This is a genomic window from Pseudomonas sp. GV105, from assembly GCF_003058185.1.
In the GTDB taxonomy this organism is placed as follows: Bacteria; Pseudomonadota; Gammaproteobacteria; order Pseudomonadales; family Pseudomonadaceae; genus Aquipseudomonas; species Aquipseudomonas veronii.
Genome location: NZ_QBUF01000014.1, coordinates 78,223 through 135,893, shown reverse-complemented (window position 1 = coordinate 135,893; position 57,671 = coordinate 78,223). Strand labels below are relative to the sequence as shown.

Genomic DNA, 57,671 nt, shown 5'->3' with positions numbered 1-57,671 from the left:
ACTGGTATGACGCCTGGGCGAGGCAAATCGTTCAGCGGCTGCCGACTGAAATACCGCTCACATTTGAAATACAGTCACCCTGTGGAAGGGGGCTTGCCCCCGATTGCGGTGGATCAGCCAGCACATGCATTGAGCGGCCCACCGCAATCGGGAGCAAGCTCCCTCCCACAGGGTTTTGTGTGATCTTTTGGGTGCCGTCGTCATGCTGATAAATTGAACATGGATAGGCCGCAAGGCTGAGGGGTAGGTGATTGAACGAGGCAAATCATCCAGCGGTTGCCGACTCAAACACCGCTCACATTTGAAACGCAGTCAACCTGTGGGAGGGGGCTTGCCCCCGATTGCGGTGGGTCAGCCAGCACATGCATTGAGCGGCCCACCGCTATCGGGAGCAAGCTCCCTCCCACAAGTTTGTGTGTGATGTTTAAGGGCGTGCGCTACTTTTGGGTGCCGTCGTCATGCTGCAGATTTGCCTGCGTGATGTTCGCCCCCACCGGTACGCTGCGGGTCAGCCACACGTTGCCGCCAATGGTCGAGCCCTTGCCGATGGTGATCCGCCCGAGGATCGTCGCCCCGGCATAGATCACCACGTCGTCCTCGACGATCGGATGGCGTGGATGGCCTTTCTGCAACTGCCCGTCCTCATCCGCCGGGAAGCGCTTGGCGCCCAACGTCACCGCCTGGTAGATACGCACGCGCTCGCCGATGATCGCGGTTTCGCCAATCACCACACCCGTGCCGTGGTCGATAAAGAAACTCGGGCCGATCTGCGCGCCGGGGTGTATGTCGATGCCGGTGGCCGAGTGGGCGATCTCCGCGCTGATGCGCGCCAACAACGGCAGGCCGGCGCGGTACAGATGATGGGCCAGGCGATGGTGAATCACCGCCAGTATCCCCGGATAGCACAGCAGCACTTCATCCACACTGCGCGCAGCCGGGTCGCCGTGGTAGGCGGCCAGCACATCGGTGTCCAACAGGCTACGCAGGGACGGCAAGGCCAGGGCGAAATCCTGGATCAGGCGGATGGCGCGGGCGTCGACCTCACTGTCATCCTGGCCGCTCTGGCGCGCGGCGTAGCGCAGTTCCAGGCGCGCTTGGCCGAGCAAAGCATTCAAAGCGACGTCGAGGGTGTGGCCGACGTAGAAATCTTCACTTTCCTCACGCAGGTCCACCGGCCCCAGGCGCATCGGAAACAGCGCGCCGCACAGCGCTTCGAGGATCTGCGCCACGGCATCGCGCGAAGGCAGCTCACGACCGCCGTGCTCGCCACTCATGCGGCCATTGCGCGCTCGCCACTGGTCCCGCGCGCTGCGCAGTTGGCTGACAATGGTGGGTAATTGCCAATGACTGGAACGCTCACTCACGGTATTCACTCCTGACAAAATGGCCATCACTTTACGATAGGCACCCCGGCTGCTCTTAAGAACCAATGGTGCAATGCTAAGAACCATCAAGCATAAACGATTGGCGGTTGCCCGATGAAAAGTGCCTGCCTATAGTCGCCCCATCACTTAGCAACCGTGCGTAGCCATGATCAAACAACAGCTCGACCGTTTTAACCGCCTGGAACTGCTGGGCGGCGCCACTGCCCTGGAAAAACTCGAGCGGCTGTCGACCTGGCTGGGCAGGGACATCTACGTCAAGCGCGACGACACCACACCGCTGGCCATGGGCGGCAACAAGCTGCGCAAACTCGAATACCTGGCGGCCGATGCCATCGCCCAGGGCGCCGATACCCTGGTGACCGCCGGGGCCATCCAGTCCAACCACGTGCGCCAGACCGCCGCGCTGGCCGCCAAGCTGGGCCTGGGCTGCGTCGCTCTGCTGGAAAATCCCACCGGCACCGAAGACCCCAACTACCTCGGCAACGGCAACCGTCTGCTGCTGGACCTGTTCGACGCCAAGGTCGAGTTGGTAGAGAACCTCGACAACGCCGACGACCAGCTCAACGCCCTCGCCGATCGCCTGCGCAGCAACGGCAAGAAGCCGTACCTGGTGCCCATCGGCGGCTCCAACGCGCTCGGCGCCCTGGGTTATGTGCGGGCCGGGCTGGAACTGGCCGCGCAGATCGAAGACAGCGGTCTGGAATTCGCCGCCGTGGTCTTGGCCTCGGGCAGTGCGGGCACCCACAGTGGCCTGGCCCTGGCGTTGAGCGAAGTGCTGCCGAACTTGCCGGTCGTCGGCGTTACCGTGTCGCGCACCGACGAAGCCCAACGCCCGAAAGTGCAGGGTCTGGCCGAACGCACCGCCGCGTTGCTCGGTGTGGACATCCCCGAGGCCTTCAAGGTGATCCTGTGGGACGAATACTTCGGCCCGCGTTATGGTGAACCGAACGCCGGCACCCTTTCAGCGGTCAAGCTATTGGCGAGCCAGGAAGGTTTGCTGCTGGACCCGGTCTACACTGGCAAGGCCATGGCCGGCTTGCTGGACGGTATCGGGCGTCAGCGCTTTGAGGATGGCCCGATCATTTTCCTGCATACCGGTGGGGCGCCAGCGTTGTTTGCTTACAACGCCGTATTTAACTGAATAAACAGGGATCAACATGTGGGAGGGGGCTTGCCCCCGATAGCGGTGGGTCAGTGATACATGCATAAACTGACACGGCCCTATCGGGGGCAAGCCCCCTCCCACAATTGAATTAAGTACATATTCAAAAATAGAATATCAATTTAGATTTATATTATTTTCAAGTCTTAAAAACCGGCTTTATCATCGCGCCGTAGGCGAAGACGCGCTACGCGCTTTAAGGCAGGATACGTCTACCGCGTCACCTGCTTCGCTCAACATAACAACACAGGGGCTCTTCATGACTATTTCTGTATTCCGTCGCACATTGCTGGTCGGCACTCTGGGCCTGGCCCTCGGCGCTGGTTGGTTGGGCCAGGCCGTGGCCGGCGAACAGTTGGGCAACATCAAAAAAGCCGGTGAGATCAAGATCGGTCTCGAAGGCACTTACCCACCGTTCAGCTTTGTCGACGAAAGCGGCAAGCTCAGCGGTTTCGAGGTCGAGCTGTCGGAGGCGCTGGCCAAGGAGCTGGGCGTCAAGGTCAAACTGCAGGCCACGCCATGGGACGGCATCCTCGCCGCCCTGGAATCCAAGCGCCTGGATGCGGTCGTCAACCAAGTGACCATCTCCGAAGAGCGCAAGAAGAAGTACGACTTCTCCAAGCCTTATACCGTCTCCGGTATCCAGGCCCTGACCCTGACCAAAAACGTCGACACCATCAAGACCGCCGACGACCTGGCCGGCAAAAAAGTCGGCGTGGGCCTGGGCACCAACTACGAACAATGGCTCAAGGACAATCAGCCCAAAGCCATCATCAAGACCTACAACGATGACCCCACCAAGTTCCAGGACCTGCGCATCGGCCGCATCGACGCGATTCTGATCGACCGCCTCGCCGCACTCGAATACGCCAAGAAAGCCAAGGACACTGCCGCCGCCGGCGACGCCTTCTCCCGCCAGGAAGCCGGTATCGCTCTGCGCAAAGGCGAGCCGGAATTGCTCGAGGCCGTGAACAAGGCGCTCGACAAACTGCGCGCCGACGGCACCTTGAAGAAGCTGTCCGAGAAGTACTTCAACGCTGACGTCACTCAATAATGGAAGCAGGTTTCCAACTCGCGCTGGACTCCGCGCCCTTTCTGCTCAAGGGCGCGTATTTCACGGTAATCCTCAGCCTCGGCGGGATGTTTTTCGGCTTGCTGCTGGGCTTCGGCCTGGCCTTGATGCGCCTGTCGCGCTTCATGCTGCTGCGCGGCGTCGCTCGCGTCTACGTGTCGTTCTTTCGCGGCACGCCCCTGCTGGTGCAACTGTTCCTGATCTACTACGGCTTGCCGCAAGTGGGCATCGAGCTGGACCCGATCCCGGCCGCCATGATCGGCTTCTCGCTGAACATGGCCGCCTACGCCTGTGAAATCCTGCGTGCCGCCATCGCGTCCATCGAGCGCGGCCAGTGGGAAGCCGCGGCCAGTATCGGCATGACCCGCGCGCAGACCCTGCGTCGGGCCATCCTGCCGCAAGCGATGCGTACCGCGTTGCCGCCGCTGGGCAACAGCTTTATTTCGCTGGTCAAGGACACCGCGCTGGCGGCCACCATCCAGGTGCCCGAGCTGTTCCGCCAGGCGCAACTGGTATCGGCGCGCACCTTCGAAATCTTCACCATGTATCTGTCCGCCGCCCTGATCTACTGGGTCCTGGCAAGCATCCTGGCGCATTTTCAAAATCGTCTGGAAGACCGGGTCAACCGGCATGACCTGGAGTCTTGAAGCATGATCGTGGTTGAAAAACTGACCAAACAATTCAACGGCCAGGTGGTGCTCAACGGCATCGACCTGGAGGTCAAGGAAGGTGAAGTCGTCGCCATCATCGGCCCCAGCGGCTCCGGCAAGACCACTTTCCTGCGCTGCCTGAACTTCCTCGAAACCCCCACCAGCGGTCGCATCAAGGTCGGTGACATCGAGATCGACAGCAGCAAGCCGCTCAACCAGCAACAGGGCCTGGTGCGGCGCCTGCGCCAGCACGTGGGTTTTGTGTTCCAGAACTTCAACCTGTTCCCGCACCGCACCGCGCTGGAAAACGTCATCGAAGGCCCGACCGTGGTCAAGAAGATGCCCCGTGAGGCCGCGACCGCCCTGGGCCGCACGCTGTTGGCGCGGGTCGGCCTGGCCGGCAAGGAAGACGCCTACCCTCGGCGCCTCTCCGGCGGCCAGCAACAGCGCGTGGCGATTGCCCGGGCGTTGGCCATGGAGCCGGAGGTGATCCTGTTCGACGAACCCACCTCGGCCCTCGACCCGGAACTGGTGGGCGAAGTGCTGGCGACCATTCGCAGCCTGGCCGAAGAAAACCGCACCATGGTGATCGTCACCCACGAAATGAGCTTTGCCCGGGATGTCGCCAACCGGGTGATCTTCTTCGACAAAGGGGTGATCGTGGAGCAAGGCGAGGCCAAGGCGTTGTTCGCCAACCCCAGGGAAGAACGCACGAAACAGTTCCTGAGCAAGTTTCTCGCGCATTGACGCGCGCCCACCGGCAGCACAACGCGTGTGGGGGAGCCCGCTCCCGCACACGCCCGGCCTGCCTGGGTAAAACAGCCCCCGCGCCACCCCCGAAATTCCCGCGCCCAGTCAGACCGTTCTGAATCGTCCCAAACCCGCCGTTTAGCCTTTTGCCGCCATTGACGCCCTCCGGCCAACGCTCTTATCTAGCGCCCAGAGGATTGGATCCTATCCCGGCTTTTCACTGAATCGTTCCTTTCGGCCCCCGTCGCGTTCCCGCGCCAAGGGTCCGGAACGATTGCTGCTGGCTGCATCAAGGAGATTACTATGACGCGCACCGCAACCCCGGCCCTGCTCACTGCCCCGACCCTGCCCCAGGCACTTGGCAACGGCATCAACGCCCTGGCCGCCACACAGCTGCAAGTCGACATCGCGCCCTACCCCGGCATGGATGAGGGTGACCTGATCGAGCTGTTCTGGAACAACTGCTTTGCCGACTCGCGGCGTATCACCGCGTGCAAGGTCGGCACCGCCACCCAACTGCGGGTGCCGGAAAGCTTTGTGCAGGACGGCCATGCGCGGGTTCACTACCAGGTCATGCAGATCGGCCACGGCCCCGCACGCTCAGCGGTGACCACGGTGCAGGTCAAGACCAACTACCCGGGCGGCCAACCGAGCGCGCTATACAGCGACGAAAACCAGAACCTCGCCCCTGTGGGCCTGCCCGACATGATTCGTCGCTACGGCGTCAACAGCAGCCAGGTGCGGCGCGGTATTCCACTGACCATCGAACCCTACCTGAACATGACCCGCGGCGACGCCATCACCCTGCGCTGGGGGGATGCGCGCCTGGACCTGCCGAAAATCCAGGCCCGAGCCGTCGGCATCGCGGTGCAGGTGTGGGTGCCGTCGGCGATCATCATCGAAGCCGGCGACGACAGCCGGCTGGACGTCACGTACTGCATTCTCGATCGGGTGGGCAATAACTCACGCTGGGCGCCGGCCCGCACACTGCGCATCGCCGCCTATGTGCCGGCGACGCCGAAGCGCCCTTCCAGCGCCGCGCAGATCTATCAACCGCGTCGCCCCTGAAGCGTGGGTAACGGCCCTTCTATGCATATTCCTAAAAGTTAGTTTATTTAAATATTTAACACGTTTAGGGTATATAAACCGGACCACCGGACATTCCTGATTGTTTTGTTTCCATTTCATTGAATGCGAGGTCGGTATGGTCAGAATTACCCCGGTGCAGAACGCCAGGGCATTACGTGCAGCCAAGGAGCGGCGCTGATGTCTAACTTGGCTCTAACACCCCCCCAGAGTGATCTGGACGTCGCCCCCCTGCTGTTGCCGGCCGTTGTGCTGCGCAACGATGCCCAAGCGCTGAGCGCGGCCCATGAGTTGGCCCAGGCCGCGCGCGTACAGGCCGCCAAGCGCGACCAGCAGCGCAAGCTGCCCTGGGCGCAGATCGAGCAATTCACCCGCAGTGGTCTGGGCAGTATTTCCATTCCCCGCGAGTACGGCGGCCCGCAGGTGTCGTTCACCACCCTGGCCGAAGTCTTCGCGATCATCAGCGCGGCCGACCCGGCCCTCGGGCAGATCCCGCAAAACCATTTCGGCATCCTGCACCTGTTGCAGGGCGCGGCCACCGAGCGCCAGAAAAAACAGCTGTTCCAGAGCGTGCTCGACGGCTGGCGCATCGGTAACGGCGGCCCGGAGCGCGGCACCAAAAACACCCTGGAGCTCAAGGCGCGGATCAGCGCCGAAGGCGACGGTTACGTGATCAGCGGCCAGAAGTTCTACTCCACCGGCGCCCTGTTCGCCCATTGGGTCGCGGTGAAGGCGCTGAACGACGACGGCAAGCAGGTCATGGCATTTGTGCGCCGTGGCACGCAAGGACTGCGCATCGTCGACGACTGGTCCGGCTTCGGCCAACGCACCACCGCCAGCGGCACCGTGCTGCTCGACCGGGTGCCGGTGGACGCAGAGCTGGTGGTCGAAAACTGGCGCCTCGGCCAAAGCCCGAATATCCAGGGCGCGGTCTCGCAATTGATCCAGGCGGCCATTGATGCCGGCATTGCCCGTGGCGCGCTGGATGACACCATTGCGTTCGTCCGCGAGCGCTCACGCCCGTGGATCGACGCCAAGGTCGAACGCGCCAGCGATGACCTGTATGTGATCGCCGACATCGGCAAATTGAAGATCGAACTGCACGCCGCCGAAGCCCTGCTGCGCAAGGCCGGCCAGGTGCTGGACCAGGTCAGCGCCGCGCCGATCACCGCGCAGTCCGCCGCACGCGCCTCGATTGCCGTGGCCGAGGCCAAGGTGTTGACCACCGAAGTGTCGCTGCTGGCCAGCGAAAAACTCTTCGAACTGGCCGGCAGCCGCGCCACCCTCGCCGAATTCAACCTCGACCGCCACTGGCGCAATGCCCGGGTCCACACCCTGCACGACCCGGTGCGCTGGAAGTATCACGCGGTGGGCGCTTATCGCCTGAACGGCACATTGCCGGCTCGTCACTCCTGGATCTAACCGCCCAGAACACTTTTTCCACGCGCTTCTGGAGAACACCGATGACTTTATCTACCCACGTCGCGCTCATCACCAGCGACGAACAAGCCCTGATTGTCGCCAGCGACCTGGCTCAAGACCTGCGCCGCGACAGCGCCCAGCGCGACCGCGAGCGCCGCCTGCCGCTGCCCGAACTGGACGTATTTTCGCGCTCCGGCCTGTGGGGCATCAGCGTGCCGAAAGCCTACGGCGGCGCTGGCGTGTCCAACGTCACCCTGGCCAAGGTCATCGCGCTGATCGCCCAGGCCGACGCCTCGCTGGGCCAGATCCCGCAAAACCATTTCTACGCCCTCGAAGTGCTGCGCGTGAACGGCAGCCCCGCGCAGCAACAACGCCTGTACGCCGAGGTGTTGGCCGGCCAGCGCTTCGGCAACGCCCTGGCGGAACTGGGCACCAAGACCGCCCACGACCGCGTGACCCGCCTCACCCGCGACGGCGACGGTTTTCGGATCAATGGCCGCAAGTTCTACGCCACCGGCGCGATCTACGCGCAACGTATCCCGACCTCCGTGGTGGACGAAAACGGCATCCAGCACCTGGCCTTCGTGCCCCGCGACAGCGCGGGCCTGACGGTGATCGACGACTGGAGCGGCTTCGGCCAGCGCACCACCGGCAGCGGTTCGGTGGTGTTCGACAACGTGCGGGTCGCAGCGCACGACGTGCTCCCGTTCCAGAGCGCCTTCGAACGCCCGACCACCGTCGGCCCGCTGGCGCAGATCCTCCACGCCGCCATCGACACCGGCATCGCCCGCGCCGCCTTCGAGGACGCGCTGCACTTTGTACGCACCAAGACCCGCCCGTGGATCGACTCCGGCAGCGACAAGGCCAGCGAAGACCCGCTGACGCTGAAGAGCTTCGGCCACTTGAGCATTCGCCTGCACGCCGCCGAAGCCTTGCTGGAGCGCGCGGGCGAGTTTCTCGACCGCGCCCAGGCCGACAGCCACGCCGAGACCGTGGCCGCCGCCTCGATCGCGGTCGCCGAAGCACGCGCCCTGAGTACCGAAATTTCCCTGGCGGCCGGCAGCACGCTGTTCGAACTGGCCGGCAGCCAGGCGACCCTGGCCGAGCACGGCCTCGATCGCCACTGGCGCAACGCCCGCGTGCATACCCTGCACGACCCGGTGCGCTGGAAGTACCACGCCGTGGGTAATTACTACCTCAACGATGAAAAACCGCCACTGCGGGGGACCATCTGAATGGCGAAGAAAAAAATCCTGCTCAATGCCTTCAACATGAACTGCATCGGGCATATCAATCACGGCTTGTGGACGCACCCGCGGGACACGTCCACCCAGTACAAAACCCTCGAGTATTGGACCGACCTGGCGCGAACCCTGGAGCGCGGGCTGTTCGACGGGTTGTTCATTGCCGATATCGTCGGCGTCTACGACGTGTACCAGGACGCCATCGACGTGCCGCTCAAAGAGTCGATCCAACTGCCGGTCAACGACCCGTTGCTGCTGCTCTCGGCCATGGCCGCCGTGACCCAACACCTCGGTTTCGGCCTGACCGCCAACCTGACCTACGAGCCGCCGTATCTGTTCGCCCGGCGCATGTCCACCCTCGACCACCTGAGCCGTGGTCGGGTCGGCTGGAACATCGTCACCGGCTACCTCGACAGCGCCGCCAAGGCCATGGGCCTGACCGAACAGGTCGAACATGACCGACGCTACGACCAGGCCGATGAGTATCTGGAAGTGCTGTACAAACTCTGGGAAGGCAGCTGGGAAGACGACGCCGTGCTCAACGATCCGCAGGCGCGGGTGTATGCGCAGCCGGGCAAGGTGCACAAAGTCGAGCACCACGGTGAGTTCTACCAGGTGGAGGGTTATCACCTGTGCGAACCGTCGCCGCAACGCACACCGCTGCTGTTCCAGGCTGGCACTTCGGCGCGTGGCCTGGTGTTCGCCGGACGGCATGCCGAGTGCGTGTTCATCAGCGGGCGGGACAAGGCCAGCACCCGGCTCCAGGTGGACAAGGTGCGCGCCAGCGCGGTGGCGGCCGGGCGCAACCCGCACGACATCAAGGTGTTCATGGGCCTCAACGTGATCGTTGGCGCCACTGAGGAACTGGCCTGGGCCAAGCATGCCGAGTACCTGAGCTATGCCAGCGCGGAAGCCGGCGTGGCGCATTTCTCGGCGTCCACGGCGATCGATTTTTCCCAGTACGCCCTCGACGAACCGATCCAGTACGTGAAGAGCAACGCGATCCAGTCCGCCACCCAGCACCTGCAGAACAACGATTGGACCCGCCGCAAATTACTCGAGCAGCACGCCCTCGGCGGGCGCTACATCACCGTGGTCGGCTCGCCCGAGCAAGTGGCGGACGAGCTGGAATCCTGGGTCGCTGAAACCGGGCTGGATGGCTTCAACCTCACGCGCATCGTCACCCCGGAAAGCTATGTGGACTTCATCGACCTGGTGGTGCCGGAGTTGCAGCGGCGTGGGTCGTACAAGACCGCTTACGACACTGGAACGCTGCGGGAAAAAGTCTTCCACGGCGGCGCCCGCTTACCCGAACAACACACCGGCTCCACCTACCGCCACGGCCCCCTGTAGGAGCGAGCTCGCTCGCGAAGATCGTCAACGATAACGCGGGGCCCCTGATACCCCGCAGCGCCCTCAAGTTTTTCGCGAGCAAGCTCGCTCCTACACATTGGAAACTACCTATGAAAAAGACCCTGCTCTCTCACCCAGTCAAAGCCCTGGCCCTGGCCTTCGGGTTGTTCAGTTCGACGCTGTTCGCCGCCGACGCGCCGCTGAAAGTCGGCACCACCGCGGCCTTCGCAATTCCCCTGGAAGCCGCCGTGGCCGAGGCCGGCAAGCAAGGCTTGAACGTCGAGCTGGTGGAGTTCACCGACTGGATCGCGCCCAACGTCAGCCTGGCCGCCGGCGATATCGACGTGAACTACTTCCAGCACATCCCCTTCCTGGAAAACGCCAAGGCCGCCGCCGGGTTTGATCTGGTGCCGTATGCGCCGGGCATCATCAACAACGTCGGGCTGTATTCGAAAAAATACAAAAGCTTCAACGAGCTGCCCCAAGGCGCCAGCGTGGCGATTGCCAACGACCCGATCAACAGCGGGCGCGGCCTGCAACTGCTGGCCAAGGCGGGGCTGATCACGCTCAAGCCGGGCGTGGGTTACAAGGCCACCGAAGAAGACATCATCGCCAACCCGAAGCAGCTCAAGATCCTGCAAGTCGAGGCCGTGCAGTTGGTGCGCGCCTATGACGATGCGGATCTGGTGCAGGGTTATCCGGCGTATATCCGCCTGTCCAAGACCTTCGATGCCGAGTCGGCGCTGCTGTTCGACGGCCTCGACCACCCGGAATACGTGATCCAGTTCGTGATCCAGCCGAAAGCCAAAACCGACCCGCGGGTGATCAAGTTCGTCGACCTCTACCAGCACTCGCCGGTGGTGCGCGCCGCCTTGGATAAATCCCTCGGCAAGCTCTACCAAGTCGGCTGGGAAGGTTGAACATGACGGCCGCCAACATCCAACTGCGCGACCTGGGCACACCACCCAGGAACGCCGAGCAGACTGAACTGCATCCGCACCTCAACCGCGCCCATGTGCGCTTTATCAACCTGGGCAAGACCTATGACGGCACGGTACACGCGCTGCAAGGCATCGACCTGGCGATCCAGCGCGGCGAAGTGTTCGGCATCATCGGCCGCAGCGGCGCCGGCAAGTCGTCGCTGATCCGCACCATCAACCGCCTGGAACAGCCCAGCAGCGGGCGCGTGCTGATCGATCAGGTCGACATCGGCGCGTTCGACGAAGACCGCCTGGTGGCGCTGCGGCGGCGCATCGGCATGATCTTCCAGCACTTCAACCTGATGTCGGCCAAGACCGTGTGGCAGAACGTCGAGTTGCCGCTCAAAGTCGCCGGCGTCCCCAAGTTGCAGCGCGAGCAGAAAGTGCGTGAACTGCTGGAGCTGGTGGGCCTGAAGGACAAGCACAAGGCCTACCCGGCGCAACTCTCCGGCGGGCAGAAACAGCGCGTGGGCATCGCCCGTTCGCTGGTCCACGACCCAGAGATTCTGCTGTGCGACGAGGCCACCTCGGCCCTCGACCCGGAGACCACCCAATCGATCCTCGGCCTGCTGCGCGAGATCAACCAACGGCTGGGCCTGACCATCGTGTTGATCACCCATGAGATGGCGGTGATTCGCGAGATCTGCGACCGCGTGGTGGTGCTCGAACACGGGCGCATCGTCGAGCAAGGCCCGGTGTGGGAAGTATTCGGCAACCCGCGGCACGAGGTCAGCCGAACCCTGCTGGCGCCGCTGCAACACGGCCTGTCGGAAGAACTGCAAAGCCGCCTGCAACCCACGCCGGCCTCGGCTGACGCCGCGCTGGTACTGCGCTTGCAGTTCACCGGCAGCGCCACCGATGAACCCGACCTGGCCGCGCTGTTCGGCGCCCTCGGCGGGCGCGTGCGCTTGCTGCAAGGCGGCGTGGAACGGATTCAGGGGCATGCCCTGGGGCAATTGCTGCTGGCGGTGAATGGCTCGCCCCATGACCCCGACACACTGCGCAGCCGCGCCGGGCATTGGGCACAACAGGTGGAGGTGTTGGGTTATGTGGTTTGATCGTTTAGTGCAGGGCGCCATTGACACGCTGTTGATGGTCGGCGTGTCGTCGCTGATCGCGTTGCTGGTGGGGATTCCGCTGGCGGTGTTCCTGGTCACCAGCGACAAGGGCGGCATCTACCAGGCTCCGGCGCTGAACCGGGTGCTGGGGGCGTTCGTCAATCTGTTCCGCTCGATTCCGTTTCTGATCCTGATGGTGGCGCTGATCCCGTTCACCCGGCTGATCGTCGGCACCACCTACGGCGTGTGGGCGGCGGTAGTGCCGCTGACCATCGCCGCGACGCCGTTCTTTGCGCGCATCGCCGAAGTGAGCCTGCGCGAAGTCGACCACGGCTTGATCGAAGCCGCACAAGCCATGGGCTGCCGGCGCTGGCACATCATCTGGCACGTACTGTTGCCCGAAGCGCTACCGGGGATTGTCGGCGGGTTCACCATCACCCTGGTGACCATGATCAACTCCTCGGCCATGGCTGGGGCGATTGGTGCAGGTGGGTTGGGGGATATTGCCTACCGCTATGGTTATCAGCGCTTTGATACGCAGATCATGCTCACGGTGATTGTGCTGCTGGTGCTGCTGGTGGCGGTGATTCAGCTGGGCGGAGACCGCTTGGCGCGGGGGCTGAACAAGCGCTGAGCACTCGTTTGTACCTGTCAAGGTTGACAGTTGTTGGAGGGGGTTTTCGCGGGTTTAATCGGCTCGACACTGTCTGCGACGGATCAGGGAGCGAATGCCATGTCCACTGTAACCACCTGCGCCAGGTGCGCGACGCTGGTGTTGGCGCTGGCCGCCGTCACGCTTGGCGATGCAGCGGCAATTCCGCTTCACCGGCGAGATTCAACAACTACCGTTAACGACTCCTTCACGTTCAACAAAGGAGGGATCTTTAACTGGAGTAATAATGTGTTTACACAGAAGCTCCAATACAAATAGACACTGACTGACATGTAGTGTGAGTGGACTTCCACCCTCACCCTTACTCATCACTGTGATTAATTCACAAAGCGCGGGGGCTGAACACGCGTTGAGCACTCGTTTGGACCTGTCAAGGTCGACAGTTGTTGGAGGGGGTTTATGCAGCTTTAATCGGCTCGACACCGTCTGCGACGAATCAGGGAGCGAATACCATGTCTACTATAACCACCTGCGCCAGGTGCGCGACGCTGGTGTTGGCGCTGGCTGCCATCACGCTTGGCGATGCAGCGGCAACTCCGCTTCACGGGCAATATTCAACAACTACCGTTAACAACTCCTTCGCATTCAACAAAGGAGCGATCTTTAACTGGAAAGCTAGCACTTTCTATAGATCGCTTGTCCAATACTGACGTTACTTCAGGGCACGCCTTTACGCGCATGAACCATATCGCCACGGGCCTCGACGGTCACGGCCTGGTAATACAAGCCCCCTCCCACATTTTCAACTGCCCTGCTTCGGTTCGCGAATCTTGTACCAAGCCACATACAGCGTCAGCAGCATGGCGATGATGACCCCGTCAATCATCGCGTAGGCCATCGTTGGGTAGGGATCGGTTGGCGCGCTGAGCACTCGTTTGGACCTGTCAAGGTTGACAGTTGTTGGAGGGGGGTTATGCAGGTTTAATCGGCTCGACACCGTTTGCGACGAATCAAGGAGCGAATACCATGTCTACTATAACCACCTGCGCCAGGTGCGCGACGCTGGTGTTGGCGCTGGCCGCCGTCACGCTTGGCGATGCAGCGGCAACTCCGCTTCACCGGCAAAATTCAACAACTACCGTTAACAACATCCCCCAACCCAAATACAGTTACATCTTGATGTCCTCTTTACGGAGTCTACAAATCCTATCCAATGAGTCGTACTACTCCGTAAATTTCACTGATTAATTCAAGCGCAGTCATCAAATGAAGAGCCGTCTCAGGGGGCAGTCAACTGGACATGGGATATAGTCAGCACTTCACCTCCAAAGCGCCTCCCCATGAAACTCGCCCCCGACGACCTCAACCAGATCACCGCCACTACCCTCGACCACTACAACAGCGTGGCCGAGGACTTCCGTGAAGGCACCCGCGATCACGATGTGAGCCAGAACATCGACGCGCTGCTGCGGCATATCCAGGGCGCGGCGCCGTTTACCGTGCTGGACTTCGGCTGCGGGCCGGGGCGGGATTTGCAGACCTTTACGCGCATGGGGCATATCGCCGTGGGCCTCGACGGCTCCGAGCGCTTTGCGCAGATGGCGCGCGAAGACAGCGGCTGCGAGGTGCTGCAGCAGGACTTCCTGAAGCTGGACCTACCCAACGCACGCTTCGACGGGATCTTTGCCAATGCGGTGCTGTTTCACATTCCCAAGCAGGAACTGCCGCGTGTGCTCAAGCAACTGCATGGCGCGCTGAAACCGGGCGGGGTGTTGTTCAGTTCCAATCCACGCGGTGACAACCGCGAAGGCTGGAATGGGCCGCGATATGGGTCTTATCACGACTTGGAAGCGTGGCAATCGTTGCTGACCGCCGCCGGTTTTGTGGAACTGGAGCACTACTATCGCCCAGCCGGACTACCCCGCGAGCAGCAGCCCTGGTTGGCCAGCGTCTGGCGCAAAACCTGAATAACCGCCTGACGATACATTCCAAATGTGGGAGGGGGCTTGCTCGGGATAGCGCTGGGTCAGTCAAAGTTGCGCCAACTGAAGCACCGCTATCCGGAGCAAGCCGCCTCCCACATTTTTAACCGCGCTCTTCCTGATGTTCCGGCTTCGGCTCGCGAATCTTGTACCAGGCCACATACAGCGCCGGCAGGAACAACAGCGTCAGCAGCGTGGCAATGATGATCCCGCCGATCATCGCGTAGGCCATCGGCCCCCAGAACACTTCCCGCGCAATCGGGATCATGCCCAGGCTCGCCGCAGCCGCCGTCAGCAGGATCGGCCGGCGCCGGTGTTCGGTGGCTTGCACCACCGCATCCCACGGCGTGTAGCCGGCCAGTTCATATTCCTCGATTTGCGTCACCAGGATCACCGAGTTGCGGATGATGATGCCGATCAGCGCCAGAATGCCAAGGATCGCCACGAAGCCCATGGGCGTGCCGGTGGGGACCAGCGCCAGCACCACGCCGATCAGCCCCAGCGGCGCGACGCTGGCCACCAGGAACATCTTCTGCACGCTGTGCAGCTGGATCATCAGGAAGGTCGCCATCAAAAACAGCATCAACGGCACCACGCTGGCAATCGGGCCCTGGGCCTTGCCGCTTTCTTCCACGGTGCCGCCGGTGGCGACCTTGTAGCCCACCGGCAGGCCGGCGTTGAACGCATCGATCTCGGGCTTGAGCTGTTTGACCAGATCGGTCGGCTGCATCGCGTCGCGCACCGCCACCTTGAGGGTGATGGTCGGCTTGCGGTCGCGGCGCCACACCAGCGGCTGCTCCAGCTCATAACGCACAGTGGCGAAAGCCAGCAGCGGAATCGAGACGCCGTTGGGCGTGACGATCTGCAGGTTCTGCAAGGTTTCCGGCGTGCCGCGCTCGGCATCTTCGGCGCGGCCGACCACGTCGATCAGGTAGATATCGTCATGCACCTGAGTCACCGACGCGCCGCTGACCACGCTGTTCATCAACTGCGCCACGTCTTCGGAAGACAAGCCCAACTGCCGCGCCTTGTCCTGGGCAATCTCGATGCGCAGGACTTTGCCCGGTTCGTTCCAGTCGTAAATGATCTCGCCCAGGTGGCGGTTCTTGTCCAGCAAGGTCGCCAGTTCGATGGCGTGCTTGCGCACCTGGTCAGTGTCTTTGCCGGAAACGCGGTACTGGATCGGCCGCCCCACCGGCGGCCCCATCTCCAGCGGCTGCACAAAGCTGCCGACGCCGACGAAATCCTCACGCAGGCGTTTTTGCAGGCGCGCGATCAATTCGCCGCGCGCCTTCAGGCCCTTGCTGACGATTACCAACTGCGCGTAGTAGGGGTTTTCCAGTTGTTGGTCGAGGGGCAGGTAGAAACGGATCGCGCCCTGGCCGATGTAAGTGCTCCAGCGCTCGATATCCGGGTCGTCCTTGATGATCGCTTCGAGGCGGTCGACGGCTTTACGGGTTTCGTTGATCGAGGCGTTTTGCGGCAGGTTGAGGTCGACGAGGATCTCCGGGCGGTCCGACGACGGGAAGAACTGGTTCTGCACAAACTGCATGGAAAACACCGACGCCGCGAACAGCGCCACGGTGATGCCGATGGCCCACCAGCGGTTGCGCATCGCCCACAGCATGCCGCCATTGAAAGCGCGACCGATGCGCCCCGGTTCGGCACTGTGGGGTTTCACGTTGGCGCTGAGGATATGCACGCCGATCACCGGCGCAAACAGCACCGCCACCACCCACGACACCAGCATCGCCACGGCAATCACCGCGAACAGGGTGAAGGTGTACTCGCCCGCCGAACTGGCGTTGAGGCCGATCGGCACAAACCCGGCCACGGTCACCAGGGTGCCGGTGAGCATCGGGAACGCGGTGGAGGTGTAGGCGTAGGTCGCCGCCTGCGCCTTGGTTTCGCCTTTTTCCAGGCGCGTGATCATCATCTCCACGGTGATCATCGCGTCGTCCACCAGCAAGCCGAGCGCGATGATCAGCGCCCCCAAGGACACGCGCTGCATGGTGATGCCGGTGTATTCCATGAACACGAACACCAGCGCCAGTACCAGCGGGATCGAGCACGCCACCACCAGCCCGGCACGCAGGCCGAGGCTGATAAAGCTCACCACCAGCACGATGATCACCGCTTCGAACAGCGCGCTGGTGAAGCCGCCGACGGCCTCTTGCACCACTTCCGCCTGGTCGGAGACCTTGTAGACGCCGACCCCCACCGGCAGGTCGGCGGTCAGTTCGTCCATTCGCGTGTGCAGGGCCTCGCCGAACGACTGGATATTGCCGCCCTTCTGCATCGCGATCGCCAAACCGATCGCCGGCTTGCCGTTGAAACGGAACATTGGCGTCGCCGGGTCAACGTAGCCGCGGCTGATGTCGGCGACGTCCGCCAGGCGATAGAAGCGGTCGTTGAGGCGCAGGTTGACGTTGGCCAGGTCTTTTTCCGAGGCGAACTGCCCGGACGTCCGCACGGAAATGCGCTCCGGCCCGGCTTCGATCACCCCGGCCGGGGTCACTGCGTTCTGCGCCTGCAGGCTCTGCACCACCTGGCGTTGGTCGATCCCCAGGGCCGCGAGTTTGCGCGTGGAGAAATTCAGGTAAATCACTTCGTCCTGCTGGCCGATCAGCTCGACCTTGCCCAGGCCCGGCACCGCACGGATCTCGGCGCGCGCCTGCTCCACGTAGTCGCGCAGCTGGCGCATCGACAGGCCGTCGCCGGTAAAGGCGTACACCGAGCCGAACACGTCACCGAACTCATCGTTGAACGACGGCCCCTGCAAGCCCTGGGGGAAGCTGCCGCGAATATCGTCGATCTTCTTGCGCACCTGGTACCAGATCTCGGGGATCGCCTTGGCGCTGGTGGTGTCCTTGAGGTACACGAACACCGTGGACTCACCGGGCCGGGTGTAGCTGTTCACGTAGTCGAGGGCGTCGAGTTCCTCGAGTTTTTTCTCGATGCGGTCGGTCACCTGTTTGAGCGTTTCTTCCTGGGTCGCGCCCGGCCAGCGGGTCTGGATCACCATGGTTTTGATGGTGAACGAAGGGTCTTCCTCGCGGCCCAGGTTCTTGTAGGAAAACACGCCCATCAGCAGCGCGACGAACATCAGGTACCAGATAAAGGACTGATGCTTGAGGGCCCATTCGGATAAGTTGAAGCTCCCTTTCATCGCGGGCTGTCCTCGTCGATCTTGACTGTTTGCCCCGGTTGCAGGCTGTTCACACCGGCGACGATGATGCGCTCACCGGGCTTGACCCCACCGTTGAGCAAAACGCTGTCGGCGTCACGACTGAGCACCGTGACTTCACGCGGCTGCACGGTCCGGCTTTGGGTGTCCAGCAACCAGATCCGCGTTTTGCCGCCGATTTGCTGCAAGGCGCTCAACGGCAGTTCGATGCGCGGTGGGATGGCCGAGCTCAAGGTCACGCTGATCGCCGTACCCAGCAGAAAAGCCGCCGGCGTGTCGGCCAGGGTCAGGCGCGCGCGACGGGTGCGCGTGGCGCTCTGGGCCTGGGGTTCGATTTCGCGCACGGTGGCGGTGGTGTTCACGCTGGGGTCGAGTTGCCCGGCGACGAGGAACACCACATCGGGCGGCAGACGCTCGGCGAGGCCGGCGGGCAGGTCGATCACCGCCTCCTTGATGTCCGGGCGCGCCAGGGTCACCACTTGCTGGCCCGCGCTGACCACCTGGCCGGCCTCGGCGTTCCAGGCGGTAACGATGCCGCCATGGTCGGTACGCAATCGGGCGTAGTTGAGCTGGTCCTTGGCCTGGTTGACCGAGGCCTGCGCCTGGTCGAGGCTGGCCTGGGTGGTTTTCAGGTCGGTCTGGGCCACGTCCAACTGGGCCTGGGCGCCGACGCCACGGTTGAACAACGCCTGCTGGCGACGGGCGCTGGCCTGGGCGTTGATGAACTGCGCCTGCACGCGGGCGAGGTCACCTTGGACCGCGCGCAGTTGGTTCTGCTGGTCGGTGGGGTCGAGTACGGCAAGTACCGCGCCCTTCTCCACCTCGGCGCCGACATCCACAGTGCGGTGGGCGATGCGCCCGGGCACGCGGAACCCCAGGTTGCTTTCGTAGCGCGCCTGGATGGTGCCGGCGAAACGGCCGAGGGTTTCCTGGTCTTCGGCTTTCACTTCCATGGACAACACCGGGCGCACGGGCTCGGGTGGCGGGTCGTTCTTGGAGCAGGCCAGCAGCAACAGGCTGGCGGCGAGCAGGCCGGTCAGGCGCATCATGGTTGCACTCCTTGGGCCTGGGCCGAGTCGGGCGGCTGGGCGACTTCGACGCGCATGCCGGGGTGCAGCAATTGCCCGCCGGCCACCACGACTTTTTCACCGCCCTGCAGACCGTCGCTGATGATCACCTTGCCGGTGAGGTAACGCGCCACACTGACCTTGCGCAGCTGCGCCAGGCCGTCGCCATCCACCAGCCACACGGCGGGGTCGCTGAGGTCTTTGGTCAGCGCCGACCATGGCAGCTCGATGCTGGGCTTGGCCGGGCCGTTGGCGGTAGCGCTGACCACCGAGCCCAGATGCATGCCCGCGGGCAGGGCCTCCAGAGCGATTTTGACTTGCACCGTGCCGGTATTGGCAGCGACGGCCGGGGTAACTTCGCGGACGTGGCCCTGGACCTTGATACTGGGGTTATCCAACAGGCTCACCGTGATCGGCGCATCGGCCGGCGGTTCCACCAGCAACGACTCGTACACGTCGAATACCGCGTCGCGCTCGCCCTCGCGGGCCAGGCTGAAGATCGGCACGGTGGCCTGCACCACCTGGCCCACTTCAGCCTGGCGCGCAGTAATCACCCCGGGGGCCTCGGCGAACAGCGCGGTGTAGCCCAGTTGCTCGCGGGCATTGGCCAGTTGCGCCTGGGCGGCGGCCAGGGCGCTTTGGCTGCTGCGCAACGCCGCCTGGGCGGTGTCGTATTCGCTGCGGCTGGTGTAGCCCTTGGGCAGGAGTTTTTCCTGGCGCACGAACGCGGCGGCGGTCTGCTTGACCCGCGCCTGCTCGGCCACGACCTGGGCCTGGGCGGAGTCGACACTGCTCTGCAAGTCCTTGGGGTCGAGCTTGGCCAGCACTTGCTTGGCGTTGACGCGATCGCCCACATCGACCATGCGCTGAATGATCTTGCCCCCCACGCGAAAGGACAGATCGGTTTGCACCCGCGCCTGGATATCGCCGGTCAGCGTGACGGCCACTGCGTAGTCAGTCGGCTGCACGGTCTGCACGAACACCCGCGCATGCTGCTTGGGCTCGGCTTTTTCCTGGCCGCAGCCGCTCAGCAGCGCCAACAGGCCAAGTGCGAAAATAACTGTCGAAGGGTGACCGCCCATGCAGGCTCCTTTACGTGATGCCAACTTGCCGGTGTGTAGGCGACTGCGACCTTATAGCAGGGTTCCATGTGCATGGATGGCGCCCAACGCCAATGGTTCCGAAGCTAAACGAACGCCCTCGCTCAAGACGCCGGGTCGCCCAGCCTTTATTGGCATAAACCGTCGATTTTTGATACCGAAATATCACATTGATATCGCCCAACACGATAGCCGCCAGATTCGCGGGGTTGGCGAGTGACGGCTATGGTTGTGGGGTCTGTGATTCGAGGGAATGAACAATGAACGAAGCGAAACCGATTGATCCGCAGGAGCTGGTGAAATGGTTGGTGGCATTGCGCAGGGCGATCAACGCCCGAGTGCGGTGAAACGCTGAAAATCCACGGTGAGATAAAAATCAAATGTGGGAGGGGGCTTGCCCCCGATAGCGGTATGACAGTCACCGATGTATTGACTGAACCACTGCTATCGGGGGCAAGCCCCCTCCCACAATTCTGAGCGCATTCCAAATTCCACCCATAAAAAAACGCCGACGCTATGCAAGCCGTCGGCGTTTAAACCTTGAAAGGTTTTACCGCTCGATCAGAACGCCGGCACAACCGCGCCGTTGTATTTCTTCTCGATGAACGCTTTGACTTCCGGGCTGGTCAGGGCCTTGGCCAGTTTCTGGATAGCAGCGCTGTCCTTGTTGTCCGGGCGCGCCACCAGGAAGTTCACATACGGCGATTTGGCGTCTTCGATGATCAACGCGTCCCTGGCCGGGTTGAGGCCGGCTTCCAGGGCGTAGTTGGTGTTGATCAGGTCCAGGTCAACCTGGTCCAGCACGCGTGGCAGCAGGGCTGATTCCAGCTCTTTGAACTTCAGGTTTTTCGGGTTGCTGGCAATGTCTTTTGGCGTCGCCAGCGCATTGGTCGGGTCTTTCAGGGTGATCACACCGGCCTTCTGCAGCAGCAACAGGGCACGGCCGCTGTTGGAGCCTTCGTTCGGAATGGCCACGGTGGCGCCATCTTTGAGCTCAGAAATGTTTTTGATTTTCTTCGAGTAACCGCCGAAGGGTTCAACGTGTACGCCCACCACGGTGACCAGGTTGGTGCCTTTACCTTTGTTGAAGTTTTCCAGGTACGGCAGGGTCTGGAAGTAGTTGGCGTCCAGACGCTTCTCGGCCACCTGCACGTTGGGCTGTACGTAGTCGGTGAAGACTTTGATTTCCAAATCCACGCCTTCTTTGGCGAGGGTCGGCTTGACCAGTTCGAGGATCTCGGCGTGCGGGATCGGGGTAGCGGCCACTATCAGCTTTTCGTTGGCCTGGGTGAAGCCCGCAGTCAGGGCAGCCGCCAGTGCGGTAAACAACAGAACCTTTTTCATGAGTGTCCTTATCGACATTCCGGGGCGTCTCTGACGACCGTATTGGTGTGGAGTGCCAGCGAAGTGCTATCGCGGCGTGAGAGTGACAATACCTAGATTTTTTATTCCCGAACAATACCTTTTATTCAGGTTGATATTCCATTTTGCTCATGTAGGAATTTGCGCAAGGTTTCCCGCTCGGCCGCACTGGCGCTTTCGAATATCCGCTGCACCTGCTCCAGCGGCGAACCGGCGGTCGGCAGGTTCAAATGCTCCGGCAAGATTTCGTCGCCGCTGCTGACCAGCAAGGCAAAGTGGATGACGTTCTCCAGCTCGCGGGTATTGCCCGGCCAGCTGTGGTGTTCCAGCACGCGCTGGGCCGCGTCGCTGATCAGCGGCACCGGCAGGTCCAGGCGCTGGCTGTAGATGCCAAGAAAGTATTCGGCCAGGGACAGGATGTCGCCGACCCGCTCGCGCAAGGCCGGCAGGTCCAGTTGGCCTTCGCTGAGGTAATGGAACAGGCGCTCATTGAACTTGCCTGCGGCCACGGCCTGGGCCAGGTCGATGCTGGTCGCCGCCACCAGGCGCACGTCCACCGGGCTTGGTTGCTGCGCGCCGACGCGGGTGACTTCGTGGTTTTCCAGGGCGGCGAGCAATTTGACCTGGATCGGCAACGGCAAGTCGCCGATCTCATCCAGGTACAAGGTGCCGCCGTTGGCCGAGCCGAACCAGCCGGCCCGGCTGCTCGCCGCGCCACTATGGGCGCCGGCCGCGTAGCCGAACAGCTCGGCATCGGCGTAGGTCGGGCTGATCGCGCCGCAATTGACCGAGACAAACAGCCCGGCGCGGTCGCTGCCCCGATGGATATGCCGCGCCAGCAACTCTTTGCCGCTGCCGGTCTCGCCGCGGATCAACACCGGCAAGGCGCGGGGCGCGAGGTGTTCCAGCGCTTCGCGCAGTTGCCGCGAACGCGGGTCGACGAACACCAGTGCCTTGGCGCGGATGCTCAGCGGGCTTTTTTCGGCGTCGGGGAAGGTCAGCAGCGGCTGACCGAAGGTTTCATGCAGACTCATGGCAGGCTCCCGCCCCCAATCCGCTCAGGGACGGGGCGTTGAAAAAGGTTCAGGCCGTGCGCCGGGCGTGATGCTCCAGGCGGCTTTGCAGGCGATAGAGATACGCGAAACCCTGCTCCCAGCGCTGGTGGCCGGACTTCACATTGATATGCCCGGCACCGGACAAAATGCCGGCTTCAGCGCCCCAGTCGCGCGCCAGCTCCATGGCCCTGGGGGCGCTGACGGCACTGTCGTTGTCGGAGCTGACCACCTGGCTGGGAAACGGCAGCAGGTCGCGTGGAATCGGCGCGAAGTTACGCAGCGCGGGGGCACAGGCCGGGCGTTCGACATCCGCCGGCGCCACCAGCAACGCCCCGCGCACCTGCCGCAAAAATTGCAGCGGTGCAGTGGCAGCCCAGTGGGCCACGGTGATGCAGCCCAGGCTATGGGCGATCAGAATCACTGGCGTGCTGTCGGCGGCGATCGCCTCGGCCAGCGCGGCCACCCAGTCTTCGCGACGCGGCGTCAGCCAATCGGCCTGCTCCACCCGGGCGCTGTTGGGCAGGCTGTTCTGCCAATGCGTTTGCCAATGATCTTCTGGCGATCCTTGCCAGCCCGGCACGATCAGGTAACGAATCGATTCGCTGTGCATGGGTGTGCCCTCCTGCAGCGTTTAACGTTGCTGGACAGTATAGGGACGGGGTTTATATTCGTTAAGGAATAAGAAGCTATTTATTAATAACTAAAAAATCAAACTATGGGAGGGGCGGTGTATCAGCTAGCGCATTCATCAATTGATCCACCGTCATCGGGGCAAGCTCCCTCCCACATTTAACAGCCGGGCTTGCCCGCGATCGCGAGAGCCCAGGCCACACATCTATCAGCGCCCGCGATCGCGACGCAGTAGTTTTTTCACGCGCATGACCAGCGCCTTGTCTTCAAACGGCTTGAGTAAATAATCATCCTCATGCAATTCCAAGTCGCGCAGACGGTCTTCGATCCCACCCGGGCTGGTCAGAAACAACACCGGCGTCTCGCCCTTGTGCCGAATCGCCTGCTGCAGTGTCCAGGCATTCAGCCCCGGCAGCATCACGTCCAGAATCACCAGGTCGTACTCGTTGCCCTCGACAAGCCGCTGGGCGGCCATGCCGTTGGCCGCGACTTCCACGGAATAACCGGCCTCGTTCAAACCCTGGGCCATCCGCTGTGCTTCTTCGGATTCATGTTCCACTAACAGCACGCGCATAACACACCTCGATTGATCAGACCTGCAGGCTAACACCCTCAGGTGTGCGCCGCCTCACGCAGGCGCTGTGCATCGAGGATTTCGATCTCGCCATAGCCCAGGCGCACGATGCCCTGGGCTTGCAGGTCCTTGAGCAAGGCGTTGGTGGTCTGGCGCGACAGGCTCAACATCGCCGCCAGGTCTTCCTGGGGTAACTGCAGCCGGCGTTTTGAGGGCTCGATGTCGCCGTACCCTTCAATGATCATCAACAAACGATGGGCCAGCCGCACCGAGGCGGGCATCAGGCTGAGCTGTTCGAGGCCGATGAAACTCAGGCGCAACTTTTGGCTCATCAACAAGGCCAAGTCGCGCCAGTACTGCGGGGTTTCATCGAGAATGTCGAGCAATGCCTGCTGGGGCACCTGCAACAGCTTGCACGGCCCGACCGCACAGGCGTCGTGGGTGCGCGGCAGGCCGTCGAACAGGCAGATTTCACCGAACCAGTAGGGCGACTCCACCAGGCTGAGCAGCGCTTCCTTGCCCTGCTCGTTCACCGCGCTGATCCGCAAACTGCCGTCGAGCACCGCATACAAGCCGCAGGGCTGGTCACCGCGCTTGAACAGGTATTGCCCCGCCGTCAGCAGCCGCAGCCGCGCGTGGGCCAGCAGACTATGCTGAAAAGCGCCGGGCAAGTGGCTGAACCAGTGCCCGGCAGCCAGCCGGGGTCGCCATTGCTCTGCGTTCATGAGAACTCCGAAGATTGTCGCCCAACTGACAGTTAGGCGAAGGCTGACAGGGCATGATCAAACATCCTACAGGAGGAATAACAATGAAAAGCCTCGTCGACCACCTCAGTCAATACGCCGCCTACCACCGCGACCCGCGCAATATCGCCAGCCACTTTATCGGCATCCCGCTGATCGTGGTCGCCGTCGCCGTGTTGCTTTCACGCCCGGAGTGGCCGCTGGCCGGGCTCTGGCTGTCGCCGGCGCTGATCGTCGCGCTGCTTGCGGCGTGGTTCTACCTGCGCCTGGAACTCGCGCTGGGCGTGCTGATGAGCGTGCTGATGGGCTTGTCGGTGTGGGCCGGGCACGTGCTGGCGGCGCAAAGCACGCCGGTCTGGCTCAGCGGCGGTATCGGTATGTTCGTGGTGGGTTGGGTGATTCAGTTTGTCGGGCATTACTACGAAGGCAAGAAGCCGGCGTTTGTGGATGATGTGTCGGGGCTGATCGTCGGGCCGTTGTTTGTGGTGGCGGAGTTGGCGTTTTTGCTGGGGTTGCGGCACGAGCTCAAAGAGCAGATTGAACGCCGCTCCGGGCCAGTCGCTCGCCGCGATCTAAAGCCGAGAGAAGTTTGAATGTGGGAGGGGGCTTGCCCCCGATGGCGGTGGGTCAGTCACTGAAGATATTGACTGATACACCGCTATCGGGGGCAAGCCCCCTCCCACATTGGGTGTTGTAGTGTCCTTAGGCTTTTTGCCAGACCTTGGGTTTGAAGAACAAGGTCTCGCCCCGGGCCAGGCCGATCAGGCTGTCGTGGTCTTTCACCACTTCGGCTTCGATCAGTTCGCTCTGGCCTTCGACTTTCAACGTCACCCGCGTGGTCGCCCCCAGCGGCCGGATATCGCGCACTTCGGCGGCATGGTGGTCTTCCAGTTCATGGCGCGACAGCGACACTTCGTGAGGGCGGAACAGCACGTGTTGGTCGCCCCCCAGGTGCAGGCGGTTGGAGTCGCCGAGGAAGTGGTAGACGAAATCGCTGGCCGGGTTCTCGTAGACGTCGCCCGGTGAGCCGATCTGCTCGATCACGCCCTTGTTCATCACCACGATACGGTCGGCAACTTCCATCGCCTCTTCCTGGTCGTGGGTCACGAACACCGAAGTCAGGTTGATGTCTTCGTGCAGGCGCGCCAGCCAGCGGCGCAGCTCTTTGCGCACCTTGGCGTCGAGGGCGCCGAAGGGTTCGTCGAGCAGCAGCACTTTGGGCTCCACCGCCAGGGCGCGGGCCAGGGCGATGCGCTGGCGTTGGCCGCCGGAGAGTTGTTCCGGGTAGCGGTCGGACAGCCAGTCCAGTTGCACCATGTTCAACAGTTCGTGGACTTTGACCGCGATCTGGCTTTCGTTCGGGCGCTGGTTTTTCGGCTTCATGCGCAGGCCGAAGGCGACGTTATCGAACACGGTCATGTGGCGGAACAGCGCGTAGTGCTGGAACACAAACCCGACGTTGCGATCACGCACGTCGTGGCCGGAGACGTCTTCACCGTGGAACACGATGCTGCCGGTATCCGGGGTTTCGAGACCGGCGATGATGCGCAGCAAGGTGGTCTTGCCGCAGCCGGAGGGCCCCAGCAACGCCACCAGCTCGCCACTCTGGATGTCCAGGTTGATGCTGTTCAGGGCCTTGAAGGCGTTGAAGTTCTTGCTGACATTACGGACTTCGATGGACATGGATTATTCCTCAGCCGCAGCTGCGCGCAGGCGGTTGATACGGTTCTCGCTCCACTGCTTGAGCAGCAGGATGAAGAGCGCCAGGATCAGCAACAGACTCGCCACCGCAAACGCGGCGACGTGGTTGTATTCGTTGTAGAGAATCTCGACGTGCAGCGGCAACGTGTTGGTCACGCCGCGAATGTGGCCGGACACCACCGACACCGCGCCGAACTCACCCATCGCCCGCGCGGTACACAGCACCACGCCGTAGATCAGGCCCCATTTGATATTCGGCACGGTGACATGCCAGAACATCTGCCAGCCATTGGCGCCAAGCAGCCGCGCGGCTTCTTCTTCCTGGGTGCCTTGTTCCTGCATCAGCGGGATCAGTTCCCGGGCCACGAACGGCACGGTGACGAAGATGGTCGCCAGCACGATGCCCGGCAAGGCGAACACGATCTGGATGTCATGCGCCTGCAGCCACGGGCCAAAGAAGCCCTGGGCGCCGAACATCAGCACATAGACCAGGCCCGCGATCACCGGCGACACCGAGAACGGCAGGTCGATCAGCGTCACCAGGATGCTCTTGCCACGGAACGAGTACTTGCTCACGCACCATGCGGCGCTGACGCCGAACACCACGTTGAGCGGCACCGAGATCAGCACGGCGACCACCGTGAGCTTGAGCGCCGACAGCGCATCGGGCTCGAGGATCGCGGTGAAGAACGCGCCGAGGCCATTCTTCAAGCCCTGGGACACCACGATAAACAGCGGCAGCACCAGGAACAGGAAGAACACCAGCCAGCCCAGGCTGATCAGGATGCGCCGCGACAGCGCACTGCCACGCCGGGCAGCGTTGGCCGAGGACGCAGCGGAGATAGACGATTGGGACATGTTCCGCGCCTCCTTATGGGTGTTCGATGCGCCGCTGCAGCAAATTGATCAGCAGCAGCAACACGAAGGAAACCACCAGCATCAGCACACCGATGGAGGTGGCGCCGTGGTAGTCGTACTGGTCGAGCTTGACCATGATCAGCAGCGGCAGGATCTCGGTCTTCATCGGCATGTTGCCGGCGATGAAGATCACCGAACCGTACTCACCGACGCCACGGGCAAACGCCAGGGCGAAGCCGGTCAGCCAGGCAGGCAGCAACGCGGGCACGAGGATGTAGCGGAACACCTGCAACGGCTTGGCGCCCAGGCAGGCGGCGGCTTCTTCGATTTCCCGGGGGATATCGGCGAGGACCGGCTGCACCGTGCGGACCACGAACGGCAACGTGACGAAGGTCAGCGCCAGGGTGATGCCCAAGGGGCTGTAGGCGATCTTGAAGCCCAGGTCGGCGGCGAACTGGCCGACCAGGCCGGTCGGGGTGTACAGCGCGGTCAGCGCGATACCGGCGACAGCGGTGGGCAGGGCGAACGGCAGGTCGATCATCGCATCGATGATCTTGCGCCCGGGGAAGGTGTAGCGCACCAGCACCCAGGCCAGCAGCGTGCCGATCAGGCCATTGATCAGCGCCGCGTACAGCGCGGTGCTGAAGCTCAACTTCAATGCCGCCAGCACACGCGGTGCGGTGATGATGTTCCAGAACTGATCCCAGGTAAGTTGAGCGGCGTGTACAAACATCGCCGCGAGGGGGATGAGTACGATCAGGCTGAGGTACACCACGGTGTAGCCCAGCGTCAGCCCGAAGCCGGGTATGACGGGGGAAATACGACGCGACATAAAAGTCCTTGGTTAGCAGGTCTGACACACAAAACCCGCAGGTGAATGCGTGCTCTGTAGGAGCGGGCTTGCCCGCGAAAAACGTCAACGATAACGCGCACATTCTGGGTGCACGCGGTGCCTGGACCTTCTTCGCAAGCAAGCTCGCTCCTACAGAGGGCGGTGTTTTTATTGCGCCGAGTAGATCTGGTCGAACACGCCACCGTCGTTAAAGAATTTCGGCTGCGCAGTTTTCCAGCCGCCGAAGTCTTTGTCGATAGTCACCAAATCCAGCTTCGGGAACTGCTGGGCGTATTTGGCGGCGATTTTCTCATCGCGTGGGCGGTAGAAGTTCTTCGCCGCAATCTCCTGGCCAGCCGGGCTGTACAGGTGCTTGAGGTACTCGGTAGCGATCTCGGTGTTGCCCTTTTTCTCGGCGTTCTTGTCGACCACGGCCACAGGCGGCTCGGCGAGGATCGACAGGGACGGTACGACGATGTCGAACTTGTCGGCGCCGCCGTTTTCTTTCAATGCCAGGAACGCCTCGTTTTCCCAGGCCAGCAACACGTCACCCTGACCGTTGTTGACGAAGGTGATGGTCGAACCGCGCGCCCCGGTGTCGAGGACCGGTACGTGCTTGAACAGCTCTTTGACGTATTCCTGCGCCTTGGCTTCGCTGCCACCGGCTTTCAGGCCATAGGCCCAGGCGGCGAGGAAGTTCCAGCGCGCACCGCCGGAGGTTTTCGGGTTCGGGGTAATGACCGACACGTCTTTCTTGATCAGGTCGCCCCAGTCCTTGATGCCTTTGGGGTTGCCCTTGCGCACCAGGAACACGATGGTCGAGGTGTACGGGGTGCTCGCATCCGGCAGGCGGGTCTGCCAGTTTTCCGGCAGGGTCTTGCCCAACTTGGCGATTTCGTCGATATCACCGGCCAGGGCCAGGGTCACGACGTCGGCACGCAGGCCGTCGATCACCGCACGGCCCTGTTTGCCCGAGCCGCCGTGGGATTGCTGGATCTTGACGCTATCGCCGGGGTGGGACTGTTTCCAGTAGCTGGTGAACTCAGCGTTATAGTCCTGGTACAGCTCACGGGTCGGGTCATACGAGACGTTGAGCAACTCGTAGTCCTTGGCAACGGCAGACCCGGCAAACACGGCGCTGGCCAAGGCAGCCAGGGCGTAACGGCGAATCGACGACATAGAAAGCTCCTGAAATTCCGGGGTGTTGGCTGACGACTGCAGGAGCGAGCTGGCTCGCGAAAAACGTCAACGATAACGCTGCGCATCAGGTGCAACGCGTTGCCTTCAAGCTTTTCGCGAGCAAGCTCGCGCCTACAGGGGCATTTTTTATAGTGATGGGTCTATCGCCGCTCTTGCTCAGGCCGGTTTGTTACCCGGGTTCTGCAGGCGGAATTTTTCTTTGCGTTCGATCTGTACCACTTGAGCGTTGTGTACAGTGATTTCCACCGCGCCAAAGCGCAGATCGCGCAACGCGCTCTGGATCTCACGCAAAATGGCTGCTTCGTCCTGGCCGTCGACGCTACGTAGAGATGCGCTCATGGTCTCGCTCCTGAAATGAAAAGTGCCGCGCAGTGGCGGCACTGCTTGCGGCGTGAGGGCGATAGTAGATAAGCGCGGATATTCTTAAAAATACTATTTAAGAATGTTTATATAACCAGAAAGAATTTTCTGGCCAGACGTAGGGTTACGACGGCGTTTTGTGGCCAAGTGCCAAAATCGAGCCTGGCGAATATCCAATTGTGGGAGGGGGCTTGCTCCCTCCCACAGTTGACTGCATTTCAACTCTGGATGGCGGGTGCCCGGTCCCAGTCGATTTCACACGCCGGCATCGGGCGGCCAAACCAATAGCCCTGGCCCATGTCGCAGTTTTGCTCCAGCAGGAACCGCGCCTGTTCCACCTGTTCGATCCCTTCGGCGTGTACCTGCATGCCCATGCTTTTCGCCAGGGCGATCACCACGCGCACGATGGCGGCGTCGTCTTCATCCCACGGCACCCCGGCGACAAAGCCCTGGTCGATCTTGAGCTTCTGCACCGGCAGGCGCTTGAGGCGCAGCAGCGACGAATAGCCGGTGCCAAAGTCATCAATGGCCAGACGCAGGCCCAGCTCGCGCAGGCGGTGCAGTTGTTCCAGGGCCACTTCGGGGTCTTCCATCACCGCGCTTTCGGTGACTTCCAGCTCCAGGTAAGCCGGGTCCAGGCCAGTGTCGTGCAGCACCTTGGCGACTTGCTCATACAACTCGCGTCGCGCAAACAAGCGACTGGACACGTTGATCGCGATAAACCTCAACGGCACGCCGTCCTCCAGCCACTGGCACATCTGGGCGCAAGCCTCGTGCATGACCCAGGCGTCGATATCGGCAATCAACCCGGTGCGTTCGGCGATGGGGATGAACTCGACCGGCGGCACCAGGCCGCGCTCCGGGTGTTGCCAGCGCACCAGGGCTTCGACGCCGATCAGGCGGCTGGTGTGCAGGTCGTGAACCGGTTGGTAGTAGACACGCAGCTCCTGCTGGTCGAGGGCGCGGCGCAGTTCGCCGGCAATTTCCACGCGGTTCTGCGCGTGGGCAGTCAACTCTTCGGTGTACAACGCGTAGCCTTCACGGCCGACGCTCTTGGCCTTGAACAACGCGGAATCGGCGTTACGCAACAACTGCTGGGCACTCAGCGCGTCGCTGGGAAACAGGCTGATGCCAACGCTCGCACTGATAAACAATTGGTGGCCGTCGAAATTGAACGGGAGTTTCATCGCATCGAGCATGCGTTGCGCGAGCGCGGCAGCCTGCACCACCTGTGGACAGTTTTCCGCCAACACCGCGAATTCGTCCCCGCCCAGCCGCGCCAGCGTCACGCCGGTGCCGAACTGGCTTCTCAGGCGTTCACCGACCAATTTGAGCAACTGGTCGCCGACGTTATGGCCCAGGCTGTCGTTGATGATCTTGAAGTGGTCCAGGTCGAGCAGCAGCAACGCACAGCCGCGTTTATGCACTTGCGCCGAAGCCAGGGCCTGCTCGGCGCGGTCGGTGAACAGCAGGCGGTTGGGCAGGTCGGTCAGCGGGTCGTGGTGCGCGAGGTGCGCCAGTTCGTGCTCGGAATCCTTGATGGCGCTGATATCGGAAAACACCGCGACGTAATGGCTGACATGGCCGAGGTCGTCGTGAATCACCCGGATGGTTTGCCACTGTGGATAAATCTCGCCGCTTTTGCGCCGGTTCCAGATTTCCCCGCTCCACTCGCCGGTTTGTTCCAGGGCCAGGAACATCTGCTGGTAAAAACTCGACGAATGGCGGCCTGACTTGAACAAGCTGGGTTGCTCGCCCATGACATCTTCGCGCCGATAGCCGGTGATCGCCATAAAGGCCCGGTTCACATGGACGATCTGCCCCTTGGCATCGGTGACCAGCACCCCTTCACGGGTGCAATCGAACACGGCAGCGGCCTGGCGCAGGCGCTCACGACTCTCTTTGAGCGGTTGCTGCAATTCGTTGACGCGCGCAAAGCGCGCGCACATCAGGTAAATCACCAGGGCGCTGAGGGCCACCCACACATAGCCGCGCAGCTGCAGCCACTGATTTAACTCAACCGGGTCATCGAGGAACTTGATCAATACCCGGTGAGTAAGCACAACCCACAGCAGCGAAACCAGCAGATATACCAACCCCGCACGCCGGGCACCTCGGTATGAGAACAACATATGGCCAGTAATCCTTACTAAAAAGCTAGATTCGCCCTACAAAGGTTACGGATTATAGAATAAGAAACATCCCGTCACTCCTATCTGAAAGGTCGGCTGGTTTTCTCTGTGAGCTTAGTGATAATGCGTGAGCTGTTTTTTTCTTTTTCTGAGGGCCATACAGCCTATGTGGTACAACGGTTTTCTTGACCTGTCAGCCTGGCAACTGGTGGCAGTCACCCTGTTGATGACCCACGTGACCATTATTGGGGTCACCGTCTATCTGCACCGCTATTCAGCCCATCGCTCCCTGGAGCTCAATGCCGGCCTGAAACACTTCTTCCGCTTCTGGCTGTGGCTGACCACGGCGCAGAACACCCGCGAGTGGACCGCCATCCACCGTAAGCATCACGCCAAATGCGAAACCGTCGACGACCCGCACAGCCCCGTCATTAAAGGCCTGTCTACCGTATTGCGCAAAGGTGCCGAACTCTATCGCGCCGAAGCGGAGAACCCCGAGACCCTGCGCATCTACGGCAAGAACTGCCCGGACGACTGGATCGAACGCAAACTCTACACGCCCTACCCGCTCTTGGGTGTGGCAATCATGGGTGTGATCGACCTTCTGCTGTTCGGCACCATCGGCATCACCATCTGGGCGATCCAGATGATGTGGATTCCATTCTGGGCCGCCGGTGTGATCAACGGCCTCGGCCACGCCGTGGGCTATCGCAACTTCGAATGCCGGGACGCGGCGACCAACCTGGTGCCGTGGGGCATCATCGTGGGCGGCGAAGAGCTGCACAACAACCACCACACCTACCCCAACTCCGCCAAGCTGTCGGTAAAGAAATGGGAGTTCGACCTCGGCTGGGCGTGGATCAAGCTGTTCAGCCTGCTGCGCCTGGCCAAGGTGCAGCGCGTCGCGCCGATCGCCCACCGTGTCGAAGGCAAGGGCCACCTGGACATGGACACCGCCATGGCGATCCTCAACAACCGTTTCCAGATCATGGCCCAGTACCGCAAGCTGGTGATCGGCCCGCTGGTCAAGCAGGAACTGGAGAAGGTCGATCACTCGGTGCGCCACCAGTTTCACCGTGCCAAGCGCCTGCTGTCGCGGGAAACCAGCCTGCTGGATGACCGCCACCACCTGCGTATCCAGAGCATGCTGGAACACAGCCAGGCCCTGAAAGTGATCTACGAAAAGCGTCTGGCCCTGCAGCAGATCTGGCTCAAGACCAGCTCCAACGGCCACGATATGCTGGCCGCGATCAAGGAATGGGTGCATGAGGCCGAGGCCAGCGGCATCCAGTCCCTGCGCGATTTTGCCCACCAATTGAAGACCTACTCGTTGCGCCCTGCAACGGTGTGAACACGCGGAGGGGAAGGCTTGCCTTCCCCTTTGATCGCTTTTTTGACGCCATTCTCCAGACACCCATAAATCCGTCACAATCGCCCCCAATGACGGAACTTAGACGCAATTCGCCCCTCTCAAACAACACTTCGCCATCATGGTGGCCCCTTGTTGTGACCGCTGCTGAACCCTGCGGCGCGCCCAGAGAGAGTTGTGCCGATGGTCCAAGAAAAAACGCACCTGCCCGATCCCCCCACCGCTGAACCCCCACGCCCCGCAGCCGCAGCAACCTTGCTGGCGTTGATGCACGCCCAGGGCGAGGTCGAGCGGCTGAGTGAGCGTGAGCAACTACTCAGTTCCCTGCTGGTCAGCGTGAATGCGGTGCTATGGGCCATCGACTGGGCGTCGCGACGCGTGCTGTATGTGAGCCCGGCGTATGAGCGGGTATTCGGCCGTTCCGCCGGCATGCTGCTGGCCGACCACCGGGAATGGCGCAACAGCATTCACCCCGAAGACCTCGACTACGCCGAGCACAGCCTGGCCCGCGTACTCGAACAAGGCGCCGTGGAAGACCGCGAGTACCGCATCATCACGGCCGGCGGGCAGATTCGCTGGCTCAGCGACAAGTGCTACATCAACCAGCAGGCCGAACCGGGCGAGCCGTTGATCGTGGTCGGCATGGCCGAGGACATCACCGACAAGAAACAGTTGGAGCTGGAACTGCACCGCCTGGCCACCACCGACGTGCTGACCCAGAGCAGCAACCGCCGACACTTTTTCGAATGCGCCAACCAGGCCTTCGACAGCGCCCGCGCCCAGGCTGCGCCGCTGGCATTCCTGCTGCTGGACATCGATGACTTCAAGGACGTCAACGACACCTACGGCCACTTGGAGGGCGATCAGGTGTTGCGGCGCATTGCCGAGAGCGGTCGTGGCGTACTGCGCCGTGGCGACCTGTTCGGGCGCATTGGCGGCGAAGAGTTCGCCGCCGTGCTGCCCGGTTGCGCGCCGGAGATGGCGCTGCAGGTCGCTGAGCGGCTTGGCAAGGAAATCCAGGCGTTGAGCTTCAGCTATGAAGGCCACGCGTTCACCGTGACGGTCAGCCAAGGCCTGGCCAGCCTCAACGAGCAAGACTCGACCCTGAACAACCTGTTCGCCCGCGCGGATGGCGCCATGTACGAAGCCAAGCGCCTGGGCAAAAACCGCGTGGTTGCTGGCTAGAGGATCAACACAGAGCAAATGTGGGAGGGAACCTGCCCCCTCCCACATCTGAATTTCATAGCCTTTAGGCCTTGCGCAACCTCATCAGCTCCGACAGCCCCATTTTCAGCAAGCGCGCGGTCTTGCTCCTGGCCAGCGCTTCCAGCCCTTCATGCTCGGTCAACCGCGCCATCTGCGCCGCCAGGTTCATCACCAGCGCCTCCCGCGAATACACCCCGCCTTCCAGGGAGTAGATCGCCGCGATCAACTGACGCAGTTCCAGCGGCAAGCGCCAACGCGTGCGCAACGCCGAACCGTAGGCGGCACCCAAAGCGTGCAGCGACTCGCCAATCGCTTCGTCATCCAGCGCCCCGCCACCCTGGCGCCAGTCTTCCAGGCAGCGCAACAACGCCAGGTCGCCGAGCCGATGCAGGATGCCCGCGCTGTAACAGCGCTCGTGGTCCAGCTCCAGCATGCGCGCCAGGCGGCGGGCGTAGTCGGCGGTGTCCTGGGACAACTGCCAGTGACGCTCGGCATACGCCACCAGGCCTGGATCACCCAATACCACGTTGTGCTTGAGCGCCAGGCCGAGTATCAGGTTCATGCTTTGCCCGGCCTGCAGCTTGTGCAACGCCGCCGACAGGGTCTGCACCGGCGTGCCGTGATGGCCGGCGCTGTTGGCGGCGGCGATCAGCACGGCGGTGATCTGCGGGTCCATACACACGCGGTCTTCCAGGCACTTGAGGTCCAGGCCCTCCGGCCCGAGGCTGTCTTGCACGGCGGCCTTCACATCGACCCACAGCGGCGCGCCATCGCAGGCGTCGCGGCGGCGCTCGAGGAACACCGGCAAGGTCATGCCCGGCGCCAGTCGCGGCACTTCGCAGTACACGCTTTCGCCTTCGTTGAGCAGCAGGTCTTGCAGGCGCTGGGTCAGGCCGTCCATGTTCAGCGGCTTGGTCAGATACGCCGTGGGCGCCAAGGGCAAGGCCTCACGCACGCTGGCGCTGTCATTGCGACTGCTCAAGAGGATGAACGGCAACGCGGGCGAGCGACGCTGCTGACGCACATTGCGCAACAGGCTCAGGCCATCGACGCCCGGCAGTTCCCAATCCGCCACGATCAGGTCGTAGGCTTTGTCGCGCAGCAGCGTAGCCGCTTGCCGGCCATCGCCACACATATCCAGCCGTGCGTCGCAACGCACATTCAACAACACCTGCTTGAGCAGGTCCCGCGACCAAGGGTCTGCCTCAGCAATCAACACCCGGGGTACAGCGGGTAAATCCACAGCACTCATCCTGCACGCTCCATCTGCAATGCCTGCACCTTAGACAATGCGGCGGCCTACGTACAATGAACAACCACTGAATGTGCTGCATCAGGTAAAAAAAAACCCGCCGAAGCGGGTTTTTTCTATCGATCGGTTCAGCCCGGGCTTACAGCTCGGAGAAGCACTCTTCGATGATTGCCAAGCCTTTGTCCAGTTGCTCGTCCGGCGCGGTCAGCGGCACCAGGATGCGCAACACGTTGCCGTAAGGGCCGCAGGACAGCAGGATCAAGCCTTTCTCACGCGCCTTGGCCACTACAGCGGCAACGGCAGCAGCGTTTGGCTTGTGGGTGTCGCCACCTTCGAACAGCTCGATCGCGATCATCGCGCCCAGGGCACGCACATCGCCGATCACCGGGTACTTGGCCTGGATGGCCTTGAGGCCGGAGACCAGACGCTCGCCGACGGCTTTGCAGCGATCCAGCAGGTGCTCTTCTTCGAACACTTCCAGCACGGCCAGGGCCGCGGCGCAAGCGATCGGGCTACCGGCGTAGGTGCCGCCGAGGCCGCCTGGCGCGATGGCGTCCATGTATTCGGCCTTGCCGCACACACCGGCCAACGGGAAACCGCCGGCGATGGATTTGGCGAAGGTGGTCAGGTCGGCAGTCACGCCCATCTGTTCCATGGCGAAGAACGTACCGGTACGGCCGGCACCGGTTTGCACTTCGTCGGCGATCAGCAGGATGCCGTGCTTGTCGCACAGTTCGCGCAGGCGCTTCATGAAAGGTTTAGGCGCGACGTAGAAACCGCCTTCGCCCTGCACCGGCTCGATGATGATGGCAGCGATATCACGCGGCTCGGCATCGTTCTTGAAGATGCGTTCGATGCTGGCAATGGAGTCGTCGACGCTCACGCCATGCAGTTCGTTCGGGTACAGCGCGCGGAAGATGCCGCCTGGCATCAGGCCCATGCCGGCCGAGTAAGGCACGACTTTACCGGTGAGGCCCAAGGTCATCATGGTGCGACCGTGGTACGCGCCGGTGAACGCGATGATGCCGGCACGGCCAGTGGCAGCGCGGGCGATTTTCACGGCGTTCTCAACCGCTTCGGAACCGGTGGTGACCAGCAGGGTTTTCTTGGCGAAATCACCTGGGACCTTGGCGTTGATTTTTTCGCACAGTTCCACGTAAGGCTCGTAGGCCAGTACCTGGAAGCAGGTGTGGGTCAGCTTGTTCAGTTGCTCGGTCACAGCCGCGATGATTTTCGGGTGTACGTGGCCGGTGTTCAGCACGGCGATACCGCCGGCGAAGTCGATGAACTCGCGACCTTCAACGTCGGTCACGGTGGCGTTCTTCGCGGACTCGGCGAAGATCGGGTGAATCTGGCCAACACCGCGCGGTACAGCGGCTTCACGGCGTTTCATCAGGGAAGCGTTGGTCTTGCTCATAAAGTCCTCATTCGCCACTCATCGGGTGGCGTTGTTCAAGGAATACGTGGCGGGGGGCAACTACGGCAGCATGCGATGATCGACTGACACAGCGTTCCCGGCCACTACGAATAACGGTGTAAAACACGCAAAGGGTCAGCGCTCTCGTGCCCTTTGCGTTTGCAGCAATGCCTTGCCGGGCTTAGATGCCCAGGCAGAGGTATTTGATTTCCAGGTAATCCTCGATCCCGTACTTGGAACCTTCACGGCCCAGGCCCGAAGCCTTGATACCGCCGAACGGCGCCACTTCGTTGGAGATCAACCCGGTGTTGACGCCGACCATGCCGTATTCCAGGGCTTCGGCCACACGGAACACACGGCTCAGGTCACGCGCATAGAAGTAGGACGCCAGGCCGAACTCGGTGTCGTTGGACATCGCGATCACTTCGGCTTCGTCCTTGAAACGGAACAGCGGCGCCAGTGGGCCGAAGGTTTCTTCCTTCGCCACAGCGGCATCTTTCGGCACGTTGGTCAGGATGGTCGGCTCGAAGAAGTTACCTTCCATGACCTTGCCGCCCGCCAGCAGCGTGGCGCCTTTGGCCAGCGCGTCCGCAATGTGTTCCTGGACCTTGGCCACGGCTTTGCCGTCGATCAGCGGGCCGGTGGTGGTGCCGTCTTCCAGACCGTTGCCGATCTTGAGCTTGGCCACCGCCACTTTGAGTTTTTCCGCGAACGCATCGTACACCGCGTCTTGAACGTACAGACGGTTGGCGCAGACGCAGGTCTGGCCGTTGTTGCGGTACTTGGAGATGATCGCGCCTTCGACGGCCTTATCCAGGTCAGCGTCGTCAAACACGATGAACGGCGCGTTGCCGCCCAGCTCCAGGGACACTTTCTTGATGTCCTTGGCGCATTCGGCCATCAACTGGCGACCGATTTCGGTCGAGCCGGTGAAGGACAATTTACGCACGATCGGGTTGCTGGTCAGCTCGCTGCCGATATCGCCGGCGCTGCCGGAGACCACGCTGAACACGCCTTTCGGAATGCCGGCACGCTGCGCCAGTTCAGCCAGGGCGAACGCCGAGAACGGCGTTTGCGAGGCAGGCTTGAGCACCATGGTGCAACCGGCGGCCAGGGCCGGGCCGGCTTTACGCGTGATCATCGCGGCGGGGAAGTTCCACGGCGTGATCGCAGCGGTCACGCCGATCGGTTGCTTGATCACGATCAGACGCTTGTCCGGCTGGTGGCCGGGAATCACATCACCGTAGATGCGCTTGGCTTCTTCGGCGAACCACTCGATAAAGGAGGCGGCGTAGACAATTTCGCCCTTGGCTTCGGCCAGCGGCTTGCCCTGTTCCAGGGTCATCAGGCGCGCCAGGTCTTCCTGGTTCTCGATGATCAGCTCGAACCAGCGGCGCAGCTTGTTGGCGCGCTCCTTGGCGGTCAGCGCACGCCAGGCCGGCAGCGCTTTGTCCGCCGCTTCGATGGCGCGGCGGGTTTCAGCGGCGCCCATCTTCGGCACAGTGCCGAGAATCTCGCCCGTGGCGGGGTTGTTGACCTTGATGGTCTGACCGTTGTCCGCATCGACCCAAGCCCCATCGATAAAGGCTTGCTGGCGGAACAACTGGGCATCTTTAAGCTGCATGTCGGCTTTCCTTAACAGCACCGCGCGCGCGCGGAGCGAATTAGAGTTGTTGAAAGGCGCCTTTGGGGGCTGCCGTCAGGGAAATCAGCCCCTGCGTGCAAGCAAGTGGAGAGCGCACGGGAGACAGAGCGTTTGAAATCTCAAACGAATCCTAGGATCAAAGGGGGTACAGGGCAATAGGATGTTCGAAAAAAAGAACGAAAACCGCTTATTTGCCGGTTTTATCAGATCAACGACCTCAAGCCCCGCACCCCACCACCGAGCCACAGCGCCCGACGCAAGGCCCCAACACAGACAATTCCCACCCGCCAGCAGCCAAAAACCAGCATGGACGCCCAAGGTCGACATGGGTATGATGTCGCCCGCACAAGCATCCGTAGCTCAGCTGGATAGAGTACTGCCCTCCGAAGGCAGGGGTCGTGGGTTCGAATCCCGCCGGGTGCACCACATACTCGTTTCTGGCTGTCTCAGACAGTCTACGAAACATCCCAAGAAGCCCGCCTTGTGCGGGCTTTCTTGTTTCTGGCTATCCGTCTCTCTCCAACCCGATAACTTCCCGCAGTGCTTGCCTTGAGATTCCTATGACTGGAGGCATACAGGAAGTGAAGCGCACTGAAATCAAACGCCGCCCATTAGCGAACACTACTCTCGCAAGCCTGGAGCCTTAGCACGCTACCTATCGGGAGCGGGACGGGAACGGCTTGTACTTCAGAGTGAAACCAAACGGGCAAGGCCCGTGTCGCCAAATACTACGCCCCCCCTCATCGCCTTCCTGCTCGCACTGTGCGCGCCTTGGGAAAATGCTCAGGTGGTCGGTGATTGTTCGCCGCACGGTGGAGCAGTTCATCACCCAAAACCGGCCCCCCCTCGGCCAGCGGACAAACCCAACGCACAGCCCTTCGCTTCGGCCTTGCAACAGCGGCCGGAGAGTTGGCCACCGCCTTTGGCGTCACCGGATGGCTGGATGGCACGGCCACGACCGCCGCACGGGCATGTCCGCATGCGTGGCTGGCCGAACGTGGTGCGACTGCGCCAGGTCATCGAGCGATTTGGCGAAAGCCGCTTTACGCGCTGGGAATCTGCCGCCGCCAAGATCGATGAGCATGGCCCACGCACGATTGATCGACTGGGCTTTCGCAAGACAATGGAAGACGGCATGGGCGATGCCCTGCACGCCACCAACACCTACTACGTGCTGCCTGAAGCCTGGAGGGCCGAGATCTTCAAGGGCATGAATATCAGTGCGGTGAACAAGGAGCTGCTGCAACGGGGCGTATTTGAGCCGGGAAGTGACGGCAAGGCGTACAGCTTGATTCGCCTGCCCGGGCTGGGGCCCCGCGCTGCTATGTGGTGAAGACCGTTCCAGGAACGGATGAAAGCGAGGCCAGGGCCGCCTGACGGCATGCCTGCTGATCGAGGTAGCGCCGACTCATTCCCGGCCTCGCCAGCCGTTCAACAACCATCCCTATCAAACGTAATGCCCAGAGAAAATACAGATGAACACTATCCAAGAACTGAAAGACCGCCGCGACAAACTGACCCTCGAAATGGAGAGCACTCAGCGCGATTTAATGCACTTCGAAGAGGCGCTGGAAAGTCCTGAGGTTATCCAACAGGGCCGTCAACGGGCCGTGCAGCATGAAATCAACGATCACAAAAGACGCATCGACTCGCGAGATCTTGAGATCCGCACCCTGAACCAAAAGATTGATCGCCTTGAGGCACTGGCGAACCGCGAAAGCTTGGCTGCGGGCTACATCAGCGCCATGGCGACCTGGAAAGCCGACGAGATGGAGCTCAACGAAAAGCGCAGCAGCATCGAGACCCGGTTGCAGCAGGTCCGCCAGAGCGATCAGGAAGACATGGCAAAGGCTCGACAAGCTGAAACGGACGCAGCCACCGCTTATGCACAGGCTGTCGCCTGGGGCGATGTAGAGGGCGAAAGTCGCTAATGCGGAAGCCCAAAAGGCTGCAAAAAACCTCACGGCCGCGGTTGAGCACCACCGCCGCCAACAACTGCTCGTCACCGCCTTGGAGCAGGAGCCGATGACGATTGATCAGCACATCGCAGAGGCACAAAAAGAACATGCCAAGATCGAGCAGACAGCAGCATATCTGGCGAACACTGTGCTGGAAGAACAGTGGAACGAGACCGCGAAAGCCCTGCTGGAAACCGGCGGTAAGTTGTGGGCTGCACGCAACTTGATAAATCGAGACCCGGTTGCATTGATGAAACTAGATATCCCTGAACAGGGCGAGCGCTTTGGAAGCTGGACCTGGAAAGAACTCGAAGATCGATCACGTCAACACAGTTTGCTTGACCTATTAGCGGCCTAACTCAAACCGTCCCCGAAGCAACTTGCGAAAAACAAGGTGTTTCGGGGATTGAGCTTTAAGTTGGCGTGAGCACTCATAGAGCCAATCCAAATGTGCGCTCGAGCCTCGCCTAATCTGCCTTGATCACAGGAGCGCATATCACATTGCCTACTCGCTTGCCTGATGACGGTTGCGTATCAACCCATAACCTTCACCACAAAACCAATCTGAGTCTCGCAGCCCCTCATACAGCGCTGTTTTCCAAGAATTCGGGTCCCGCGCTTGACATGATCGGAACTGAACGTCCAAATGCTGACGAACGCCTACCGAGCCGGAAGTAGCACCTATGCCTTCGAGCCCATAAGACATGTCGGCTAGCTCACTAGCCGCCTGGGCGACATATAGCTCCGCGAGGCCCAGCACGGCGAAGTGGTTTCTGACCCGCGCTGTGAGCACCTCATTCCAAGCTCTTGCGGTGCGAACCTCAAATAACACAGTAGGAGGCGTAGAAGGCCGGATATCCGCAATCAGCCATCGCTCATTGCCGAGGTCATCGAAGTATGGGTGCAGAGTCTGATCCTCCGCCCTTGCAGGAACGGTGGCCAGCTTTCGCTTGTTGCAGTCAGAGCAGGCAGGAATCAGGTTGGCAGGCGTAAGATTAAGCGCAGGAAAACGAGACTGGGGGAGATAGTGATCAACTGTTGCTACGACTCGCTGCCCGCATAGCGGGCAAAGGCCGAACTCAGGAGCCATTCTAATACGGTCATAGAGCGCCCTTGATGGCGACCCCTGACGTGCAAAATGGCTTTTGTAGATGACGCCCATGAGTGCGGCATCAATTGCTGGGGTCACACATAGGCTTGGGAGTATCCGGTAAAGCAGGCCGGGCGGCCCAAGCTCCAAATATTCGGCTTCGCACCTCTGAATCGTCGGTAAAGCCTCAGTGAGAGCTTGGGCCCGTTCAGGAATGGTAATGCCCGCAACACAGGCGTGAACCGTATCAGCTGCATGCATACCGGGTGGTCGAAGTCTTTTCATCAGTCGCCCCTACCTGCGACCAAGCTCCGTGCAAGCGCTTGCGCCTCTACACCCAGCTGCCGCCCAAAGTGATGATCAACGCCTGCGTAGGTCATGCCGGGCCGTCGAGCAACAGCAGCTACCAGCTTATGGAAGCCAGAGTGGGTAACTTCCAGGCCGAACACCTCCCGAGTCAGCACCCCTGCGCTTTCCCCGAACGTTTCAATAGAAGGCCGCTCAACGGCAGATTGGGTGCGCGTTCTGCGCAGCATCCAAACGCAGCTTCGAGGGATCTCCTGTAATACTACAGGTGAGTGAGTCGAAAGCAGAGCAACGCCATTTCTTGCTACTAACAGATCGGCGACAGTGCGTATGAATGCTGACAGCAAAGGCGGATGCAGATGCCCCTCAGGCTCGTCTAAAACAACCAGAGTTCGCTCATCCACCAACTCGACAAGCCTCGTGGTCGTGAGCAGCACGATTGCATGACCAGAGCTTAACAAACCGAAAAAGCGGGTTGCTCGCTCTTTCCATTCAATCCCGCCTTCGATCAGTTGCTCAACGCCTGTTTCGCCAAAGAGAGGATCCGTAGATAGCGTTGCAACCGCGGTGAGCCAGCGCGAACGACGAGGCTCGGCCTGGCAGCGTTCAAGGCTTGAAACGAAGTCCTGCGCCAAATCAGCTGCGCTCTTAAGCACATCGAAAACATTCCCTTGATCGTCTTTTCTCTGAGACCGCAGCCCTACAAAAGTCGCCGGCGTTCGCTGGAAAGCTAACGATGGCAGCTCGAACGAGTCGAAGGCGCTAAAGGATACAGAGACCAAACCAGAGAAGGTCCACTCCTCTTGATTCTCGCCGAGGCGCTGCAAATTACCTCTAGGTGCACCTGGGATATCCCGCTCCAAGAGCGTGTTGATGATGCTTTGGATGCATCGTGTTTTACCAACGCCATTGCGCCCCACTAGGACGTGCAGATTCGTTGGAGGTACAGCTTCCGGAATGACCTGAAATTCCATTACAGCCGGTGGCGGAGGCAGTAGCCCGTCCGCCTCCACAGGTGATGGAGGGAAGGTGTATTGGAATTCAAACCGGGTCAAAGCCGGGTTCCCATGCGACAGTCGATTAAAACGGTTTCGAACATTGGGCTCATGGATGGATCTCAAGATCGACTCAGACATGACCAGCTCAGCGAGGTGTCGTTCTAAAATCTCAAGGTTGTAGGCACAGTCGCACAGCGCCTTCAAAACTCTGATACCAAGGCCATCGGGTAAAGATCGAAGCGTCGCGTAGTAGTCTTCATCTTGACCAAGAGAAAAGAACTGACGCTCATCCAGATCGGAAAAAGCGTTCGGGAGCCCCGGCGTCCGGGCGCCGGGAGGAATATCTGCACCGGCAGGGGCGGGCAGCAAGCCTGCCTGGCCTATTTTAACGGACCCCACCCTGTGGCGAATCGAACCATTATCAAAAACGAACAGCGTGAACATAGTCCGAAATTTGAACCAGTCATCCCAATAATCGACGACCAAGTAGGCGCAGTTAGTGCCTTGCTGAGGTAGCTGCTGCCCTGCGCCCAAAAGAGTAAACATCCGTCTTTACCTCAATCATTCCACAGGTCATATCCCGATCCAGCAGCATGGCAATGCCTCAACAAACACAAAACGCCCTCCCGCTGGCCGAGTTCCGCGTAGTGGCTCAGAAACGGTAGGCTACCGCTATGCGAAATCTGCAAGGGTTGGTTTGCTGAAGCTGCATCAAGCCTGTTACCAGTCCATGAACGGCTTTTTGCCACTACTACCATATTAAGCAGTTTTCAGCGAGATTTCTCGACTCCGGAAAAACTGCGGATATTTTCTGAAAAAAATTCCGGCGTACCTTGTAGAGTGGCCAACATTAACTCAGTAACGAATAAATTGATTTGCCGCTACCGACTTGCAAGCGCGACAATCACTGCTCAACCTATGGATAACACAGTCCATCTTTGAGGTAGCGCTATTACCTAACGGCCGATTCTGTTGAAAACAGTTGGATTACCCGAAAGCTCCAGTATTGATAGTTGAAAACAACTCTCTTGGATGCCAATACGTGAAATGCGAGTCAGACCAATTCTTTTTTAGCATGAAAACCATGCCAGATTTTTCAACAGGATCGTCAGCTCTCCACTTGTCGCCATCCTCAGCTTTGGATCGAAAAAGAGCTTATCGGACTATTCCTAGAGTATCGGGCTGCCCCTAGCTTGATCAGATCCCAAAGTTTTGCTCCACTTGATCTTGAAGCAGGGGGTTAGCAAAATCTACGAGCAGCGATCGATTACACATGCTCCTTGTCCCTCCTCTTCGTATTATCCTGCTGACGGGGCTTCAGACTTCATGGCTCCACGGTATACGTAGCTGTTAGTAGGCACGTATTCCTTGCGCTGCATCAGGTTGACAATTTTTACCGTTCCACTGTGCTTGATGTATTTGTAGGTAAAGTAACGCGCAACCTTGTCCTCGTGTGTGGATAAGATTACTTGCTTGTCGCTGAAATCGTTGCGCAGAAGTTCTACCAAAGACGACATGTTGATGTCATCCATTGTCTGCACAGGATCGTCGATGAGGATAGTGGAGAAACTCTTCGCATATACGCGATTTAGGGCCAACGTCAAGGCGATCACAACAGCTGAGATCTGCCCGGAGCTCATTGTGTTCATGATGTCATGATCTGTCTTCCAATCAGACACAAGGCGCACATTCTTCAATACGTCATTGCCTAGAGGATCCTTGATAAATACGCCCTGACCCAACCCTGCTTGATGGCTCTGAAGAATTTTCCCAGAATATATGTAGAATGGAATCTCAATATCAGTAATCAGTTTTTTGCGGTACCGCCCTATTTGACCATTGACAACATCTATCAACTTAGTCGTATCTTCAAGACCTAGTTCGAGCAGTTTCTCTTGCCGCTCCAGCTTAATTAACTGTGCCGCAACTTCAGTAAGAGAACTAAAGTATCGAGCTTTAACAAATCGCTCTTTGTGGTCAAGCACGCTAGGATCAAAGCTGCGAAGCTTTTCATGATCTTGTTCGAAATAGTCAATGTAAGTGCGCTCATAAATTTCTTCGCCGAACAGAACATGATATTCCTCGGGTGAAGGGCCGATGCGTGAACGGATCCGTTCCGACAGCAAATCAGCTTTTTCTGACACATAAGTCTCACCGCCTCTCACCGGAAAATCATGAGCAACAAGATCTTCGTCGGAAATTCTTTCGCTAGCTAACCACTTACGTAGCCGCTCAAGACGCTCTTTGGAGGCCGCAGCCTTTGCGACACGTGACAATTCTGTTTGTGAAGGAGGGTCACGTCGTGAAAGGAAGTCCGCGCAAGCTTTCGAGAGGGGCCGGGTATGAGTATCTTCGAACGATTCCCGTGCGGTCACCAAAATGCGCTCTTTGTCGCCAAGTTCCGTGCGCAACAAGTGGCCATGATCAATAATAGCCTGACTCAGTGCGTCATGGTTCCCGTAGTCATGTCCACAGAGCCCGCACACAGTCTCACTGGATTGGGCCTGGATACAATCATGCATGCCCTTATGATGTTTGAGAAGCTCGGTGTAGATTGAATTAAGACCACTCGACTTGTCTGCGAGCTCAATGACTGACGCTATACTAAAGGTGAACGCTTCAGGGCTTCCGAAGTTCAAAAGCTCGTACAATCGGGCAACATCCAAGTTTTCATATATAAACTTTAGATCACTTCCGCCTAGAACTTCGCTCGACCTCTTGACAAACTGGTAGTGCTTATAGCTCGCTTCTATATCAGGAAGGTTTTGGTATATTCTCGAGTACCCAACATATAACTCAATCAATTCTCGCTCTTGCGCGGCGCGGTGATATCGGCGAGATCGCAGAAAGAAGTCTTTGTAGGCATAAAGTGCGCGAATCTTATCAAGCTCAATTATTGCTTTATTCAGCCTTTGCTCATTGAGCTGCGTAATAGTAGATTTATCCCAAAATGGGGCGTTCTCTTCCTTCAGCCACGGCAAGGCAGAAATATGCTGTTCAGTCTCCCCCTCTGATAAATTGTTAATTTCAGATAGGTTATGAAGACTCTTAATATTATCTATTGTTGATCTAGCATTCCGGCGGGCCACGAACAGCTTTTTCTTTATGTCGGTGAGTTTTTGAAGCTTTTGTTCGGATTCAACGGTATCACCGAAAAGCTTTGACAGCTCCTCTGCACGTTGAGCCTCGGAGTTCGACTTGAGGAATCGAGACGTGTCTTCTTGCTCGATGTAGTGAAACAGACAGAAATCTCGGGAGAAATCTTTGCTATTGAAGTACGTATCGAGCGTGCTGCTATGAACGGCGTGTGGTAGATCATCAATAATTTCTTTAATTTCCCACAGATCAGAGAAATTCCCTATGCGCCTCGCAGCGTTCGTTATATTGGTTTTCAAGCTACGCTGGAAGATACGTCTATTACCGTCCTCCCCGAGAAGTTCAATCGTTATCTCAACATTATTATCGCCATTATGAGCAACGACAACGTCGGACGGGTTCTGCCGGCTCTCAAGCACTAGCAGCCTACGGATGGTGCCGGTCAGTGCTAATTCAATGGCATCAAACACGGACGTCTTACCATATCCATTTGGCCCATCCAATAGCACGAGGCGGCTATCTTCAAAGTTTATTGTGTACGGTTCACCACCGTAGACTTTAAAATTCTTCAGGGTCACTTTGCTCAAGGTGATCATATTTTGTCCCCCCAGATAGACTCCACATGATCCAGAACATTCTCATCTGTCCATTCTGCTTTCAGCATATGGTTAAATATTTCATAGTTATCATCAGAAATAGCTTCATCAATTTTTTCTGATAAATTTTCCAGTTTTTGCTCGCGGGGCTTGTATACAAGAAAAGGTAGTTTTAGGACGACTCTGATAACCAAATCGTAGAGTACGTTTCGCCCCCGCTGATACTTAAAAGCTAAAAAATCCCTTCCGTCATTCGCGTTCAAAACATCGTTAATCATGTCGCCAGTAAATGCCTCCATAGGACGACTTACTAAATAATTATCAAGTTCAGCTAGTTCGCTATCCGAATAGATAATGACATTTTTTTTGAAGTTGTATGGGTCTTCTTCAAGCGCCAAAACGAGCTCCGGATCAAGCTTCTCGGAGTTGATGCAGATAAGCATCGTACAGTTCTTTTCGAAGAATATCTCCACCTTGCCGGACTTCTGAATATCTTCAAAAATCTCCTGAGCCTTCTCGTCGAGAAACTTTCTTAGCGTTTCATTGCTGGTGTCAGTCAGTTCAAGTACAAGAAAGTATTCCTCGCGCTGACTACTGCTACCTCTGTACAAATAAAAATCAGATATTTCGGAATCTACGTCGACATCTACCACAACCAAGCCGTTGCTTACCATTATATTTTTCAGGATTTTAATCATTTCGTAAGTGCATCCTTCGCGTCCTGCAGAGGCATAAGGGTTATTTCTGATAGAGTATCATCTCGCTTAGTGCGAGTTTCCTCCTCAATAGAACGAGGTGGCATCGTACTTTTTTCGATATCGGGGATGAAAGGATATATCTCACTACCACAATAAATCAGATTGCGAACCTCAAATAGCAGTTCGCTCAGGCATGGATTTGAATTCAATTGCCGAATCGTGTGACTGACCCTACCAACCATTGTGATGGTCGTCGGAAGATAGCTCTGGGGTGGAATCGACCTACACTTGTAAGAGAAACGGTAGCGTTCAGCGCCTTGGGATATCATCGCGAAATCAATGCTGTGGAGTATTTTTAGTAGACAATGCCGAATTCCTTCATCGCTGGCACTAAATGCATTATCAAGATTGTTAGCACTGTCGAGCGAAAGCTGGGGGGAAAAATACCTGTATTGCTCCCATAGTTCCGAAGGGCTTAGTAACAGCAGTGTTCTCTGGGCAGCTTTCAAATTGCACGGTTCAACAATCACTGACTGAGGATAATCGGAATCATCCCCGAGATACTCGTCTATAATTCGTGAAAAACGCTCCTTAAAACGGCAGGCGACATAATGTTTACCCACATCTTCGTGATCGAAGTTCAGGGCGGCAATGACTTCCACGAAAGTGATAGGGGCGGGGGCCGCCGTGGTTTTTGCTTTGTGGCGCTGAATAATGTACCCGTCTATTACTCCGAAGAAATAATTAAGTGCCTTTTCGAGCTGTTCTTGTGTAATCGGAATTCCACGGGCATTAAGGGCGATAGAAAGCTGCTTTTTTATCTTGTCATTGATTTTGTCGAGGTCGCAGTATGAGTTGCCGTCGTCATACAGGTAACATTCCAGGCGAGCTAGAGCATCGCTTTCCTGCAAGCTGATGGCGTTAATGACAGCGGCGATTTCCTCGGCATCATAATCTGGAAGCGCAGCCCGTAAGATGGACGATTTTTTTTCTAGTTTTCTGCCACCGCTAGCTGCTTTTTCAATTATCGTGGCACCGATTTTAGGCTCGGCATCACGGTATTCTTTGAGTACGGTATCGAAGTCATTCTTTACAGACTCAAGTAATCCTTTACAGTTTGGTCTGTCATTAATGGTTAACCAGCTATGAATATAGCCGACAACACCCTTTCGCTTATAGAGCTCAATCGTAAGCCCAAATAAGGCGTCGGAATATTCACCGAAGGTACTGGAGTTGTAGGCTTTGACTTGATGGAATGAGATTGGAGAGCCCGCAATGATGATCTCGAAATCTTCATTGGCCTCAAGCATCAGGTGAGTGGTTGAAAAGTCATGATCTATGGACTTCGCATTGATAAGCGTTAGCGCATGATAAAGAGCGATTTTACCCTGGTAATTGAAGCCGCTCCAGGAGGGTGAAGCATCGAAAGCCATCAGATAATCTCCAGCACCAGCACCAAATATAAGCGAGGAGCAGAGACGTCGACTGGCTGAAAAAGCGTCTCCCTACGCGGACATGGATAATAAGAGAAAACTGTGGCCAACTGCTATCTTCCTGTTTCTCTACCCTAAGCCGCGTTCAATCTGTTGTCACGCTTAACTTACGCAGTGTTGTCGCATAGGGATGAGCGAGATTGAGATCTCACATAGTCGCCCTGAATCCTACTAGCCCGAAAAAAGTTAAGTGGGTGCGCGACCGGCTTCTACCTGTCGACAGCGCACTCATGAATGGCAGCTATTGACCGCTAGCTGCCTTTGTAAACGAAGGGCGCTGGTTCGATGAAAGTCTGATGAATCACCGTCGAACGGTCTGGACTTGCCCCTATCAAACCGGACACCAACTCCCCGTTAAATTGATGCTGCTGCCAAGCGCCTAAACTCTCTTGGTGACCGATATTTCAGCGCGCTGTGCGGATGCTGCTCGTTGTAATGCTCGAAGGCAATCGTCAGATTGCGCAGCGCCGTTTCTCGATCCGGTTTGGGCATATGCGCAACGTAATCACGCTTGATCGTCTTCACGAAGCTCTCTGCCATACCGTTGCTCTGGGGGCTTCGCACCGGTGTAGTTACCGGCTGTAAGCCGATCTGGCGAGCAAACAGACGCGTCTGCTCGGCGATATAAGCCGAGCCGTTATCGCTCAGCCACTGCACCGGCGTGCTTGGCAGTTGATCGCCAAAACGCTTCTCCACGCTTTCCAACATCAAGTCTCGGATGTCATCACCGCTGTAGCCTGTTGGGCTGGCGACCCAGCCGATGGCTTCTCGGTCACAGCAGTCCAGAGCAAAAGTTACACTCAACTTCGCACCATCGTCACAGCGGAACTCGAAGCCGTCCGAGCACCAACGAGTGTCGCTGGTTTGAACGGCGATGCGGCCTTCATGCCGGCGTTGCACGCCAGGTTGCTTGATGCGTCGTTCCAGCAACAGATTGTGGTCGCGCATGACGCGATAGACCCGCTTTACGTTGATCGGTGGCCGCGACCGGGTTTCACGTTCGCGGCGTAACAAGCCCCAAACGCGGCGGTAGCCATAGCTTGGTAGCTCGCTGACTTGCTGCTTGATCTCAGCGACCAATTCCGTATCGTTCACGAGCCGACGTCGCCGTACTTTGGGCGATACCGATTGCTTGATTCGAACCGTTAGTTGCGAGCGCGACACACCGAGACATTTGCTGACCAGTTTCACTGGTCGTCCCCCGGCAACAAGGGTGAGTGCGCAATCCATTTTCGCGACCGGGCGATCTCCACGGCCTCTTTGAGGATTTCGGCTTCCATCGTTTTCTTGCCCAGCATCCGTTGCAGTTCACGGATCTGCTTGAGCGCATCGCTCAGCTCGGAGGCCGGCACCACGGCTTCGCCAGCACTGACCGCCGACAGGCTGCCGTCCTGATACGGCTTGCGCCACAGGAATAACTGGTTGGCATTGATGCCGTTGCGCCGAGCGACGACCGACACACTTTGCCCTGGCTCAAGGCTCTCGCGAACCATGGCCAGTTTTTGCTCCGGGCTCCAGCGGCGTCGCCGCTCCTGACCCAAAAGCTCACCACTCTTATCGTTGCTGTTAGTCATAAACATAACCGTTTGCCTATCCCTTATCGTAAGGGGGAAACGGTGTCCCGTCTTTCATGGGGCTCGTTCACGCACACAGCAATACCCAGTAAATACGGCACTTTTCCTGCTCAGTTCAAACGACGCCGGGTGCACCACATACTAGTTTCTGGCTGTCTCAGACAGTCTACGAACCCCCCCAAGAAGCCCACCCCGTGCGGGCTTTCTTATTTCTGGCAATCCATCTCTCTCCAACCCGATAACTTCCCACAATGCATGCCTTGAGACTCCTATAACTGGAGGCATACAGAAAGCCGCCCCTTAGCAAACACCACGCTCGCCGGCCTGGAACCTGACCACGCTACCTATCGCGAGCAAGACGGGAACGGCCTCTACTTCACGGTCTTAGCTGGGTCTCGGCAGCCAACACGCAGCTGCGCTGATGAGCCTGATCCAGTCGGCCAAGCTCAATGGGCATGATCCATCTGGTTATCTCAAGGATGTACTAACCAGCGCGCCAGTAAGATCCCCGGGTTGTTGCCGCATAACGGGTTACCGTTACGCAACCTGTAATGCCCATTCGGTTACCGCGCAACTCGCATGAAAGTCCTTGTGCATGACGGCTTCGGGAGCTGGCTCCCCCCGCAGATTGAAGCAAGGCAAGCTCCACCGGCCAGGCGTTCGCCAACCACATCGCCTTTCGACGACATCCTTAAAGTTTCCGGCTTTGAGTCGATAGCCTGTTGAACATATCAACAACCGTTGGAAAACAGGAATCTTGTATGCACCTTAGAAATCTCAACGTAGCGCCACGCGCTGCCCTGTTTTTCGCGTTGATTATTGCGTTGGTTTTTGTGCTCGGCGCATTCGCAGTCGTGCAAATGGGCAAGCTGAGGGACTCCGAAAAAGACGTCGAACTCAATTGGATGGCTAGCATCCGACAAACGGAGCTGATGAACAGTACAGCCCTTCGCTTGAGGCTCGAAACACAGCGTGGCCTTGCTGACCCTCAGTCGATACAAAAGACGATTGATAGCTTCGCCAGCTACCGTAAGGCGTTCAACGATGCGGTGGCGAATTATGAGCCTCTGATAGCGAGTGATAAGGAGCGTTCGTTTTATACACCGGTAAAAAACAGCGCCGATGCCTACTCCAAACTAATGGATAGTCTTGAACCGTTGATGAGGCAGGGTGACGTAGCGGCGGCGGTCAGCCTGGTGAAGACCGGCATCCGCCCTCTGACGAACACGATGGAAATGCAGATCAAAGACTTGACCAACTTTAACAACGACGGCGCGGCGCAGGCTGGGCAAAACGCAACCGATCTTTATAACAATGGGTTGTGGTTGGTTGTCGGCCTTATTGCTGCCGTTGTCGCCCTGACAGTTGGTTTGGCATTGCTGTTGACGAAAAGTATTACCTCTCCGATTAAAGATGCCCTGTCTGTCGCGGAGCGTATCGCGGCCAGCGACCTCTCCAAAGAGGTATTGGTCAGCGGGACTGATGAAGCTGGACGACTGTTGAAAGCCCTCGCGCAGATGCAGACAAATCTGCGAACTACAATTATGCAGATATCCGATTCGTCCACCCAACTGGCCTCTGCGTCAGAAGAGATGACAGCGGTCACTGAGGAGTCGAGTCGGAGTCTTGTCGCCCAAAATGACGAGGTCAATCAGGCTGCCACAGCGGTCACAGAAATGAGCGCAGCTGTTGATGAGGTCGCTCGTAACGCGGAGTCGGCTTCCGAAGAGTCAAAGCGTACCCAGGGCTATACCGAAATAGGTTTGGAGCGAGTGGCTCAGACATTGAAGTCCATTCAAAAGCTGAACGGGAACGTTGAGAACACGAGTGAACAGATTCAGGGGTTGTCAGATCGTGCCCAGAGCATCACTAAAGTTGTCGAGGTGATTCGGGCCATTGCAGAACAAACCAACCTGCTGGCTTTGAACGCGGCTATCGAGGCAGCACGCGCAGGCGAGCAAGGCCGTGGGTTTGCGGTAGTTGCTGACGAAGTAAGGGCGTTGGCCCATCGCACTCAGGTGTCGACACAAGAAATCGAGCAGATGATTGCTGCCATCCAGAACGATTCTGATCTCGCCGTGAAGGCGATGAATACGAGCAGAGACCTAGCGACCGAATCACTTGGTGTCGCCCAAGAGGCCAGTACCTCGCTGGATCAAATAGCCACCGCCATTGTTCAGATCAATGAGCGTAACCTCATGATCGCCACGGCGTCTGAAGAGCAGTCGCATGTTGCGCGTGAGGTTGATCGTAATCTGGTCAGTATTCGCGAGCTGGCAACTCAGAGTGCTGCGGGTGCCAGCCAGACGGCCAGTGCAAGCGGTGAGATGTCAAAACTGGCGGTCAACCTGAATCAGTTGGTTAACCGATTCGCGGTGTGAAAAAGGCGCCGAGCGAAATTCATGCTTGGGGCATATCACGCCTCGATAGATGACTTGACCAAACGCGTGCTGATGTCGGCACGCCTGTCTGGCAGATGTGCTGATGCAGCGCTTACCCACAAGCCCAGGCCGGACGGGTGATCGGTGGCGACTCGCTACTCGTCGGCAAATTCCGGCAATACGGCATGAGAGGCCGTCGATAGATTCCATCAGCCGCACGCCACCCTTGCCACTCACAACGAAGTGGCAAGGGTGACGCACTGCTCATCGCCCGCTTCAGACCCGAGCAGGCGACACAATGATTTTCACGTTGTGCTCCTTATTCTTGACCAACTCCTCAAAGCCCTGCCCCACGATCTGTTCCAACTGAATGCGCCCCGTCACCAGCGGCGTAATGTCCAGCCGTCCATCGGCGATAAACGCGATCACGTCAGCGAACTCGCCGTTGTAGGCCAGCGCGCCCATTACCTGTTTTTCCGTCGCCACCAACTCGAAAAAGTTGAACTCGCTGGGCTCCTCGAAGATCCCCACCAGGACGCACTTGCCGGCCTTGCGGATCAGGTCGATTGCGAGCTTGGCCGTGTGTTTGTTACCGATGCATTCGAAGCTGACATCCGCGCCGAGCCCGCCCGTGAGGCGGCGGACTTCGGCCAGGGCGTCGCACTCATTCGGATCGAGCACATGGGTCGCGCCCACTTCCCGGGCCTTGGTCTTGCGGGCGCCGGACATTTCCAGCGCGATCACCTGCGCCGCACCGGCCGCCTTGGCGCACATGATGGTACACAGGCCGATGGTGCCGGCACCGACCACCACTACGTTTTGCCCGAGCAGGCTTCCGGCTTTTTTCACTGCGTGCATGCCCACCGCCAGCGGCTCGATCAGTGCCCCGGCTTCAGCGGGAAAATTCGCCGGCAATTTGTACAGCAGGTTGGCGGGCACGTTGACCAGTTCGGCGAAGGCACCATTGTTCATCAGCCCGGTGAAGGCCAGGTTTTCGCAGATGTTGTACATCCCGTGGGTGCAGTAGTAGCACGTGCCGCAATGCTGGCACGCATCGGCCGCCACCGGCTCGCCGACGCTGAAGCCCTTTACGCCGGCGCCGAGTTCGACGATCTCGCCACAAAACTCATGCCCGAGGATGCACTGCCCCTTTATCCCGGTCAGCGGGTGCGGGGCGTCGACCGGTATGAACACCGGCCCGGCCACGTACTCATGCAAATCGGACCCGCAGATTCCGCACCACTGCACGCGGATCTGCACCCAACCGGCCGGCGGCGAAATGGGCAGCGGGACGTCTTCGACGCGGATATCGTGACGGCCGTGCCAGACAGCGGCGCGCATGCTGCGTTGCGGATTGATCGAAAGGGTCATAGCGAAATCTCCTTGGAACGATTGGCCCTGGCGCCCCGCAAGAGTCCGCCAGGAGGGGCGTCAGCGCGGTAGCACAAGGTCCAGAACCAGTCGATTGAGCTGTTGCGGCATGCGACTCATGACGCCGCCACGGGCAGAACCGGGAAAGGGAGTTGGGCAGGACATCGGGCACCTGTTTTTATTATTGGGTCACCAGTCGGGCTGGTTACCAGAGCCAGAGCAAGGCCGGTGCCAGATCCGCAAAAGCACCTGAACAGGCCTTGCTTAGAGCGGTCCGCTGGAAACCCAGGGGCGGCCGCGATCGCGCTCGAATGAGACGCGCCATGTCAGACCACACCTGGTGGCGATGAGACGGCGAGACGTTGCGTCTCACCGCCCGCCCCGCGTTCAGCGCTTGCGCAACACCTCCAGGCGCGCCGGCAAGTCCTCCTGGGGAAAGCGCGCGTGCAACGCTAGCAGCTTCTCATCCGCCGCTTGGCTGTCCCCGGCCGCCCGCAGGTTGACGATTTCCTGCAAGCCCTCTTCCAATGAAGGCAGTGCAACCGGTGCGCGCTTGCTGAGCCTGGCCGGCGATTGATCCGACAACGCACCGGCAATTTCGGCTTGGACCGGCGCGCTTTCGGCTCTGGGCGCGACGGCCATCCGGGCCATCGGCGCGGGGGCCGGGCGGGCGCTTTCTTGGTGGAGCGCGGAGAACGTCGCCGGGGAGATGTCGGGTTGAGGCACGGGCGAGCGCATGACCACGCCGATCATCAGCGCTAACCCTGCGACGGTGGCGAACGCCATCTGCCAGCGCGGGCGTTGGCAGGCGTGCAGCCAGCGTTGCCAGCGGCTGGGTTGCGGCGCTGGGGTTTCGCGGCGGGCGGTGGCGAGGATGAAGGCATCGAGGGACGCCGATGGCTCGCCGCGGCTGTGTTGACGCACGTGCTGGATGAGCAGGTCGTCGGGGTCGGGGGTGTATCGGGAGTCGGTCATGCGGGTATCTCCTCGGCCAGCAGGCGGCGCAGTTTCTGCTGGGCGTAACGCAGGCGGCTTTTCACGGTTTCCAGCGGGGCGCCGGTGAGGGCGGCGATCTGCGGCACGTCGAGGTCGCCATGCAGGCGCAGCAGGAAGACTTCGCGCTGGTCTTCGGGCAAGTCTTGCAACGCGGCGTCGAGACGCGCCTGGTCGCGGCTCAGGCTCAGATGCTGCTCGGGGCCGGCGCTGGTGTCGGGCTGGGCGTGCAGTTGTTCATCGTAACTGTCGTGCAACGGGTTGTGGATGCCGTGCTTGCGCCAATAGTCGATCAGGCGGTTGCGGGCGATCTGGAACAGCCAGGTACGAAAACTCGCCCGGCCTTGTGGCTGGGTGGCGCTGCGGATCAGGCTGAGCCAGGTCTCCTGATAAATTTCCTCGGCCAGTTCGGCCTTGTTGCTCAGGGACACCAGGAAGCGGTAGAGACCTTGGCGGTGCCGCGCGTATAAGGCTTCGAACGCGGCGCCGTCACCGCTTCGGTAGCGAGCCAGCAGCGATTCGTCGCTGGGTGAATCATCTGGAGCGGGCATGTCGGTGGCGAACTCCTTTCTGGTCGTTGTGTTCACGATCAAGGTTTGAGGCTTTGCGCCACTTCCACCAGTTGCACGAATTCATTGCGCAAGCCGAACGGGTCATCGCCCCGGGCAGAGCGGGCGAGTGCGGCGGTGTCCTGCAAACTCATGCTGCCAGTGTAGCGGCCATCGCCCTTGAGTTGCTGGGCGAAGGCGGCCACGGCGGCGCAGAAGCGCAGGTCGTCGCTGGCCTTGGCCGCGGCGTTGCTCACCGGCCGCTCGATCAAGCGGCTCGCACCACCGGCCGCAGGCTTGTAGCGCACGCGCAACATGGCCAACTCATCGGAAGCGCCCGACACCGCAGGCGCAGAGGCATAGCGCAGCGGCTCCAGCCAGCCCTGCTGGCCCTTCGGTACAATTTCGTACAGCGCGGTCAGCGTGTGCCCGGCGCCGATCTCTCCCGCGTCGACCTTGTCGTTGTTGAAGTCCTCACGCTTCAACGCGCGGTTTTCATAACCCAACAAGCGGTATTCGCTGACCTGAGCCGGGTTGAATTCCACCTGCACCTTCACATCCCGCGCCACCACCGCCAGGGTCGAGCTGAGTTGGTCTACCAGCACCTTGCGCGCTTCGCGCAGGGTGTCGATGTAGGCGTAGTTGCCGTCGCCCGCGTCGGCCAGCTGCTCCATCAGGTGTTCGTTGTAGTTATCCACACCGAAGCCGAGGGTGGTCAGCGACACACCGCTTTTACGTTGTTCCACGGCCATTTGCTTGAGGCTGTCGAAATCGCTGACGCCGACATTGAAGTCGCCATCGGTGGCCAGCAGGATGCGATTGATGCCCTGCTCGATAAAGCCTTCGCGGGCCATCTGGTAGGCCAGTTCGATACCTGAAGCACCGGCGGTGGCGCCGCCCGCGCTGAGCTGGTCGATGGCGTTGCGCAGCTTCACTTTGTCGCGCCCGGAGGTCGGAGGGAGCACCACGCGCGACTCGCCGGCGTAGACCACCAGCGACACGCGGTCTTGCTCGCGCAATTGATCCACCAGCAATTTCAGGGTGCTTTTCACCAGCGGCAAGCCTTCGCGGCGGTCCATGGAGCCGGACACATCGACCAGAAACACCAGGTTGGCCGGCGCCAGCTGCGCTACGGCGCGGTCGGAGGCCTTGATGCCGATGCGCAGCAGTTGGGTGCGCGGGTTCCACGGGGTGGCCGCCAGTTCGGTGGTCACGCCAAACGGCGAACCGTCGGTGGGCAAGGCGTAGTGATAGGGGAAGTAGTTGAGCATTTCCTCCAGTCGCACAGCGCCCTCGGGTGGTAGACGGCCTTGGTTGAGGAAACGTCTCACGTTGGCGTAGCTGCCGGTGTCGACGTCGATGCTGAAGGTCGAGACCGGCGTTTCGGCGACCCGATGCACCGGGTTGTCCGGCAGGTTGGCGTACTGCTCGCGGGGTTCGCTTTGGTAATCCAGGGTTGCCGACTCCTGCATCCGCATCGGTGCAGGCATCGCCTGGCGCTTGACCAACGCGCCCTGGACCGGCGCGCTGTGCAGCTCGGCGACGGGCTCAGCCGGTTTGGCTAAATCTGGGGACGAAGACAGCCCACAACCGGCCAGCGCCACCAGCAAGGTAACCGCAAAGCCCTGGGCAGCAGGACGCAGGAAAAGCAGAGGATGGGACATGGACTGAACCTCGTGAATGAATGATCCGTTCACAAGGTCAGACGCAAGGTGCGGGGTGTTCGGGTTAAACCCTGGACTAGATAACACCTCGATCAGTGTGGGAGGGGGCTTGCCCCCGATTGCCAACTGTCAGCCACTGCATCGGGTGACTGACCCACCGCCATCGGGAGCAAGCTCCCTCCCACATTTGATCTTCGGTGGTGCCAGAATCGAGACGGTTAACTCGGCCCGGTGCACTGCCCCACCTGAATCCTGGTTTAGATAACACCTCCCACATTTGATCTTCGGTGGTGCCAGAATCGAGACGATTAACTCAGCCCGGCGCGCTGCCCCGCCTGAATCCTGGTTTAGATAACACCTCAATCAGTGTGGGAGGGGGCTTGCCCCCGATGACCAAGCGTCAGCCACTGCATCGGGTGACTGACCCACCGCCATCGGGAGCAAGCTCCCTCCCACCT

The 57,671-nt window shown here is 59.7% G+C and carries 47 protein-coding genes, 1 tRNA gene and 4 pseudogenes; 23 read left to right on the top strand and 29 right to left on the bottom strand.

Going from position 1 to position 57,671, the window contains the following annotated elements:
- Positions 1-437 precede the first annotated feature (437 nt).
- The gene (gene epsC, locus C8K66_RS24750) at positions 438-1,364 is read right to left on the bottom strand and encodes a serine O-acetyltransferase EpsC (protein WP_108526209.1); all 927 of its coding nucleotides are present in this window, start codon (positions 1,362-1,364) and stop codon (positions 438-440) included.
- 166 nt (positions 1,365-1,530) lie between these two features.
- Here epsC and C8K66_RS24745 point away from each other — a divergent pair, with 166 nt between their 5' ends.
- The 13 genes from C8K66_RS24745 to C8K66_RS30670 all read left to right on the top strand — a co-directional run bounded on the left by C8K66_RS24745 (position 1,531) and on the right by C8K66_RS30670 (position 13,485).
- Entirely contained in the window at positions 1,531-2,526 is a 996-nt protein-coding gene (locus C8K66_RS24745) for a D-cysteine desulfhydrase (RefSeq protein ID WP_046385058.1), read from the top strand.
- A 280-nt stretch (positions 2,527-2,806) separates the two neighbouring features.
- The gene (tcyJ, locus tag C8K66_RS24740; protein ID WP_108526207.1) at positions 2,807-3,601 is read left to right on the top strand and encodes a cystine ABC transporter substrate-binding protein; all 795 of its coding nucleotides are present in this window, start codon (positions 2,807-2,809) and stop codon (positions 3,599-3,601) included.
- Positions 3,601-4,266, top strand: a complete 666-nt coding sequence (gene tcyL, locus C8K66_RS24735; protein ID WP_017848588.1) for a cystine ABC transporter permease — start codon at positions 3,601-3,603, stop codon at positions 4,264-4,266. The genes tcyJ and tcyL overlap by 1 nt, the downstream gene beginning before the upstream one ends.
- A gap of 3 nt (positions 4,267-4,269) precedes the next feature.
- Entirely contained in the window at positions 4,270-5,016 is a 747-nt protein-coding gene (gene tcyN, locus C8K66_RS24730) for an L-cystine ABC transporter ATP-binding protein TcyN (protein WP_046385059.1), read from the top strand.
- 306 nt (positions 5,017-5,322) lie between these two features.
- A complete protein-coding gene (locus C8K66_RS24725) occupies positions 5,323-6,087 on the top strand; it encodes a hypothetical protein (protein WP_017848590.1) in 765 nt (254 codons plus the stop codon).
- A 198-nt stretch (positions 6,088-6,285) separates the two neighbouring features.
- The gene (locus C8K66_RS24720) at positions 6,286-7,527 is read left to right on the top strand and encodes an SfnB family sulfur acquisition oxidoreductase (protein ID WP_046385060.1); all 1,242 of its coding nucleotides are present in this window, start codon (positions 6,286-6,288) and stop codon (positions 7,525-7,527) included.
- A gap of 41 nt (positions 7,528-7,568) precedes the next feature.
- Positions 7,569-8,762 (top strand): SfnB family sulfur acquisition oxidoreductase, encoded by a 1,194-nt coding sequence (locus tag C8K66_RS24715; RefSeq protein WP_108526205.1) that lies wholly within the window; start codon positions 7,569-7,571, stop codon positions 8,760-8,762.
- Positions 8,763-10,124: an LLM class flavin-dependent oxidoreductase gene (locus C8K66_RS24710; RefSeq protein ID WP_046385062.1), complete on the top strand. Its 1,362-nt coding sequence runs from the start codon at positions 8,763-8,765 to the stop codon at positions 10,122-10,124.
- Positions 10,125-10,234: 110 nt separating this feature from the next.
- Entirely contained in the window at positions 10,235-11,044 is an 810-nt protein-coding gene (locus tag C8K66_RS24705) for a MetQ/NlpA family ABC transporter substrate-binding protein (protein ID WP_102617773.1), read from the top strand.
- Positions 11,045-11,046: 2 nt separating this feature from the next.
- Positions 11,047-12,162 (top strand): methionine ABC transporter ATP-binding protein, encoded by a 1,116-nt coding sequence (locus tag C8K66_RS24700; RefSeq protein ID WP_017848595.1) that lies wholly within the window; start codon positions 11,047-11,049, stop codon positions 12,160-12,162.
- Entirely contained in the window at positions 12,152-12,796 is a 645-nt protein-coding gene (locus tag C8K66_RS24695; RefSeq protein ID WP_010214125.1) for a methionine ABC transporter permease, read from the top strand. The genes C8K66_RS24700 and C8K66_RS24695 overlap by 11 nt, the downstream gene beginning before the upstream one ends.
- Positions 12,797-12,895: 99 nt before the next feature.
- Positions 12,896-13,093, top strand: coding sequence for a hypothetical protein (locus C8K66_RS24690; protein WP_126587732.1), 198 nt, complete (start codon positions 12,896-12,898; stop codon positions 13,091-13,093).
- Between the two features lie 194 nt (positions 13,094-13,287).
- Positions 13,288-13,485: a hypothetical protein gene (locus C8K66_RS30670; RefSeq protein WP_126587727.1), complete on the top strand. Its 198-nt coding sequence runs from the start codon at positions 13,288-13,290 to the stop codon at positions 13,483-13,485.
- Between the two features lie 92 nt (positions 13,486-13,577).
- On the opposite strand, the gene C8K66_RS31395 is transcribed toward C8K66_RS30670, so the two are convergent.
- A complete protein-coding gene (locus C8K66_RS31395) occupies positions 13,578-13,706 on the bottom strand; it encodes a hypothetical protein (protein WP_256591055.1) in 129 nt (42 codons plus the stop codon).
- A 409-nt stretch (positions 13,707-14,115) separates the two neighbouring features.
- On the opposite strand from C8K66_RS31395, the gene C8K66_RS24680 reads away from it, so the two are divergent.
- Positions 14,116-14,742: a bifunctional 2-polyprenyl-6-hydroxyphenol methylase/3-demethylubiquinol 3-O-methyltransferase UbiG gene (locus C8K66_RS24680; RefSeq protein WP_046385066.1), complete on the top strand. Its 627-nt coding sequence runs from the start codon at positions 14,116-14,118 to the stop codon at positions 14,740-14,742.
- Between the two features lie 118 nt (positions 14,743-14,860).
- Here the strand turns inward: C8K66_RS24680 and C8K66_RS24675 are convergent, their stop codons facing one another.
- The 8 genes from C8K66_RS24675 to C8K66_RS24640 form a co-directional block, all read right to left on the bottom strand.
- Complete coding sequence (locus C8K66_RS24675; protein WP_108526200.1) at positions 14,861-17,926, bottom strand: efflux RND transporter permease subunit; 3,066 nt, start codon at positions 17,924-17,926, stop codon at positions 14,861-14,863.
- Positions 17,923-18,993 carry an efflux RND transporter periplasmic adaptor subunit gene (locus C8K66_RS24670; protein ID WP_057005863.1) on the bottom strand — a complete coding sequence of 357 codons (1,071 nt, stop codon included), beginning with the start codon at positions 18,991-18,993 and terminating at the stop codon, positions 17,923-17,925. Before C8K66_RS24670 ends, C8K66_RS24675 begins: the two co-directional genes overlap by 4 nt.
- Positions 18,990-20,093 (bottom strand): efflux RND transporter periplasmic adaptor subunit, encoded by a 1,104-nt coding sequence (locus tag C8K66_RS24665; protein WP_108526198.1) that lies wholly within the window; start codon positions 20,091-20,093, stop codon positions 18,990-18,992. Before C8K66_RS24665 ends, C8K66_RS24670 begins: the two co-directional genes overlap by 4 nt.
- 579 nt (positions 20,094-20,672) lie before the next feature.
- Positions 20,673-21,455: a MetQ/NlpA family ABC transporter substrate-binding protein gene (locus C8K66_RS24660; RefSeq protein WP_108526196.1), complete on the bottom strand. Its 783-nt coding sequence runs from the start codon at positions 21,453-21,455 to the stop codon at positions 20,673-20,675.
- A gap of 125 nt (positions 21,456-21,580) precedes the next feature.
- Positions 21,581-22,507: a sigma 54-interacting transcriptional regulator gene (locus C8K66_RS24655; protein WP_046385070.1), complete on the bottom strand. Its 927-nt coding sequence runs from the start codon at positions 22,505-22,507 to the stop codon at positions 21,581-21,583.
- A gap of 49 nt (positions 22,508-22,556) precedes the next feature.
- Positions 22,557-23,138 carry an alpha/beta hydrolase gene (locus C8K66_RS24650; protein WP_017848603.1) on the bottom strand — a complete coding sequence of 194 codons (582 nt, stop codon included), beginning with the start codon at positions 23,136-23,138 and terminating at the stop codon, positions 22,557-22,559.
- 228 nt (positions 23,139-23,366) lie between these two features.
- Complete coding sequence (locus C8K66_RS24645; RefSeq protein WP_046385071.1) at positions 23,367-23,732, bottom strand: response regulator; 366 nt, start codon at positions 23,730-23,732, stop codon at positions 23,367-23,369.
- A gap of 38 nt (positions 23,733-23,770) precedes the next feature.
- Complete coding sequence (locus C8K66_RS24640; protein WP_108526194.1) at positions 23,771-24,457, bottom strand: Crp/Fnr family transcriptional regulator; 687 nt, start codon at positions 24,455-24,457, stop codon at positions 23,771-23,773.
- 83 nt (positions 24,458-24,540) lie between these two features.
- Here C8K66_RS24640 and C8K66_RS24635 point away from each other — a divergent pair, with 83 nt between their 5' ends.
- Positions 24,541-25,068, top strand: a complete 528-nt coding sequence (locus C8K66_RS24635) for a DUF962 domain-containing protein (RefSeq protein WP_057005865.1) — start codon at positions 24,541-24,543, stop codon at positions 25,066-25,068.
- Between the two features lie 109 nt (positions 25,069-25,177).
- Here the strand turns inward: C8K66_RS24635 and C8K66_RS24630 are convergent, their stop codons facing one another.
- The 6 genes from C8K66_RS24630 to dibA form a co-directional block, all read right to left on the bottom strand.
- The gene (locus C8K66_RS24630; protein ID WP_017848607.1) at positions 25,178-26,158 is read right to left on the bottom strand and encodes a sulfate/molybdate ABC transporter ATP-binding protein; all 981 of its coding nucleotides are present in this window, start codon (positions 26,156-26,158) and stop codon (positions 25,178-25,180) included.
- A 3-nt stretch (positions 26,159-26,161) separates the two neighbouring features.
- Positions 26,162-27,034 carry a sulfate ABC transporter permease subunit CysW gene (gene cysW / locus C8K66_RS24625; RefSeq protein WP_017848608.1) on the bottom strand — a complete coding sequence of 291 codons (873 nt, stop codon included), beginning with the start codon at positions 27,032-27,034 and terminating at the stop codon, positions 26,162-26,164.
- 13 nt (positions 27,035-27,047) lie between these two features.
- Entirely contained in the window at positions 27,048-27,866 is an 819-nt protein-coding gene (gene cysT, locus C8K66_RS24620; protein WP_017848609.1) for a sulfate ABC transporter permease subunit CysT, read from the bottom strand.
- A 168-nt stretch (positions 27,867-28,034) separates the two neighbouring features.
- On the bottom strand, positions 28,035-29,045 hold the full coding sequence (locus C8K66_RS24615) for a sulfate ABC transporter substrate-binding protein (protein ID WP_104904136.1): 1,011 nt from the start codon (positions 29,043-29,045) through the stop codon (positions 28,035-28,037).
- Positions 29,046-29,222: 177 nt separating this feature from the next.
- Positions 29,223-29,405: a sulfur starvation response protein OscA gene (gene oscA, locus C8K66_RS24610; protein WP_010565387.1), complete on the bottom strand. Its 183-nt coding sequence runs from the start codon at positions 29,403-29,405 to the stop codon at positions 29,223-29,225.
- Between the two features lie 239 nt (positions 29,406-29,644).
- Positions 29,645-31,558, bottom strand: coding sequence for a phosphodiesterase DibA (gene dibA / locus C8K66_RS24605; RefSeq protein WP_108526192.1), 1,914 nt, complete (start codon positions 31,556-31,558; stop codon positions 29,645-29,647).
- Between the two features lie 166 nt (positions 31,559-31,724).
- Here dibA and desA point away from each other — a divergent pair, with 166 nt between their 5' ends.
- Both desA and C8K66_RS24595 read left to right on the top strand, forming a co-directional pair.
- Positions 31,725-32,909, top strand: a complete 1,185-nt coding sequence (gene desA, locus C8K66_RS24600) for a delta-9 fatty acid desaturase DesA (RefSeq protein ID WP_046385075.1) — start codon at positions 31,725-31,727, stop codon at positions 32,907-32,909.
- A 201-nt stretch (positions 32,910-33,110) separates the two neighbouring features.
- Positions 33,111-34,112, top strand: coding sequence for a sensor domain-containing diguanylate cyclase (locus C8K66_RS24595; protein ID WP_046385076.1), 1,002 nt, complete (start codon positions 33,111-33,113; stop codon positions 34,110-34,112).
- A gap of 64 nt (positions 34,113-34,176) precedes the next feature.
- Here the strand turns inward: C8K66_RS24595 and C8K66_RS24590 are convergent, their stop codons facing one another.
- The 3 genes from C8K66_RS24590 to gabD all read right to left on the bottom strand — a co-directional run bounded on the left by C8K66_RS24590 (position 34,177) and on the right by gabD (position 38,426).
- Positions 34,177-35,385: an HDOD domain-containing protein gene (locus tag C8K66_RS24590; RefSeq protein WP_108526190.1), complete on the bottom strand. Its 1,209-nt coding sequence runs from the start codon at positions 35,383-35,385 to the stop codon at positions 34,177-34,179.
- A gap of 139 nt (positions 35,386-35,524) precedes the next feature.
- Positions 35,525-36,802: a 4-aminobutyrate--2-oxoglutarate transaminase gene (gabT, locus tag C8K66_RS24585; protein WP_017848615.1), complete on the bottom strand. Its 1,278-nt coding sequence runs from the start codon at positions 36,800-36,802 to the stop codon at positions 35,525-35,527.
- Positions 36,803-36,983: 181 nt separating this feature from the next.
- A complete protein-coding gene (gene gabD, locus C8K66_RS24580; protein WP_017848616.1) occupies positions 36,984-38,426 on the bottom strand; it encodes an NADP-dependent succinate-semialdehyde dehydrogenase in 1,443 nt (480 codons plus the stop codon).
- A 370-nt stretch (positions 38,427-38,796) separates the two neighbouring features.
- Between gabD and C8K66_RS24575 the strand changes: the two genes are divergently transcribed.
- From C8K66_RS24575 to C8K66_RS24560, 4 genes and pseudogenes are all read left to right on the top strand, one after another.
- A tRNA-Arg gene (locus C8K66_RS24575) sits at positions 38,797-38,873 on the top strand.
- A 155-nt stretch (positions 38,874-39,028) separates the two neighbouring features.
- Positions 39,029-39,157 (top strand): annotated as a pseudogene (locus C8K66_RS31750) (integrase); the annotation flags it as partial.
- Positions 39,156-39,824, top strand: a pseudogene (locus C8K66_RS24565) (DNA/RNA helicase, superfamily II protein); the annotation flags it as partial. The pseudogenes C8K66_RS31750 and C8K66_RS24565, both read left to right, overlap by 2 nt.
- 98 nt (positions 39,825-39,922) lie before the next feature.
- Positions 39,923-40,763: pseudogene (locus C8K66_RS24560) on the top strand (chromosome segregation protein SMC).
- Positions 40,764-40,910: 147 nt separating this feature from the next.
- Here the strand turns inward: C8K66_RS24560 and C8K66_RS31745 are convergent.
- From C8K66_RS31745 to C8K66_RS24530, 6 genes are all read right to left on the bottom strand, one after another.
- Positions 40,911-41,495 carry an HNH endonuclease gene (locus C8K66_RS31745; protein WP_371928168.1) on the bottom strand — a complete coding sequence of 195 codons (585 nt, stop codon included), beginning with the start codon at positions 41,493-41,495 and terminating at the stop codon, positions 40,911-40,913.
- 284 nt (positions 41,496-41,779) lie between these two features.
- The gene (locus C8K66_RS24550) at positions 41,780-43,345 is read right to left on the bottom strand and encodes an AAA family ATPase (RefSeq protein ID WP_108526186.1); all 1,566 of its coding nucleotides are present in this window, start codon (positions 43,343-43,345) and stop codon (positions 41,780-41,782) included.
- Between the two features lie 752 nt (positions 43,346-44,097).
- Positions 44,098-46,491 (bottom strand): AAA family ATPase, encoded by a 2,394-nt coding sequence (locus C8K66_RS24545; protein ID WP_108526184.1) that lies wholly within the window; start codon positions 46,489-46,491, stop codon positions 44,098-44,100.
- Positions 46,488-47,189, bottom strand: a complete 702-nt coding sequence (locus tag C8K66_RS24540) for an ABC-three component system middle component 1 (RefSeq protein ID WP_108526182.1) — start codon at positions 47,187-47,189, stop codon at positions 46,488-46,490. Before C8K66_RS24540 ends, C8K66_RS24545 begins: the two co-directional genes overlap by 4 nt.
- On the bottom strand, positions 47,186-48,622 hold the full coding sequence (locus C8K66_RS24535; RefSeq protein ID WP_108526180.1) for an ABC-three component system protein: 1,437 nt from the start codon (positions 48,620-48,622) through the stop codon (positions 47,186-47,188). Before C8K66_RS24535 ends, C8K66_RS24540 begins: the two co-directional genes overlap by 4 nt.
- A 414-nt stretch (positions 48,623-49,036) precedes the next feature.
- Positions 49,037-50,256, bottom strand: a protein-coding gene (locus C8K66_RS24530; protein WP_371928167.1) for an IS3 family transposase whose coding sequence is annotated in 2 segments (ribosomal slippage) — positions 49,037-49,911 and positions 49,911-50,256 — 1,221 coding nt in all. Because the reading frame shifts where the segments join, the coding sequence is not laid out codon by codon here.
- A gap of 403 nt (positions 50,257-50,659) precedes the next feature.
- Here C8K66_RS24530 and C8K66_RS24525 point away from each other — a divergent pair.
- Positions 50,660-50,839, top strand: a pseudogene (locus tag C8K66_RS24525) (transposase domain-containing protein); the annotation flags it as partial.
- Between the two features lie 178 nt (positions 50,840-51,017).
- Positions 51,018-52,637: a methyl-accepting chemotaxis protein gene (locus C8K66_RS24520; RefSeq protein ID WP_046385090.1), complete on the top strand. Its 1,620-nt coding sequence runs from the start codon at positions 51,018-51,020 to the stop codon at positions 52,635-52,637.
- 276 nt (positions 52,638-52,913) lie between these two features.
- On the opposite strand, the gene C8K66_RS24515 is transcribed toward C8K66_RS24520, so the two are convergent.
- From C8K66_RS24515 to C8K66_RS24500, 4 genes are all read right to left on the bottom strand, one after another.
- On the bottom strand, positions 52,914-53,978 hold the full coding sequence (locus C8K66_RS24515; protein ID WP_256591059.1) for a 2,3-butanediol dehydrogenase: 1,065 nt from the start codon (positions 53,976-53,978) through the stop codon (positions 52,914-52,916).
- Between the two features lie 417 nt (positions 53,979-54,395).
- Positions 54,396-54,983, bottom strand: a complete 588-nt coding sequence (locus C8K66_RS24510; RefSeq protein ID WP_108526174.1) for a hypothetical protein — start codon at positions 54,981-54,983, stop codon at positions 54,396-54,398.
- Positions 54,980-55,552: an RNA polymerase sigma factor gene (locus tag C8K66_RS24505; RefSeq protein ID WP_017848620.1), complete on the bottom strand. Its 573-nt coding sequence runs from the start codon at positions 55,550-55,552 to the stop codon at positions 54,980-54,982. Before C8K66_RS24505 ends, C8K66_RS24510 begins: the two co-directional genes overlap by 4 nt.
- A 38-nt stretch (positions 55,553-55,590) precedes the next feature.
- A complete protein-coding gene (locus C8K66_RS24500) occupies positions 55,591-57,213 on the bottom strand; it encodes a VWA domain-containing protein (protein WP_108526172.1) in 1,623 nt (540 codons plus the stop codon).
- Between the last annotated feature and the right edge of the window lie 458 nt (positions 57,214-57,671).

What these genes read in the sequence shown, in the direction of transcription:
- C8K66_RS24745 (WP_046385058.1), top strand. Translation starts at nt 1,531, where the DNA reads ATGATCAAACAACAGCTCGACCGTTTTAACCGCCTGGAACTGCTGGGC.
- tcyJ (WP_108526207.1), top strand. Translation starts at nt 2,807, where the DNA reads ATGACTATTTCTGTATTCCGTCGCACATTGCTGGTCGGCACTCTGGGC.
- tcyL (WP_017848588.1), top strand. Translation starts at nt 3,601, where the DNA reads ATGGAAGCAGGTTTCCAACTCGCGCTGGACTCCGCGCCCTTTCTGCTC.
- tcyN (WP_046385059.1), top strand. Translation starts at nt 4,270, where the DNA reads ATGATCGTGGTTGAAAAACTGACCAAACAATTCAACGGCCAGGTGGTG.
- C8K66_RS24725 (WP_017848590.1), top strand. Translation starts at nt 5,323, where the DNA reads ATGACGCGCACCGCAACCCCGGCCCTGCTCACTGCCCCGACCCTGCCC.
- C8K66_RS24720 (WP_046385060.1), top strand. Translation starts at nt 6,286, where the DNA reads ATGTCTAACTTGGCTCTAACACCCCCCCAGAGTGATCTGGACGTCGCC.
- C8K66_RS24715 (WP_108526205.1), top strand. Translation starts at nt 7,569, where the DNA reads ATGACTTTATCTACCCACGTCGCGCTCATCACCAGCGACGAACAAGCC.
- C8K66_RS24710 (WP_046385062.1), top strand. Translation starts at nt 8,763, where the DNA reads ATGGCGAAGAAAAAAATCCTGCTCAATGCCTTCAACATGAACTGCATC.
- C8K66_RS24705 (WP_102617773.1), top strand. Translation starts at nt 10,235, where the DNA reads ATGAAAAAGACCCTGCTCTCTCACCCAGTCAAAGCCCTGGCCCTGGCC.
- C8K66_RS24700 (WP_017848595.1), top strand. Translation starts at nt 11,047, where the DNA reads ATGACGGCCGCCAACATCCAACTGCGCGACCTGGGCACACCACCCAGG.
- C8K66_RS24695 (WP_010214125.1), top strand. Translation starts at nt 12,152, where the DNA reads ATGTGGTTTGATCGTTTAGTGCAGGGCGCCATTGACACGCTGTTGATG.
- C8K66_RS24690 (WP_126587732.1), top strand. Translation starts at nt 12,896, where the DNA reads ATGTCCACTGTAACCACCTGCGCCAGGTGCGCGACGCTGGTGTTGGCG.
- C8K66_RS30670 (WP_126587727.1), top strand. Translation starts at nt 13,288, where the DNA reads ATGTCTACTATAACCACCTGCGCCAGGTGCGCGACGCTGGTGTTGGCG.
- C8K66_RS24680 (WP_046385066.1), top strand. Translation starts at nt 14,116, where the DNA reads ATGAAACTCGCCCCCGACGACCTCAACCAGATCACCGCCACTACCCTC.
- C8K66_RS24675 (WP_108526200.1), bottom strand. Translation starts at nt 17,926, where the DNA reads ATGAAAGGGAGCTTCAACTTATCCGAATGGGCCCTCAAGCATCAGTCC.
- C8K66_RS24670 (WP_057005863.1), bottom strand. Translation starts at nt 18,993, where the DNA reads ATGATGCGCCTGACCGGCCTGCTCGCCGCCAGCCTGTTGCTGCTGGCC.
- C8K66_RS24665 (WP_108526198.1), bottom strand. Translation starts at nt 20,093, where the DNA reads ATGGGCGGTCACCCTTCGACAGTTATTTTCGCACTTGGCCTGTTGGCG.
- C8K66_RS24660 (WP_108526196.1), bottom strand. Translation starts at nt 21,455, where the DNA reads ATGAAAAAGGTTCTGTTGTTTACCGCACTGGCGGCTGCCCTGACTGCG.
- C8K66_RS24655 (WP_046385070.1), bottom strand. Translation starts at nt 22,507, where the DNA reads ATGAGTCTGCATGAAACCTTCGGTCAGCCGCTGCTGACCTTCCCCGAC.
- C8K66_RS24650 (WP_017848603.1), bottom strand. Translation starts at nt 23,138, where the DNA reads ATGCACAGCGAATCGATTCGTTACCTGATCGTGCCGGGCTGGCAAGGA.
- C8K66_RS24645 (WP_046385071.1), bottom strand. Translation starts at nt 23,732, where the DNA reads ATGCGCGTGCTGTTAGTGGAACATGAATCCGAAGAAGCACAGCGGATG.
- C8K66_RS24640 (WP_108526194.1), bottom strand. Translation starts at nt 24,457, where the DNA reads ATGAACGCAGAGCAATGGCGACCCCGGCTGGCTGCCGGGCACTGGTTC.
- C8K66_RS24635 (WP_057005865.1), top strand. Translation starts at nt 24,541, where the DNA reads ATGAAAAGCCTCGTCGACCACCTCAGTCAATACGCCGCCTACCACCGC.
- C8K66_RS24630 (WP_017848607.1), bottom strand. Translation starts at nt 26,158, where the DNA reads ATGTCCATCGAAGTCCGTAATGTCAGCAAGAACTTCAACGCCTTCAAG.
- cysW (WP_017848608.1), bottom strand. Translation starts at nt 27,034, where the DNA reads ATGTCCCAATCGTCTATCTCCGCTGCGTCCTCGGCCAACGCTGCCCGG.
- cysT (WP_017848609.1), bottom strand. Translation starts at nt 27,866, where the DNA reads ATGTCGCGTCGTATTTCCCCCGTCATACCCGGCTTCGGGCTGACGCTG.
- C8K66_RS24615 (WP_104904136.1), bottom strand. Translation starts at nt 29,045, where the DNA reads ATGTCGTCGATTCGCCGTTACGCCCTGGCTGCCTTGGCCAGCGCCGTG.
- oscA (WP_010565387.1), bottom strand. Translation starts at nt 29,405, where the DNA reads ATGAGCGCATCTCTACGTAGCGTCGACGGCCAGGACGAAGCAGCCATT.
- dibA (WP_108526192.1), bottom strand. Translation starts at nt 31,558, where the DNA reads ATGTTGTTCTCATACCGAGGTGCCCGGCGTGCGGGGTTGGTATATCTG.
- desA (WP_046385075.1), top strand. Translation starts at nt 31,725, where the DNA reads ATGTGGTACAACGGTTTTCTTGACCTGTCAGCCTGGCAACTGGTGGCA.
- C8K66_RS24595 (WP_046385076.1), top strand. Translation starts at nt 33,111, where the DNA reads ATGGTCCAAGAAAAAACGCACCTGCCCGATCCCCCCACCGCTGAACCC.
- C8K66_RS24590 (WP_108526190.1), bottom strand. Translation starts at nt 35,385, where the DNA reads ATGAGTGCTGTGGATTTACCCGCTGTACCCCGGGTGTTGATTGCTGAG.
- gabT (WP_017848615.1), bottom strand. Translation starts at nt 36,802, where the DNA reads ATGAGCAAGACCAACGCTTCCCTGATGAAACGCCGTGAAGCCGCTGTA.
- gabD (WP_017848616.1), bottom strand. Translation starts at nt 38,426, where the DNA reads ATGCAGCTTAAAGATGCCCAGTTGTTCCGCCAGCAAGCCTTTATCGAT.
- C8K66_RS31745 (WP_371928168.1), bottom strand. Translation starts at nt 41,495, where the DNA reads ATGGCTCCTGAGTTCGGCCTTTGCCCGCTATGCGGGCAGCGAGTCGTA.
- C8K66_RS24550 (WP_108526186.1), bottom strand. Translation starts at nt 43,345, where the DNA reads ATGTTTACTCTTTTGGGCGCAGGGCAGCAGCTACCTCAGCAAGGCACT.
- C8K66_RS24545 (WP_108526184.1), bottom strand. Translation starts at nt 46,491, where the DNA reads ATGATCACCTTGAGCAAAGTGACCCTGAAGAATTTTAAAGTCTACGGT.
- C8K66_RS24540 (WP_108526182.1), bottom strand. Translation starts at nt 47,189, where the DNA reads ATGATTAAAATCCTGAAAAATATAATGGTAAGCAACGGCTTGGTTGTG.
- C8K66_RS24535 (WP_108526180.1), bottom strand. Translation starts at nt 48,622, where the DNA reads ATGGCTTTCGATGCTTCACCCTCCTGGAGCGGCTTCAATTACCAGGGT.
- C8K66_RS24520 (WP_046385090.1), top strand. Translation starts at nt 51,018, where the DNA reads ATGCACCTTAGAAATCTCAACGTAGCGCCACGCGCTGCCCTGTTTTTC.
- C8K66_RS24515 (WP_256591059.1), bottom strand. Translation starts at nt 53,978, where the DNA reads ATGCGCGCCGCTGTCTGGCACGGCCGTCACGATATCCGCGTCGAAGAC.
- C8K66_RS24510 (WP_108526174.1), bottom strand. Translation starts at nt 54,983, where the DNA reads ATGACCGACTCCCGATACACCCCCGACCCCGACGACCTGCTCATCCAG.
- C8K66_RS24505 (WP_017848620.1), bottom strand. Translation starts at nt 55,552, where the DNA reads ATGCCCGCTCCAGATGATTCACCCAGCGACGAATCGCTGCTGGCTCGC.
- C8K66_RS24500 (WP_108526172.1), bottom strand. Translation starts at nt 57,213, where the DNA reads ATGTCCCATCCTCTGCTTTTCCTGCGTCCTGCTGCCCAGGGCTTTGCG.